The 53,095-nt window shown below is 41.4% G+C and carries 35 protein-coding genes (1 of these 35 cut by a window edge); 19 read left to right on the top strand and 16 right to left on the bottom strand.

Going from position 1 to position 53,095, the window contains the following annotated elements:
- The first annotated feature begins 13 nt into the window (after window positions 1-13).
- Window positions 14-14,404, top strand: a complete 14,391-nt coding sequence (locus tag ACYQ0E_RS13145; protein ID WP_460188717.1) for a beta strand repeat-containing protein — start codon at window positions 14-16, stop codon at window positions 14,402-14,404.
- A 73-nt stretch (window positions 14,405-14,477) separates the two neighbouring features.
- On the top strand, window positions 14,478-15,842 hold the full coding sequence (locus ACYQ0E_RS13140) for a protein kinase domain-containing protein (RefSeq protein WP_460188681.1): 1,365 nt from the start codon (window positions 14,478-14,480) through the stop codon (window positions 15,840-15,842).
- A gap of 226 nt (window positions 15,843-16,068) precedes the next feature.
- Here ACYQ0E_RS13140 and ACYQ0E_RS13135 read toward each other — a convergent pair whose 3' ends face one another.
- Window positions 16,069-16,476, bottom strand: a complete 408-nt coding sequence (locus ACYQ0E_RS13135; RefSeq protein WP_460188680.1) for a hypothetical protein — start codon at window positions 16,474-16,476, stop codon at window positions 16,069-16,071.
- Window positions 16,477-16,657: 181 nt separating this feature from the next.
- Here ACYQ0E_RS13135 and ACYQ0E_RS13130 point away from each other — a divergent pair, with 181 nt between their 5' ends.
- Both ACYQ0E_RS13130 and ACYQ0E_RS13125 read left to right on the top strand, forming a co-directional pair.
- Complete coding sequence (locus ACYQ0E_RS13130) at window positions 16,658-17,176, top strand: adenine phosphoribosyltransferase (RefSeq protein ID WP_460188679.1); 519 nt, start codon at window positions 16,658-16,660, stop codon at window positions 17,174-17,176.
- 21 nt (window positions 17,177-17,197) lie between these two features.
- Complete coding sequence (locus tag ACYQ0E_RS13125; RefSeq protein WP_460188678.1) at window positions 17,198-18,574, top strand: sensor domain-containing diguanylate cyclase; 1,377 nt, start codon at window positions 17,198-17,200, stop codon at window positions 18,572-18,574.
- Between the two features lie 56 nt (window positions 18,575-18,630).
- Here the strand turns inward: ACYQ0E_RS13125 and ACYQ0E_RS13120 are convergent, their stop codons facing one another.
- Both ACYQ0E_RS13120 and argH read right to left on the bottom strand, forming a co-directional pair.
- A complete protein-coding gene (locus ACYQ0E_RS13120; RefSeq protein WP_460188677.1) occupies window positions 18,631-19,341 on the bottom strand; it encodes a pseudouridine synthase in 711 nt (236 codons plus the stop codon).
- Window positions 19,342-19,442: 101 nt separating this feature from the next.
- A complete protein-coding gene (gene argH, locus ACYQ0E_RS13115) occupies window positions 19,443-20,837 on the bottom strand; it encodes an argininosuccinate lyase (protein ID WP_460188676.1) in 1,395 nt (464 codons plus the stop codon).
- A gap of 219 nt (window positions 20,838-21,056) precedes the next feature.
- On the opposite strand from argH, the gene hemC reads away from it, so the two are divergent.
- From hemC to ACYQ0E_RS13095, 4 genes are all read left to right on the top strand, one after another.
- Window positions 21,057-22,001 (top strand): hydroxymethylbilane synthase, encoded by a 945-nt coding sequence (gene hemC / locus ACYQ0E_RS13110; RefSeq protein ID WP_460188675.1) that lies wholly within the window; start codon window positions 21,057-21,059, stop codon window positions 21,999-22,001.
- A gap of 48 nt (window positions 22,002-22,049) precedes the next feature.
- The gene (locus ACYQ0E_RS13105; RefSeq protein ID WP_460188674.1) at window positions 22,050-22,889 is read left to right on the top strand and encodes a uroporphyrinogen-III synthase; all 840 of its coding nucleotides are present in this window, start codon (window positions 22,050-22,052) and stop codon (window positions 22,887-22,889) included.
- A gap of 118 nt (window positions 22,890-23,007) precedes the next feature.
- On the top strand, window positions 23,008-24,492 hold the full coding sequence (locus ACYQ0E_RS13100; protein WP_460188673.1) for a coiled-coil domain-containing protein: 1,485 nt from the start codon (window positions 23,008-23,010) through the stop codon (window positions 24,490-24,492).
- Window positions 24,493-24,516: 24 nt separating this feature from the next.
- Window positions 24,517-25,695, top strand: coding sequence for a heme biosynthesis HemY N-terminal domain-containing protein (locus ACYQ0E_RS13095; RefSeq protein WP_460188672.1), 1,179 nt, complete (start codon window positions 24,517-24,519; stop codon window positions 25,693-25,695).
- Between the two features lie 551 nt (window positions 25,696-26,246).
- Here the strand turns inward: ACYQ0E_RS13095 and ACYQ0E_RS13090 are convergent.
- From ACYQ0E_RS13090 to xthA, 3 genes are all read right to left on the bottom strand, one after another.
- Window positions 26,247-27,614, bottom strand: coding sequence for a GGDEF domain-containing protein (locus ACYQ0E_RS13090; protein WP_460188671.1), 1,368 nt, complete (start codon window positions 27,612-27,614; stop codon window positions 26,247-26,249).
- A gap of 140 nt (window positions 27,615-27,754) precedes the next feature.
- Window positions 27,755-28,444, bottom strand: coding sequence for an FAD-binding oxidoreductase (locus ACYQ0E_RS13085; protein WP_460188670.1), 690 nt, complete (start codon window positions 28,442-28,444; stop codon window positions 27,755-27,757).
- A 21-nt stretch (window positions 28,445-28,465) separates the two neighbouring features.
- Entirely contained in the window at window positions 28,466-29,287 is an 822-nt protein-coding gene (gene xthA / locus ACYQ0E_RS13080) for an exodeoxyribonuclease III (RefSeq protein WP_460188669.1), read from the bottom strand.
- A gap of 361 nt (window positions 29,288-29,648) precedes the next feature.
- On the opposite strand from xthA, the gene purU reads away from it, so the two are divergent.
- Window positions 29,649-30,506, top strand: a complete 858-nt coding sequence (purU, locus tag ACYQ0E_RS13075; protein ID WP_460188668.1) for a formyltetrahydrofolate deformylase — start codon at window positions 29,649-29,651, stop codon at window positions 30,504-30,506.
- A gap of 367 nt (window positions 30,507-30,873) precedes the next feature.
- Here the strand turns inward: purU and ACYQ0E_RS13070 are convergent, their stop codons facing one another.
- Both ACYQ0E_RS13070 and msrB read right to left on the bottom strand, forming a co-directional pair.
- On the bottom strand, window positions 30,874-33,066 hold the full coding sequence (locus ACYQ0E_RS13070; protein WP_460188667.1) for a tRNA(Met) cytidine acetyltransferase TmcA domain-containing protein: 2,193 nt from the start codon (window positions 33,064-33,066) through the stop codon (window positions 30,874-30,876).
- Window positions 33,067-33,216: 150 nt separating this feature from the next.
- Window positions 33,217-33,627: a peptide-methionine (R)-S-oxide reductase MsrB gene (msrB, locus tag ACYQ0E_RS13065; RefSeq protein WP_460188666.1), complete on the bottom strand. Its 411-nt coding sequence runs from the start codon at window positions 33,625-33,627 to the stop codon at window positions 33,217-33,219.
- A 103-nt stretch (window positions 33,628-33,730) separates the two neighbouring features.
- Between msrB and mnmC the strand changes: the two genes are divergently transcribed.
- The 3 genes from mnmC to ACYQ0E_RS13050 all read left to right on the top strand — a co-directional run bounded on the left by mnmC (window position 33,731) and on the right by ACYQ0E_RS13050 (window position 37,296).
- Complete coding sequence (gene mnmC / locus ACYQ0E_RS13060) at window positions 33,731-35,803, top strand: bifunctional tRNA (5-methylaminomethyl-2-thiouridine)(34)-methyltransferase MnmC2/FAD-dependent 5-carboxymethylaminomethyl-2-thiouridine(34) oxidoreductase MnmC1 (RefSeq protein ID WP_460188665.1); 2,073 nt, start codon at window positions 33,731-33,733, stop codon at window positions 35,801-35,803.
- A gap of 405 nt (window positions 35,804-36,208) precedes the next feature.
- Entirely contained in the window at window positions 36,209-37,015 is an 807-nt protein-coding gene (locus tag ACYQ0E_RS13055) for a hypothetical protein (protein WP_460188664.1), read from the top strand.
- Window positions 37,016-37,062: 47 nt separating this feature from the next.
- Window positions 37,063-37,296: a hypothetical protein gene (locus ACYQ0E_RS13050; RefSeq protein ID WP_460188663.1), complete on the top strand. Its 234-nt coding sequence runs from the start codon at window positions 37,063-37,065 to the stop codon at window positions 37,294-37,296.
- A 235-nt stretch (window positions 37,297-37,531) separates the two neighbouring features.
- Here the strand turns inward: ACYQ0E_RS13050 and thiD are convergent, their stop codons facing one another.
- Window positions 37,532-38,449 (bottom strand): bifunctional hydroxymethylpyrimidine kinase/phosphomethylpyrimidine kinase, encoded by a 918-nt coding sequence (thiD, locus tag ACYQ0E_RS13045; protein WP_460188662.1) that lies wholly within the window; start codon window positions 38,447-38,449, stop codon window positions 37,532-37,534.
- Between the two features lie 320 nt (window positions 38,450-38,769).
- On the opposite strand from thiD, the gene ACYQ0E_RS13040 reads away from it, so the two are divergent.
- Window positions 38,770-39,558 carry a competence/damage-inducible protein A gene (locus ACYQ0E_RS13040; RefSeq protein ID WP_460188661.1) on the top strand — a complete coding sequence of 263 codons (789 nt, stop codon included), beginning with the start codon at window positions 38,770-38,772 and terminating at the stop codon, window positions 39,556-39,558.
- A gap of 185 nt (window positions 39,559-39,743) precedes the next feature.
- Window positions 39,744-40,928: a BaiN/RdsA family NAD(P)/FAD-dependent oxidoreductase gene (locus ACYQ0E_RS13035; protein ID WP_460188660.1), complete on the top strand. Its 1,185-nt coding sequence runs from the start codon at window positions 39,744-39,746 to the stop codon at window positions 40,926-40,928.
- 641 nt (window positions 40,929-41,569) lie between these two features.
- On the opposite strand, the gene ACYQ0E_RS13030 is transcribed toward ACYQ0E_RS13035, so the two are convergent.
- Genes ACYQ0E_RS13030 through ACYQ0E_RS13005 form a run of 6 tightly spaced genes read right to left on the bottom strand, consistent with a single transcriptional unit; the run spans window position 41,570 to window position 48,262 of the window.
- The gene (locus ACYQ0E_RS13030; RefSeq protein WP_460188659.1) at window positions 41,570-42,778 is read right to left on the bottom strand and encodes an ABC transporter permease; all 1,209 of its coding nucleotides are present in this window, start codon (window positions 42,776-42,778) and stop codon (window positions 41,570-41,572) included.
- The gene (locus ACYQ0E_RS13025; RefSeq protein WP_460188658.1) at window positions 42,775-43,494 is read right to left on the bottom strand and encodes an ABC transporter ATP-binding protein; all 720 of its coding nucleotides are present in this window, start codon (window positions 43,492-43,494) and stop codon (window positions 42,775-42,777) included. Before ACYQ0E_RS13025 ends, ACYQ0E_RS13030 begins: the two co-directional genes overlap by 4 nt.
- Window positions 43,491-44,765 carry an efflux RND transporter periplasmic adaptor subunit gene (locus tag ACYQ0E_RS13020; RefSeq protein ID WP_460188657.1) on the bottom strand — a complete coding sequence of 425 codons (1,275 nt, stop codon included), beginning with the start codon at window positions 44,763-44,765 and terminating at the stop codon, window positions 43,491-43,493. The genes ACYQ0E_RS13025 and ACYQ0E_RS13020 overlap by 4 nt, the downstream gene beginning before the upstream one ends.
- Window positions 44,762-46,273, bottom strand: a complete 1,512-nt coding sequence (locus tag ACYQ0E_RS13015) for an efflux transporter outer membrane subunit (protein ID WP_460188656.1) — start codon at window positions 46,271-46,273, stop codon at window positions 44,762-44,764. The genes ACYQ0E_RS13020 and ACYQ0E_RS13015 overlap by 4 nt, the downstream gene beginning before the upstream one ends.
- Window positions 46,266-47,579: a sensor histidine kinase gene (locus tag ACYQ0E_RS13010; protein ID WP_460188655.1), complete on the bottom strand. Its 1,314-nt coding sequence runs from the start codon at window positions 47,577-47,579 to the stop codon at window positions 46,266-46,268. Before ACYQ0E_RS13010 ends, ACYQ0E_RS13015 begins: the two co-directional genes overlap by 8 nt.
- On the bottom strand, window positions 47,576-48,262 hold the full coding sequence (locus ACYQ0E_RS13005) for a response regulator transcription factor (protein ID WP_460188654.1): 687 nt from the start codon (window positions 48,260-48,262) through the stop codon (window positions 47,576-47,578). Before ACYQ0E_RS13005 ends, ACYQ0E_RS13010 begins: the two co-directional genes overlap by 4 nt.
- Before the next feature lie 315 nt (window positions 48,263-48,577).
- Between ACYQ0E_RS13005 and ACYQ0E_RS13000 the strand changes: the two genes are divergently transcribed.
- The 3 genes from ACYQ0E_RS13000 to gorA all read left to right on the top strand — a co-directional run bounded on the left by ACYQ0E_RS13000 (window position 48,578) and on the right by gorA (window position 51,575).
- On the top strand, window positions 48,578-49,027 hold the full coding sequence (locus ACYQ0E_RS13000) for a hypothetical protein (RefSeq protein WP_460188653.1): 450 nt from the start codon (window positions 48,578-48,580) through the stop codon (window positions 49,025-49,027).
- 271 nt (window positions 49,028-49,298) lie between these two features.
- Window positions 49,299-50,036, top strand: coding sequence for a glutathione peroxidase (locus ACYQ0E_RS12995; RefSeq protein WP_460188652.1), 738 nt, complete (start codon window positions 49,299-49,301; stop codon window positions 50,034-50,036).
- A 183-nt stretch (window positions 50,037-50,219) separates the two neighbouring features.
- Complete coding sequence (gene gorA / locus ACYQ0E_RS12990) at window positions 50,220-51,575, top strand: glutathione-disulfide reductase (RefSeq protein ID WP_460188651.1); 1,356 nt, start codon at window positions 50,220-50,222, stop codon at window positions 51,573-51,575.
- Between the two features lie 156 nt (window positions 51,576-51,731).
- Here gorA and ACYQ0E_RS12985 read toward each other — a convergent pair whose 3' ends face one another.
- On the bottom strand, window positions 51,732-52,106 hold the full coding sequence (locus ACYQ0E_RS12985; RefSeq protein ID WP_460188650.1) for a PilZ domain-containing protein: 375 nt from the start codon (window positions 52,104-52,106) through the stop codon (window positions 51,732-51,734).
- Window positions 52,107-52,451: 345 nt separating this feature from the next.
- Between ACYQ0E_RS12985 and ACYQ0E_RS12980 the strand changes: the two genes are divergently transcribed.
- Together ACYQ0E_RS12980 and ACYQ0E_RS12975 are read left to right on the top strand one after the other, a co-directional pair.
- Window positions 52,452-52,982 (top strand): gamma carbonic anhydrase family protein, encoded by a 531-nt coding sequence (locus tag ACYQ0E_RS12980; RefSeq protein ID WP_460188649.1) that lies wholly within the window; start codon window positions 52,452-52,454, stop codon window positions 52,980-52,982.
- 62 nt (window positions 52,983-53,044) lie between these two features.
- Window positions 53,045-53,095, top strand: the start of a protein-coding gene (locus tag ACYQ0E_RS12975; RefSeq protein WP_460188648.1) for an MgtC/SapB family protein. 1,209 nt of this gene lie beyond the right edge of the window; only the first 51 of its 1,260 coding nucleotides appear in the window; it begins with the start codon at window positions 53,045-53,047; the stop codon falls past the right edge of the window.

Below are 53,095 nucleotides of genomic sequence, written 5' to 3'. Positions count from 1 at the left end.
TGAAAGTCATACACTGAGCGAAGACAGCGCAACCGATACCGCCAGTGGCAACGCGCTGAGCAATGACAGTGCGTTCGACGCCCCGGTGGGGTTCAGCGGATGGGATGCGAGCAACAGTGCGCAGTACGGAACGTTTACCGCAAATGCAAACGGGACCTACAGCTATACGCTGGATAACACCAACGCCACCGTCAATGCCTTAAATGACAACAGTGCGCCATTAACGGAAACCTTCAACTACACGATCCATGATGCAGACGGAGATGAAAGTACCGCCAGCGTCACGATTACCATCAACGGACACACCGACGGCACGCCAACGGTTGACGTGAACGATGAAAATGGCCTGGCGGTCGGCGACAACAGCATCGCCGAAGACGCGACAGGAGCGGTGACAGGGACGTTTACGATCACGGCCGAAGCGGGCGTACAATCGATCAACGTTGCAGGCACCACGATTAGCGAAGCGCAACTAGGGGATCTGACCAATAATCCGGTGTCCATCACCAACAGCACAGATGAAAACGGCACCTTAACGATCACCAGTTATGACGCAGCGACAGGCGTAATCGGATACAGCTACGCGGTCGATGGCGACGCCAAAACACACAATGCGACGGACGACAACGTGATCGACAACTTCGCGATCACGGTGACGGATGACAACGGCACGAGCTCAACGGCCGACTCGCTCGACATCTTAATTACCGATACGGCACCCGTTGCGAATAATGAAAGTCATACACTGAGCGAAGACAGCGCAACCGATACCGCCAGTGGCAACGCGCTGAGCAATGACAGTGCGTTCGACGCCCCGGTGGGGTTCAGCGGATGGGATGCGAGCAACAGTGCGCAGTACGGAACGTTTACCGCAAATGCAAACGGGACCTACAGCTATACGCTGGATAACACCAACGCCACCGTCAATGCCTTAAATGACAACAGTGCGCCATTAACGGAAACCTTCAACTACACGATCCATGATGCAGACGGAGATGAAAGTACCGCCAGCGTCACGATTACCATCAACGGACACACCGACGGCACGCCAACGGTTGACGTGAACGATGAAAATGGCCTGGCGGTCGGCGACAACAGCATCGCCGAAGACGCGACAGGAGCGGTGACAGGGACGTTTACGATCACGGCCGAAGCGGGCGTACAATCGATCAACGTTGCAGGCACCACGATTAGCGAAGCGCAACTAGGGGATCTGACCAATAATCCGGTGTCCATCACCAACAGCACAGATGAAAACGGCACCTTAACGATCACCAGTTATGACGCAGCGACAGGCGTAATCGGATACAGCTACGCGGTCGATGGCGACGCCAAAACACACAATGCGACGGACGACAACGTGATCGACAACTTCGCGATCACGGTGACGGATGACAACGGCACGAGCTCAACGGCCGACTCGCTCGACATCTTAATTACCGATACGGCACCCGTTGCGAATAATGAAAGTCATACACTGAGCGAAGACAGCGCAACCGATACCGCCAGTGGCAACGCGCTGAGCAATGACAGTGCGTTCGACGCCCCGGTGGGGTTCAGCGGATGGGATGCGAGCAACAGTGCGCAGTACGGAACGTTTACCGCAAATGCAAACGGGACCTACAGCTATACGCTGGATAACACCAACGCCACCGTCAATGCCTTAAATGACAACAGTGCGCCATTAACGGAAACCTTCAACTACACGATCCATGATGCAGACGGAGATGAAAGTACCGCCAGCGTCACGATTACCATCAACGGACACACCGACGGCACGCCAACGGTTGACGTGAACGATGAAAATGGCCTGGCGGTCGGCGACAACAGCATCGCCGAAGACGCGACAGGAGCGGTGACAGGGACGTTTACGATCACGGCCGAAGCGGGCGTACAATCGATCAACGTTGCAGGCACCACGATTAGCGAAGCGCAACTAGGGGATCTGACCAATAATCCGGTGTCCATCACCAACAGCACAGATGAAAACGGCACCTTAACGATCACCAGTTATGACGCAGCGACAGGCGTAATCGGATACAGCTACGCGGTCGATGGCGACGCCAAAACACACAATGCGACGGACGACAACGTGATCGACAACTTCGCGATCACGGTGACGGATGACAACGGCACGAGCTCAACGGCCGACTCGCTCGACATCTTAATTACCGATACGGCACCCGTTGCGAATAATGAAAGTCATACACTGAGCGAAGACAGCGCAACCGATACCGCCAGTGGCAACGCGCTGAGCAATGACAGTGCGTTCGACGCCCCGGTGGGGTTCAGCGGATGGGATGCGAGCAACAGTGCGCAGTACGGAACGTTTACCGCAAATGCAAACGGGACCTACAGCTATACGCTGGATAACACCAACGCCACCGTCAATGCCTTAAATGACAACAGTGCGCCATTAACGGAAACCTTCAACTACACGATCCATGATGCAGACGGAGATGAAAGTACCGCCAGCGTCACGATTACCATCAACGGACACACCGACGGCACGCCAACGGTTGACGTGAACGATGAAAATGGCCTGGCGGTCGGCGACAACAGCATCGCCGAAGACGCGACAGGAGCGGTGACAGGGACGTTTACGATCACGGCCGAAGCGGGCGTACAATCGATCAACGTTGCAGGCACCACGATTAGCGAAGCGCAACTAGGGGATCTGACCAATAATCCGGTGTCCATCACCAACAGCACAGATGAAAACGGCACCTTAACGATCACCAGTTATGACGCAGCGACAGGCGTAATCGGATACAGCTACGCGGTCGATGGCGACGCCAAAACACACAATGCGACGGACGACAACGTGATCGACAACTTCGCGATCACGGTGACGGATGACAACGGCACGAGCTCAACGGCCGACTCGCTCGACATCTTAATTACCGATACGGCACCCGTTGCGAATAATGAAAGTCATACACTGAGCGAAGACAGCGCAACCGATACCGCCAGTGGCAACGCGCTGAGCAATGACAGTGCGTTCGACGCCCCGGTGGGGTTCAGCGGATGGGATGCGAGCAACAGTGCGCAGTACGGAACGTTTACCGCAAATGCAAACGGGACCTACAGCTATACGCTGGATAACACCAACGCCACCGTCAATGCCTTAAATGACAACAGTGCGCCATTAACGGAAACCTTCAACTACACGATCCATGATGCAGACGGAGATGAAAGTACCGCCAGCGTCACGATTACCATCAACGGACACACCGACGGCACGCCAACGGTTGACGTGAACGATGAAAATGGCCTGGCGGTCGGCGACAACAGCATCGCCGAAGACGCGACAGGAGCGGTGACAGGGACGTTTACGATCACGGCCGAAGCGGGCGTACAATCGATCAACGTTGCAGGGACCACGATTAGCGAAGCGCAACTAGGGGATCTGACCAATAATCCGGTGTCCATCACCAACAGCACAGATGAAAACGGCACCTTAACGATCACCAGTTATGACGCAGCGACAGGCGTAATCGGATACAGCTACGCGGTCGATGGCGACGCCAAAACACACAATGCGACGGACGACAACGTGATCGACAACTTCGCGATCACGGTGACGGATGACAACGGCACGAGCTCAACGGCCGACTCGCTCGACATCTTAATTACCGATACGGCACCCGTTGCGAATAATGAAAGTCATACACTGAGCGAAGACAGCGCAACCGATACCGCCAGTGGCAACGCGCTGAGCAATGACAGTGCGTTCGACGCCCCGGTGGGGTTCAGCGGATGGGATGCGAGCAACAGTGCGCAGTACGGAACGTTTACCGCAAATGCAAACGGGACCTACAGCTATACGCTGGATAACACCAACGCCACCGTCAATGCCTTAAATGACAACAGTGCGCCATTAACGGAAACCTTCAACTACACGATCCATGATGCAGACGGAGATGAAAGTACCGCCAGCGTCACGATTACCATCAACGGACACACCGACGGCACGCCAACGGTTGACGTGAACGATGAAAATGGCCTGGCGGTCGGCGACAACAGCATCGCCGAAGACGCGACAGGAGCGGTGACAGGGACGTTTACGATCACGGCCGAAGCGGGCGTACAATCGATCAACGTTGCAGGCACCACGATTAGCGAAGCGCAACTAGGGGATCTGACCAATAATCCGGTGTCCATCACCAACAGCACAGATGAAAACGGCACCTTAACGATCACCAGTTATGACGCAGCGACAGGCGTAATCGGATACAGCTACGCGGTCGATGGCGACGCCAAAACACACAATGCGACGGACGACAACGTGATCGACAACTTCGCGATCACGGTGACGGATGACAACGGCACGAGCTCAACGGCCGACTCGCTCGACATCTTAATTACCGATACGGCACCCGTTGCGAATAATGAAAGTCATACACTGAGCGAAGACAGCGCAACCGATACCGCCAGTGGCAACGCGCTGAGCAATGACAGTGCGTTCGACGCCCCGGTGGGGTTCAGCGGATGGGATGCGAGCAACAGTGCGCAGTACGGAACGTTTACCGCAAATGCAAACGGGACCTACAGCTATACGCTGGATAACACCAACGCCACCGTCAATGCCTTAAATGACAACAGTGCGCCATTAACGGAAACCTTCAACTACACGATCCATGATGCAGACGGAGATGAAAGTACCGCCAGCGTCACGATTACCATCAACGGACACACCGACGGCACGCCAACGGTTGACGTGAACGATGAAAATGGCCTGGCGGTCGGCGACAACAGCATCGCCGAAGACGCGACAGGAGCGGTGACAGGGACGTTTACGATCACGGCCGAAGCGGGCGTACAATCGATCAACGTTGCAGGCACCACGATTAGCGAAGCGCAACTAGGGGATCTGACCAATAATCCGGTGTCCATCACCAACAGCACAGATGAAAACGGCACCTTAACGATCACCAGTTATGACGCAGCGACAGGCGTAATCGGATACAGCTACGCGGTCGATGGCGACGCCAAAACACACAATGCGACGGACGACAACGTGATCGACAACTTCGCGATCACGGTGACGGATGACAACGGCACGAGCTCAACGGCCGACTCGCTCGACATCTTAATTACCGATACGGCACCCGTTGCGAATAATGAAAGTCATACACTGAGCGAAGACAGCGCAACCGATACCGCCAGTGGCAACGCGCTGAGCAATGACAGTGCGTTCGACGCCCCGGTGGGGTTCAGCGGATGGGATGCGAGCAACAGTGCGCAGTACGGAACGTTTACCGCAAATGCAAACGGGACCTACAGCTATACGCTGGATAACACCAACGCCACCGTCAATGCCTTAAATGACAACAGTGCGCCATTAACGGAAACCTTCAACTACACGATCCATGATGCAGACGGAGATGAAAGTACCGCCAGCGTCACGATTACCATCAACGGACACACCGACGGCACGCCAACGGTTGACGTGAACGATGAAAATGGCCTGGCGGTCGGCGACAACAGCATCGCCGAAGACGCGACAGGAGCGGTGACAGGGACGTTTACGATCACGGCCGAAGCGGGCGTACAATCGATCAACGTTGCAGGCACCACGATTAGCGAAGCGCAACTAGGGGATCTGACCAATAATCCGGTGTCCATCACCAACAGCACAGATGAAAACGGCACCTTAACGATCACCAGTTATGACGCAGCGACAGGCGTAATCGGATACAGCTACGCGGTCGATGGCGACGCCAAAACACACAATGCGACGGACGACAACGTGATCGACAACTTCGCGATCACGGTGACGGATGACAACGGCACGAGCTCAACGGCCGACTCGCTCGACATCTTAATTACCGATACGGCACCCGTTGCGAATAATGAAAGTCATACACTGAGCGAAGACAGCGCAACCGATACCGCCAGTGGCAACGCGCTGAGCAATGACAGTGCGTTCGACGCCCCGGTGGGGTTCAGCGGATGGGATGCGAGCAACAGTGCGCAGTACGGAACGTTTACCGCAAATGCAAACGGGACCTACAGCTATACGCTGGATAACACCAACGCCACCGTCAATGCCTTAAATGACAACAGTGCGCCATTAACGGAAACCTTCAACTACACGATCCATGATGCAGACGGAGATGAAAGTACCGCCAGCGTCACGATTACCATCAACGGACACACCGACGGCACGCCAACGGTTGACGTGAACGATGAAAATGGCCTGGCGGTCGGCGACAACAGCATCGCCGAAGACGCGACAGGAGCGGTGACAGGGACGTTTACGATCACGGCCGAAGCGGGCGTACAATCGATCAACGTTGCAGGCACCACGATTAGCGAAGCGCAACTAGGGGATCTGACCAATAATCCGGTGTCCATCACCAACAGCACAGATGAAAACGGCACCTTAACGATCACCAGTTATGACGCAGCGACAGGCGTAATCGGATACAGCTACGCGGTCGATGGCGACGCCAAAACACACAATGCGACGGACGACAACGTGATCGACAACTTCGCGATCACGGTGACGGATGACAACGGCACGAGCTCAACGGCCGACTCGCTCGACATCTTAATTACCGATACGGCACCCGTTGCGAATAATGAAAGTCATACACTGAGCGAAGACAGCGCAACCGATACCGCCAGTGGCAACGCGCTGAGCAATGACAGTGCGTTCGACGCCCCGGTGGGGTTCAGCGGATGGGATGCGAGCAACAGTGCGCAGTACGGAACGTTTACCGCAAATGCAAACGGGACCTACAGCTATACGCTGGATAACACCAACGCCACCGTCAATGCCTTAAATGACAACAGTGCGCCATTAACGGAAACCTTCAACTACACGATCCATGATGCAGACGGAGATGAAAGTACCGCCAGCGTCACGATTACCATCAACGGACACACCGACGGCACGCCAACGGTTGACGTGAACGATGAAAATGGCCTGGCGGTCGGCGACAACAGCATCGCCGAAGACGCGACAGGAGCGGTGACAGGGACGTTTACGATCACGGCCGAAGCGGGCGTACAATCGATCAACGTTGCAGGCACCACGATTAGCGAAGCGCAACTAGGGGATCTGACCAATAATCCGGTGTCCATCACCAACAGCACAGATGAAAACGGCACCTTAACGATCACCAGTTATGACGCAGCGACAGGCGTAATCGGATACAGCTACGCGGTCGATGGCGACGCCAAAACACACAATGCGACGGACGACAACGTGATCGACAACTTCGCGATCACGGTGACGGATGACAACGGCACGAGCTCAACGGCCGACTCGCTCGACATCTTAATTACCGATACGGCACCCGTTGCGAATAATGAAAGTCATACACTGAGCGAAGACAGCGCAACCGATACCGCCAGTGGCAACGCGCTGAGCAATGACAGTGCGTTCGACGCCCCGGTGGGGTTCAGCGGATGGGATGCGAGCAACAGTGCGCAGTACGGAACGTTTACCGCAAATGCAAACGGGACCTACAGCTATACGCTGGATAACACCAACGCCACCGTCAATGCCTTAAATGACAACAGTGCGCCATTAACGGAAACCTTCAACTACACGATCCATGATGCAGACGGAGATGAAAGTACCGCCAGCGTCACGATTACCATCAACGGACACACCGACGGCACGCCAACGGTTGACGTGAACGATGAAAATGGCCTGGCGGTCGGCGACAACAGCATCGCCGAAGACGCGACAGGAGCGGTGACAGGGACGTTTACGATCACGGCCGAAGCGGGCGTACAATCGATCAACGTTGCAGGCACCACGATTAGCGAAGCGCAACTAGGGGATCTGACCAATAATCCGGTGTCCATCACCAACAGCACAGATGAAAACGGCACCTTAACGATCACCAGTTATGACGCAGCGACAGGCGTAATCGGATACAGCTACGCGGTCGATGGCGACGCCAAAACACACAATGCGACGGACGACAACGTGATCGACAACTTCGCGATCACGGTGACGGATGACAACGGCACGAGCTCAACGGCCGACTCGCTCGACATCTTAATTACCGATACGGCACCCGTTGCGAATAATGAAAGTCATACACTGAGCGAAGACAGCGCAACCGATACCGCCAGTGGCAACGCGCTGAGCAATGACAGTGCGTTCGACGCCCCGGTGGGGTTCAGCGGATGGGATGCGAGCAACAGTGCGCAGTACGGAACGTTTACCGCAAATGCAAACGGCACCTACAGCTATACGCTGGATAACACCAACGCCACCGTCAATGCCTTAAATGACAACAGTGCGCCATTAACGGAAACCTTCAACTACACGATCCATGATGCAGACGGAGATGAAAGTACCGCCAGCGTCACGATTACCATCAACGGACACACCGACGGCACGCCAACGGTTGACGTGAACGATGAAAATGGCCTGGCGGTCGGCGACAACAGCATCGCCGAAGACGCGACAGGAGCGGTGACAGGGACGTTTACGATCACGGCCGAAGCGGGCGTACAATCGATCAACGTTGCAGGCACCACGATTAGCGAAGCGCAACTAGGGGATCTGACCAATAATCCGGTGTCCATCACCAACAGCACAGATGAAAACGGCACCTTAACGATCACCAGTTATGACGCAGCGACAGGCGTAATCGGATACAGCTACGCGGTCGATGGCGACGCCAAAACACACAATGCGACGGACGACAACGTGATCGACAACTTCGCGATCACGGTGACGGATGACAACGGCACGAGCTCAACGGCCGACTCGCTCGACATCTTAATTACCGATACGGCACCCGTTGCGAATAATGAAAGTCATACACTGAGCGAAGACAGCGCAACCGATACCGCCAGTGGCAACGCGCTGAGCAATGACAGTGCGTTCGACGCCCCGGTGGGGTTCAGCGGATGGGATGCGAGCAACAGTGCGCAGTACGGAACGTTTACCGCAAATGCAAACGGGACCTACAGCTATACGCTGGATAACACCAACGCCACCGTCAATGCCTTAAATGACAACAGTGCGCCATTAACGGAAACCTTCAACTACACGATCCATGATGCAGACGGAGATGAAAGTACCGCCAGCGTCACGATTACCATCAACGGACACACCGACGGCACGCCAACGGTTGACGTGAACGATGAAAATGGCCTGGCGGTCGGCGACAACAGCATCGCCGAAGACGCGACAGGAGCGGTGACAGGGACGTTTACGATCACGGCCGAAGCGGGCGTACAATCGATCAACGTTGCAGGCACCACGATTAGCGAAGCGCAACTAGGGGATCTGACCAATAATCCGGTGTCCATCACCAACAGCACAGATGAAAACGGCACCTTAACGATCACCAGTTATGACGCAGCGACAGGCGTAATCGGATACAGCTACGCGGTCGATGGCGACGCCAAAACACACAATGCGACGGACGACAACGTGATCGACAACTTCGCGATCACGGTGACGGATGACAACGGCACGAGCTCAACGGCCGACTCGCTCGACATCTTAATTACCGATACGGCACCCGTTGCGAATAATGAAAGTCATACACTGAGCGAAGACAGCGCAACCGATACCGCCAGTGGCAACGCGCTGAGCAATGACAGTGCGTTCGACGCCCCGGTGGGGTTCAGCGGATGGGATGCGAGCAACAGTGCGCAGTACGGAACGTTTACCGCAAATGCAAACGGGACCTACAGCTATACGCTGGATAACACCAACGCCACCGTCAATGCCTTAAATGACAACAGTGCGCCATTAACGGAAACCTTCAACTACACGATCCATGATGCAGACGGAGATGAAAGTACCGCCAGCGTCACGATTACCATCAACGGACACACCGACGGCACGCCAACGGTTGACGTGAACGATGAAAATGGCCTGGCGGTCGGCGACAACAGCATCGCCGAAGACGCGACAGGAGCGGTGACAGGGACGTTTACGATCACGGCCGAAGCGGGCGTACAATCGATCAACGTTGCAGGGACCACGATTAGCGAAGCGCAACTAGGGGATCTGACCAATAATCCGGTGTCCATCACCAACAGCACAGATGAAAACGGCACCTTAACGATCACCAGTTATGACGCAGCGACAGGCGTAATCGGATACAGCTACGCGGTCGATGGCGACGCCAAAACACACAATGCGACGGACGACAACGTGATCGACAACTTCGCGATCACGGTGACGGATGACAACGGCACGAGCTCAACGGCCGACTCGCTCGACATCTTAATTACCGATACGGCACCCGTTGCGAATAATGAAAGTCATACACTGAGCGAAGACAGCGCAACCGATACCGCCAGTGGCAACGCGCTGAGCAATGACAGTGCGTTCGACGCCCCGGTGGGGTTCAGCGGATGGGATGCGAGCAACAGTGCGCAGTACGGAACGTTTACCGCAAATGCAAACGGGACCTACAGCTATACGCTGGATAACACCAACGCCACCGTCAATGCCTTAAATGACAACAGTGCGCCATTAACGGAAACCTTCAACTACACGATCCATGATGCAGACGGAGATGAAAGTACCGCCAGCGTCACGATTACCATCAACGGACACACCGACGGCACGCCAACGGTTGACGTGAACGATGAAAATGGCCTGGCGGTCGGCGACAACAGCATCGCCGAAGACGCGACAGGAGCGGTGACAGGGACGTTTACGATCACGGCCGAAGCGGGCGTACAATCGATCAACGTTGCAGGGACCACGATTAGCGAAGCGCAACTAGGGGATCTGACCAATAATCCGGTGTCCATCACCAACAGCACAGATGAAAACGGCACCTTAACGATCACCAGTTATGACGCAGCGACAGGCGTAATCGGATACAGCTACGCGGTCGATGGCGACGCCAAAACACACAATGCGACGGACGACAACGTGATCGACAACTTCGCGATCACGGTGACGGATGACAACGGCACGAGCTCAACGGCCGACTCGCTCGACATCTTAATTACCGATACGGCACCCGTTGCGAATAATGATGCGAATAGCATTACTGAAGACAGCGTTAGTGTGAGTGGCAATGTCATCACAACGGGCACTGGTGCAGATACACTTGGTTTAGATGCGACAGTGGTTTCGACGACAACGGCTCAGACAGGAAGCTACGGAACAGTAACCATCAATGCAAACGGTTCTTATACCTATGTACTCGACAACAACAATCCTGCGGTACAAGGTCTGGATACAGGTGAAAGTGTGACTGATACATTCAGCTATACGCTTACTGATGCGGATGGAGATACGAGCACAGCGGATCTAGTGATTACCGTGAACGGCACTAACGATGGCCCAGTATGTGGTCATGGTGATGCACGAGTTTCTGAAGAACTTCTTGCAGGAGGTATTGAAGATACAATTGGATCTAGCGATCTAGGTGCAGGGAAAGTGTATACCGGTTCATTGTCAGTTTCAGATGCTGATACCAACGATAGTTTAACTGTAACGTTAACAGAGCCAACAACGACTATAAAATCTAACGATGTTGCTGTTGAGTGGTCAGGAGATGGAACGGCATCTAATCCACTAATTGGTACAGCAGGTTCGAATGAAATTATTCGTGCAGTAATAGATGATAATGGTAATTATACAGTGACATTATCTGGTCCTGTTGATCATTCTTATGGCGATAATATAGAAGGTGAATTATCATTTGATTTAGGGGTTAACGTTTCTGATGGAACCACATCAGCTAACAATACTCTTACGGTAGTAGTTGAGGATGATTCGCCAGATGTAGAATCTTCAACAAATACAATGAATGTTAATTTAGATGTTATTGAAATACGAAATTATGCGGCAGGCTGGAATGATCCAGTTTCTACGGCTAATAGTAGTTCGGGTATCACTCAGATAAATAATGATTCAGATTCTCTTATTGATGAACTTCAATGGGGGTCTGGAAGTAATGGTGCATCTGGTTATGATTTAGTAGACGATGCTACGCTAAGTTCAAGTGTTTCTACCATTGTTAACCCAGGAGAACCAATTGTTTTAGGTACCTTTACCCATAATAATTTCCCTGTTACAGGGGATACTTTAGAAACCGTGACTTTAACGATGAATATGGACGTCTTAATTAACGGTGTAACTTATCCAGTTAGTTTTGATATACCTATTGTGCATGATGAAACTACAAATAGTGATGATGCACTGGCTTCTAGAGACATTATTACACTGCCTTCTACCCAGCAGACGGTTACTGTTCAAGGTCAAGATTATGTAATAAGCATCGATGGTTTTATAAATGATGATGGTGATACCGTTGAGGTTATTTATACAAATGAAGATGAAGCAAACAGTTTTGAAATAGTAGGATCTGTCCAATCAGTTGATTCATTACCAACAGTTACAGGAAGTGTCTCAGCAGAAGCCGGTGCAGATGGTTCTGATACTGGCGTGGTTTGGGATACGACAACGAGCCAATACGGGACATTTACAGGAAGTTCAGATGGTAGCTATACGTTTACTTTAAACAGAGAGACCAGAGATTCTCTTGAAGATGGACAAACGTTACAGGCGACATTTGACTATACCGTTACGGATAATGATGGGGATAGCACAACCTCAACTTTAACCGTTGATATTAATGGTAACGCTGTTTATGAAGACTTACAGCCAGAGTCTATTGATGAAGTACGTGGTATGGATTTTGACAGTCAAAGCTTAACGCAAGATACCAACGTCATTTTAACGATTGATACTTCTGGAAGTATGACAAATTCAAGTGGAGAAATTACGTTAGACGATGGCACAACAACTACTCGTTTAGCCTTGGCAAAACAAGCATTGACCGATTTAATCAACTCTTATAATACTCTAGGTACTGTAAATGTAAAATTAGTTGATTTTGCGGAGTCTGCCAATGTGATTACAGGTAATAGCGGTAATGTATGGATGTCTGCTCAAGAAGCTTTAACCGCTATTGAAAATTTAGATTCTGGTGGAAATACAAACTATGAAGATGCCATATTAAAAACCTATGAAGATTATACTGAGCCAGCAGCAGACCAAACCGTTGCATACTTTATTTCTGATGGTACTCCAAATAGAGAAAATAATGATGGAGGTAGTGCAGGTTCAGCAGGAACTTATCTTGATGAGGACTATATTACAAACTGGACAAGCTTCTTAGCAAATAATGTTGATGATCTTCATGTTGTTGCTTTGGGAGAAGGTATTAGTAATTACGATTACCTAGATGTACTAGCAACTGCAGGTGGTGTAGAAACCACTATTGTGACGGATGCAACCCAGTTATCAGATGCCTTAGCACCCGAAATTACAGTATCTGGTGACGCTTTAGATAACATTGGTTCTGGAACAACACTAGATAATATTTCAGGGGGTAATGGAACAATTAGTATTGATCATATTACCGTTAATGGTACTGATTATAATGCAAATGACTTCCCTTCTACTGGTGTTGATATTGCAGGTCAAGGTAACTTTACGTTTGACTTTACTACTGGTCAATATAGTTATTCAGGCAAAGCAAGTGAGTTTGCATCTGATACTATGAAAACATTTAGTGTTACAGCGGTTGATCAAGATGGTGATCCTACTTCGTTTGATGTTAGAGTTTTTGTAAATGTAGACTCGTCACAAGATCGACAAGTGACACAAACAGATGACTTTGATACAGGAAATGATGGTTGGAGTACTGCGTCAATTGGGTCTACGAACACGTCTTCGGCATCTACAAGTAGTGGAGAACTTGTTGCACAAAGCGAAACATATTTAGAAAAAGAGTTTACTGGTTTACCAGCTGGTCAGGATGTTAGTATTAGTTTCGATGCTAGGTCATTCCAAAATAATGGTAATGATTCCTGGGAAAGTAGTGACCGTATGTACGTTTACATTAACGGGGTACAAGATACATCAGCAACACAATCAGGTAGTTTTGATGAAAAATTAACATTAACTGGTACAACGGACTCATCTGGTAATTTAACGGTAAAAATTGCTGTAGATTCTTCATATTCAGGTGAGAATTTAGCCATTGATAATTTTGATGTTAGCTATACAACACCGGGAACACAAGAAGAAGGTCTAATTCTTTATGGTGATGATAATGAAATAGAAAACTTTGTTATTAACCCACAAGAAGATACAAAATTAGTTGATTTTGATACAACAAATGATGTGTTAGATCTCAGTGAAGTGATAGATAGTAGTGAAACGGTTACCCAAGGTACTTTAGAAAATTATTTAAACTTTGCTTTTTTAGATAGCAGTGGAAATGAAACGACTGATCAAGCTTCTGCGGTTTCTACAAAAATCACAGTTGATTCAAATGGAGAAGATACAGCTGGTGGTGATACAACCGCCGTTGTACTTCAAGATCGAGTGGTAACAGAAGATGATATTAATGATTTAAATATTGATTATCAAAATCAATAAATTTTGAAATAAACTTAAGGGCACCTTGAGTGCCTTTTTTTATATTTCCTAATTAAAATAGGATTAAGACACTATGTCTGAAGCGGTTTTAGCTGTTTTAAATCAGCAACCTGATTTAAGTAAAATAAAACACATTAACACTATAGGAACGGTCTCTACTTATAAAGTTAGGCAAGTGAATGATCGAGGGTCTAGAACTCAACTGGTCAGAGTGCTAGCAGATGTCAGAAATTATCAAGCAATTAAACGTGAAAAAGATTTATTACATTATTTAAATCAGTTTTCTGAATTTATACAATTTAATGAGATACGTAAAGTAGGCTATCACTACCTACAATTTTTTGATTTTGTTGGCAAAAAAAATGTGCAAAAAATCGTGCAAAAAAAAGGGCCATATTCAACAAAGAAAACAAGCAAATTATTGGCTGATATTATTGCCGTTTTAGAGCATGTTCACAGTTTAGGGTTTGTTCACGGGGATATTAAACCAAGTAACATTCTTATAGGAGAATCACAATCCTATTTGATTAACTGGGACAAAGCGATGCCATCACTGAGTTCTTATGAATCAGAGACATTACTGGGTGACCAGCAATATTGCGCTCCAGAACATTTAAATGGACAACTTGATGAAGCCAGTGACATTTACTCCCTTGGCTGTACACTTTATTTTGTTCTAACTGGTAAGCATATTTATAGGTTAGGTAAAGGTGAAAATGTAGACAATCAATTATGGGCTCATACACATCACTCGGTTCATAAAATGAATAAAATTCCAATATTTTGGCGTTATATCATTTTTTGGATGACTCAAAAACAACCCGAAAAAAGACCAAATCTAGAAGAGCTTAAAAATTGGTTAGTAGATAAAACAGTACCTGAATGGGTTAGACAAATGAGCGTTAGGGTAGATAAATCCTATCCAGAGGATCCTTTAACCGTTTTAGCTGATGAACATTATATGTACCCAATTTTTAAAAAAGCGCAAGCCAATGAAAAGGCGGGTGACTTAGAAATTGCGTTTAGTTTGTACGAGAACTGTGCCTTTAGAGATTATGCTCATGCCGAGCATTGTTTAGGTAAAATGTATGAAAAAGGAAAGCCAATTAAACAGTCTTATGCAATGGCTGCCAATATGTACCACCAGGCCTTCCAAAAAGGACATCCTGAAGCCGCCTATTGCCTTGCAAGACTATTTGAAAAGGGCTTAGGTATGCCTATTAATTTAGATTACGCCATTAAGCTATACCGATTTGCCGCTATGCGTGGCAACTTAAATGCTCAAAATTCATTAGGAATGCTGTATTTAAATGGACATGGTGTAACGTTAGACTTAGCGCAAGCTTATACCTGGTTGGGGTTAGCCGCAGAGTATGGCCATAAAGAAGCGCATGACAACTTACAAAACCTTTTACAACAAAGTAAAATTAAAGCGTAATTTTATTAAAAATAAGTAAAGACTGAACAAAAAACGTTTTAAATAATAAAGGTTCAATGTCGTTGTTTTTATTTAAAAATTTAAATTAACGACACCTTGTTTTGAGTTTGAATTTTTATAACTTCTATCCTTTTCTCTGCATAAATTTCAGCATTAAACACCTTCATAAGATTTACCAGGCCTGGTAAATCTTGTTGCAAAACAACTTTTGTAAAAATAAGGTAAATTACATTTTTTGTTTTAATAACAGTGCAAAATCTGTTAGCCAGTGACTAAATACCGGGTAATCTTCCTTGGTTAGTTCAATGACTTCTTTAATAGTAAACGCGCTGAGCGGTTTATTTACACTCAAACAAGCTATCTTAATTAAATATAGCACTTCTTCTTTATCAAAACGTTCATTAGGTAAAAAGTAAGTTACTTTGGCTAATAACGCAGCATCAACAATTTCTGACCACATACCAATAGGCACCTTATGCAACGTTAATAAGGTTGTATCTGGCTCTTTAGATTGCCACAACTGTAATAATTCATTAAGAGGCGTAACGGTTAATATTTGTTCAGCAACATCCCTTGCATGCGGAGCCAATTGTAACAGTGCTGTTTTTTCATAATTATTTTCAATTAAGTGCATAGAGTTCGCTAATTAATTTATGTGAGTTTATAGGTGGATAAAAACGCTTGAGTGTTTAAATTAAAATCAAACCTATATAGTTGATAGAATAAACATTTCTATCGATAGAGTAAATAAAACAAAGACAAAGGTTTGTCTATTTTATTAAATAATTTCAACTGATTCACTTAAAGGCACAAACATGGCTCAACACCCGCTGGCTCAATATCTTGATGCAGTTCCAGATTTTCCCAAACCAGGTATTTTATTTAGTGATATTTCCCCTTTATTAAAAAACCACTTCGTAGAAACCATTGACGCAATGAGTGATCTTTATACAGAAGAGGAATGGAACAATATTGATTGTTTAGCGGGTATAGAATCACGTGGGTTTATTTTTGCAGCCGCACTCGCATTTAAACATAATAAGGGTTTTATTAAAGTAAGAAAACCCGGAAAACTGCCTAACGTAGCTGCATCAATTGAATATGGCCTAGAATACGGAAGCGACAAACTAGAAATGCAAATTGGAGACGGAAGCCGCATATTATTATTGGATGACCTTATTGCAACAGGCGGTTCAATGGGCGCTGCCGCAGCGTTATGCGAAAAAGTAGGTTATCAAGTAGCAGGTATCGCTTGCTTAATAGATCTAGCCGATTTAAACAGCTTTACCTATAAAGGAATGACTGTTCGATCTGTTATTCAATTTAATGATTAATATGTTCAATAAGGCGAATGAATGCGTATTCCTAGATTAACCAAAAGTATTTTCCTAGACCAATTTATCTATATGCAGATGGTTGGCGTTATTATTGGCTTAGCATTTCCCAAGTTTTTAGTTTTATACGGTTTTCCAGAAGAAGAAGTTTTGACTTGGCGCTTTTATTTAGTCACTCAAATTGCGGGTCAAACGGTTGGGTTTATTAGTTTTTTAATGATTTCAATGGTCATTCGTCCGCATTTAAAGCAGTTATCGCAAAAAATGCAAGATATTGCGACTGGTCTTCACGAAAAAGATCTTTTAGACTATTCTGCAAAATGTCATGATGATTTATGTTTAATGGAAGTCGTGTCAAACGATGAAATTGGCGTAAGTGCTCAAGCCTATAATGAATTATTAACAGCGCTATTAAGCTCTCATGAAAATGAAGTCGTTTTTAATAAATTTTCATTAATTTTGTCAGAAAGTCTTGAAGTACAAAGTCTATCAGAAGACGTTATTGATTTACTTATCTGTTCTACAAAAATAGAAGGCGCGACCATTTTAATGTTTAAAGATGGCGACGTTAGAGTTGAAGCATCTCAAGGCATTGTTAAACCAGAAACGCTTACCCAACACCCCGTTATTAAAGAATCCATTCAAAAAGGGACTGCTCATTATTTTACCTTGCCTAAACATATTGAAATGGATCGAATATTAACCCAATTTACGCCGTCAGAAGTTTTTGTGGAGCCAATTGATTTTAAAGGTGTTCATCTTGGAGTCATCATTGCAGCAACGGGTTCTGAATATGCTGATGAACGAACAAAAAATACACTGCAATTGTTTGCTAGAAGTGTTGGATTAGCTCTCAACAATGCATTAATTCATTCTAAATTCCAACGTTTGGCCGCTTATGACAGCTTAACAAACGTCTATAATCGCCGTTTTGGCATGGCAAGATTAAAAGAAGATTTTGGCCGAGCAGCAAGAAATAACTCATCTTTAAGTGTGGTGATGGTTGATATTGACCACTTTAAAAATGTAAATGACACTTATGGTCATTTGGTGGGCGATAAAGTCATTATTATGATTTCAAATATTCTTAAAAATATTTTACGAGATGGCGATATTGTTGTGCGTTACGGTGGAGAAGAGTTTTTAATGATATTACAAGCCGCTAACTTTAAAGATGCCACTATTGTGTGCGAACGTATTCGTCATCAAGTACAAGATTCGACTTTTGAAACAAATGAACAGCATATTCCAATTACCGTTAGTATAGGCGTTAGTGCATTTCCTGAAACCGAAGTTAAAGATGAAGTGCAATTGATTGATAAAGCGGATCAAGCTTTATATCAAGCTAAACAAACGGGTCGAAATAAAGTGGTTCAATACGGTAAAGTTAGTTCTTAAGCGTATTTAAATTGAGTATTTTCAACCAAAAAATGATTTTACCAGGCCTGGTAAAATCATTTTGCTAATACAGAATGTATTTCAAATTGTGTTAAAGCGCGGTATTCACCGGGTTTTAAAGTCTGATCTAATAAAATTTTTCCCATAGACTCTCTATGCAGTGACTTTACACGGTTTCCTACTGCAGCAAACATACGTTTAACTTGATGATAACGGCCTTCATAGATAGTTAATCGACATAGGTTTGGTGTAAGTTGTTCAAGCTGGGCTGGCGATGTAGTCATGTTTTCATAGGCAAAATAAATGCCCTTTGCAAAAATAGACTCTGTCTCAGGCGATAGGGTATAAACCGTTTCGACTAAATAGCATTTTGGAATTTTTTGTTTGGGCTCAGTAATGTGTTGAGACCATTTACCATCATTCGTTAAAATTAATAGACCGGTTGTGGCTCTATCTAATCGGCCTGCGATATGTAAACCTTTGACTAGGTTGGCATCTTCTGTTTTAAGTAGTTCTAGTGCAGTTTTATGTTTTGGGTCGGTTGTCGCGCTTAAAATGCCTGCGGGTTTATTCATCATAAAATAGTGTGGGATTTTATGCCTTTGTAGCGGGTTACCCTCAATTTCAATAGTCGAAAAATCATTCACCTCTAGCTCTCTTGAATTAGCCAGAATGCCATTAACTTTAATACCGCCCGAAGCCAGTAATCGTAAAATTGATTTACGACTTAAGTCTGCGTACTTGCTTAAATAGCGATCAAGCTGCATGGTGTATCCAATTGTTTCATTGTTAAAATTAAAGGCCTAAAACAAAAAAACCGCCTATTTATAGAGGCGGTTTTGGGGTTAACGCTCTTGGAAAAGTGAAATCAACGGTTTAAGTATCGTTTAGCACGTTCAACAGCAGCTCTAACTTGATTTGGCGCCGTTCCACCTAAATGGTCACGAGCGGCCACAGAGCCTTCTAAGGTTAATACATCAAAGACATCATCGGTAATCTTGTCACAAAAACCTTGTAGGGTTTCTAATGACATTTCAGATAAGTCTTCACCTGTTTTAATACCATGAGCCACCGCTAAACCAACAACCTCATGAGAATCACGGAATGGCAAACCTTTACCTACTAAATAATCGGCTAAATCGGTTGCGGTAGAAAAACCACGTTTAGCGGCTTCATAGGTTACTTCACGTTTTACTTGAATAGCAGGCACCATGTCGGCAAAAGCGCGCAAAGAACCTCTAACGGTGTCGACTGTGTCAAATAAGGGTTCTTTATCTTCTTGGTTGTCTTTATTGTAAGCCAATGGTTGGGATTTCATAAGCGTTAATAAACACATTAAATGCCCGTAAACACGGCCTGTTTTACCACGAATAAGTTCTGGAACATCGGGGTTTTTCTTTTGCGGCATAATGGATGAACCCGTGCAAAAACGATCAGGTAAATCAATAAACTGAAATTGAGCAGAAGACCATAAAACCAATTCTTCAGAAAAACGTGACATATGCATTAGCAGGGTGGCCGCAAAATGGGTAAACTCAATGGCAAAATCACGGTCAGAAACGCCATCTAATGAATTTTCTGAAATGCGTTCAAAGCCTAATAGTTCAGCGGTGTATTCACGATCAATTGGGTAAGTTGTCCCTGCCAAAGCCGCAGAACCTAATGGCATGGTGTTGGTGCGTTTACGACAATCTTGCAAACGTTCTTCATCGCGTTTAATCATTTCAAACCACGCCAACATGTGATGACCAAACGTCACAGGTTGTGCGGTTTGAAGGTGAGTAAAACCAGGCATAATAGTATCGGCTTCACGCTCGGCTAACTCTATCAGGCCTGCTTGCAAGCGTTGTAGTTCAGGTAAAATGGCATCAATTTCATCACGAATATATAAACGAATATCGGTAGCCACTTGGTCATTACGAGAACGACCTGTGTGTAATTTTTTACCCGTAATACCAATTAAACTGGTTAAACGGGCTTCGATATTCATGTGAATATCTTCTTGTTGAATTGACCATTCAAATTGACCAGCTTCAATTTCTTGCTGTATTTGGTTTAAACCCGCAATAATATCGTTGAGTTCAGCCGCATTTAAAATCCCAACTTTCGTGAGCATTTTGGCATGAGCAATAGAGCCTTGAATATCTTGTTTGTACATACGTTGGTCAAACTGAATAGAGGCGGTAAAAGCCTCTACAAACGCATCAGTAGACTCGCTAAAACGCGCGCTAGATAGTTTTTGTTGATTGTGTTTATTGCTCATGCTTATCCCAAATTGGTTGGTTTAAATCGTTAAATAAGAATTTATAGAACGGATTAAAGTCTATTGTTTTTGATTTCACTTAACTTAATCCCTTATTTTAACTAAAACTTTAAGAGCTTTTTCAGTAAAATGGGGCTAATCAAAAAATCATTAATAAAAAACGCGGTGTTAAAGGCCTGTTAGTTACTAACATCTTTTATTGACGTGAATGGAAGACCTATGAAAAAAACCTTAAGAATCGCTACTCGTAAAAGTCCTTTAGCCATGTGGCAAGCTGAATTTGTTAAAGCTGAACTAGAAAAAGTTCATCCAGGTTTAGAAGTCATATTATTACCAATGGTGACTAAAGGCGATAAAATTTTAGATGTGCCTTTAGCCAAGATTGGAGGTAAAGGACTTTTTACTAAAGAGTTAGAAGATCGCATGATGGATGGCGATGCCGATATTGCCGTGCACTCAATGAAAGATGTGCCAATGGAGCTACCAGAAGGGTTTGCTTTAGGTGCAATTTTAGAACGACATGCTCCAACCGATGCGTTTGTTTCAAATAACTACGAAACTTTTGAATCTTTACCGCAAGGAGCGATTTTAGGTACCTCTAGTTTACGTCGTAAAGCACAGTTGTTATCAATTAGACCCGATTTAGATGTCCGTGACTTACGCGGTAATGTTGGTACACGTTTAGGTAAACTTGATGCAGGTGAATATGATGCCATTGTTTTAGCAACATCTGGCTTAATGCGTTTAAAACTCAATGAACGTATTCGTCATGAAATTTCGCCAGAGGTATGTTTGCCAGCCGTAACTCAAGGTACTTTAGGGATTGAGTTTTTTGAAAAAGATAAAGAAACATTAGATATTATTAAAGTGCTAAACCATAAAGATACAGAAATTCGTACAATTGCTGAACGCGCTATGAATCATCGTTTAGAAGGTGGTTGCCAAGTACCTATTGGTGTCTATGCGGAATTAGACGGTGATCAATTGAGTATGCGCGGTTTAGTTGGGGCTTTAGACGGTTCAGAAATATTAAAAGCGAGTATTAGTGGGTTAGCCAAGGACGCCAAACAATTAGGTACTGAGTTAGGTGAAAAATTATTAGATCAAGGTGCAAAAGCCATTTTAGATGAAGTGTATGCCAATGACGCTCATCACAAAGGCTAAACTTCTTAAAGGGTATTTATTAAGAGACCTGAAAAAAAGAGTCTTTAAGTGAAACCGTTTAGCTTCTTAAATACACGCCCAGCACATCAGGCACAGCCATTAAATCAAATAGTAATGGATATGGGTGGGCAAGTATTTGAATGCCCAACCATATATATTGATTGGCTTAAACCTACGCAAACTCAGTTGGCCAATATACCGCATTTTGATAAGGTAATCTTTACCAGTGCTAATGCCGTTGAAGGTTGGTTTCATGCAGAAAATGCAAAGCAACACGGCAAGCTAAAAACAGAAATACAACCTCCTTGTTTTAGCGGTAAATTATATGCCATTGGCAAAGCCACTAAACAAAAAGGGGAAGAGTTTGACTTAAATATTCAAACCCTTTCGCAAACCCAGTTTGATAGCGAACACTTTTTAGCACACGCTGAAATGCAAAATGTAAAAGGTGAAAAAATCGCCTTAATTAAAGGTTTGGGTGGCAGAAAATTATTAAAACAAACCTTGGCAGAACGAGGCGCTAAGGTTGTTGAGATAAATATTTACCAACGAAAGCAAATAGAATTTTGTACAGAACAATGGCAAATATTTTTGGCATCAAAAACCCCTATTGTATTAATAAGCAGTTTAGAAGGCTGGCAAAACTTATTGCAGGGGCTACAAAAGAGCAACCCGTTAAATCAAAAGCGTAATATAGAAACGGGTGATATTGATAAAGACAAATTGAATCAGTTATTAAGCAAATTAGCAGGCCTGGTTGTTATGAGCCAGCGAATTGCAGAACAAATAAGGCTAACAGGTTGTTTAACTCCAATTCAAGTTGTTCAAATACAAAGTAATCAAGGTATTGCACACGCTATCCATGCCATAATAGAAAAAAATGAATAAAAGCTAGATAAAATCTAGGCGAAAAGGCCTATTTAACGTTTTTTGTAAAAGTATTTATACTCATTACCATAATATAAACATAATAACGGCAACATAAAAGAGAGTTTTAGGTGAAAATATGTCTAAACGCATAAAACCCAATGTAGAACATCGTATTGTTGATGGTGAGGTTATTTCTGGCAGTATTGATGAAAAAATCTTACGCGGACAGTCTTTTTCTCAAGAAAAAGCCCAAGAACATTCACCAGAAGAATCGGTTAATTTGGAAATGCCTGCCGATATGAATAAAGAAACCACCAACTTTATTAACGATGAGCCTATTGCTTCGGTTTCAAATGGAGATGATGTGTCAAATACAAAAGACAAGTCGATGAAAAAACCAAGTTTTTTTTCAAAATACCGTAGTACTTTGTTGTGGCTACTGATGTTTATTATTGTGATTGTTGTTCTATTTGTTACACGACCCAATAACGATTGGCAAATTCAAAAAATTAACGATTTACAGTCCGAGATTAATCAGCTAAAAGAAGATAATCTTGACCTCAATAATCATATGGAAAAACAACAAGCCAATATGCAGAAAATGATTACAGAGCAAGTCAATGCTGCAACACAAAACTTGGCTGTAAATAATGAGAGTTCAACAACAGATAGCAGTGTGTTTGAACAAAAAATTCAGCAGCAAATTGATGTGTTGCATAAAGAAATGTCTTCACTAACGGGAGCAGCGGCTAAACAAGCAAATAAAGCTTTGGCTGAAATTAATCAACTTGCAGATAACGCTCAAAAAAGCCTTCCATCATCAGCAGAACAAGAAAAAGCTTTAAAAGAACTCGATGCAAAACTCCAAAGCCAAATGGCAAATGTGAGCGATAAATTAAAAGAATTATTTAATTTTAAGACCGAACAGCAAGTTTTAAGCAAAAAACCGAATGTATTAAAACTTGATATGCCATTAGATAGTTTGCAAATTCAACAATGGATTGTTGAAGTAAATACCCAGTGGATTTTAAATGGTCGTGCAGATGAAACCCAACAACAACTTTTGGCTCTTGAGCAAGCGGTAAGTTTAAGTGACTTTAAATACACAACCCAATTAGCCCGTTTAATTGGTCAAGATTTAGGTTATTTAAAACAAGTTAAAGAGGACCAATTACGCAATCCATTGCCACAAACCACTGAGCTTAAAGATGTGATTGCTAAACTGACCGCTAAAAAAATAAAAAATGGTAATAGCGTTGTTAAAACGGCCGAGCAGGACTCATCAACAAGCATTAACGGATTACTATCAAAATTTAGTGAAATGTTTACCGTTAAAAAACGAACGGAAGATGGAGCGGTTACTCAAGTTGATGACTTATTAGAAAATGATGTTTTACAGCAGCGTTTAAGCTTATTGGTGGACAGACTAGATTGGGGTATGCAAACTCAATCACTGCAGACAGTGAAGCAAGCGACTGCGGATATAAAAGCCTTTATAAAAAGACATTACAGCCAAGAAGCAACGGAATTTAATTTGCTGTTAGAACCTTTTTTACGTATTCAGTTTCCACGTAAACAGAATTTATCGATTATAAACTTAGATGAAACGATTGAGCACTAATCAAATGAAAGAGCTACAAAATATATGAGATTAATTGTCGTCTTAGCGATTCTTTTTTTACTGGCTACCTCGCTAGCTACCTTGCTATTGAATGATAATGGTCAGGTTTCGATGGTTTGGCAAGACTATGTAATAGAAACGAGTGTTAGCTTTTTATTTGCCACCGTACTCATTGCTTTTATTCTGGCTTATGGTGTGATTCGCCTTATTATCAATATTTGGAATCTACCTCTTTTTTGGCGACGTCATCGTAAAATGCGTCAATACAGCAAAGCAGAAACGGCAATGGCTAAAGGGATGATTGCCCTTGAATATGGTGATTGGCATAAAGCGGAAAAACAGCTTATTAAAAGTGCAAAAAATAGTGAAGCAGGTTTGGTTCATTATTTGAGTGCGGCCAAAATGGCGCATAACCAACAAGCCTATGATCGACGTGATTTATATTTGGATCAAGCAAGAGATTTATACCCTGATGAATACATTACCATTGGTTTGGTTGAGGCGCGCTTATTATCAGAACACAAGCCAGAAATGGCGCTGGTTATTTTGCAGGCACTGCATGAGCAACAGCCTAAAAACCCAACCATACTAGCTGAATATGCAACGGCTTTACGTAAGCTAGGTTATTGGCAAACGCTGGCTGATATACTGCCAGATTTAAAGAAATCACGTGCTTTAGGTGTAGTTGAATACAGTGAACTAGAGCAAAGTTATTGGGCTGGTAAACTCGCATCAGCAAGTAATGAAGATGAGCTAAATAACCTTTGGGCTTCATTGACTAAAAAGCAACAATTCGATCCAACTCTGCTCTCTGAATATGTTGAACAACGAATAGGCTGGGGGCAAGAAGTTGCCTTACAAAGCTTGCTAGAAAGAGCAATTAAAAGACAATGGAACGACCGATTAGTTTATCAATATGGGCGTTTAACATTAGGGCCAGCTTTTGAACGTTTAAAAATTGCAGAAAAATGGCGAACCCATATCAAAGGGGATGAAAATCCTATTTTATTGCTGACACTGGGTAGACTTGCTTGTAGTAGCCAATTATGGGGGATGGGCCAAAGTTATTTAAAACAAAGTTTGGCTTTAAACCCGCAAATTGAAACCTTTCATGCTTTAGCACAATGTTATGAAGCGGAAGGTAAAGACAATCAAGCCGCATTAACCTACAAAGAAGCTATTTTACAATTAGAAAATAAATAATTTTAAGCTTAAAAATCTACCTCATCTATCACATTCAATTTCATTATTAACAATCAAGATGTCATTATCGGGCTTGACCCGATAATCTCTCCGTTGCCAAACAAAGATTCCATGCTTAAGACAGAAGATGACAGCGTGCGTTTTCTTTTTTATTAGGCTGTTTCTCTAAGTTTGTAGGCATGCTGTTTTAGGTAATTTACCAGGCCTGGTAAATTGGTTTTTAAATCTACAATACACACTCACTAATAATAATTCCATCTTGAATAAATCATCTTGTCATTAACAATCCATCTCGTTATTAACAACTAAGTTCGTCATTATCGGGTTTGACCAGATAATCTCTCCATTGCCAAACAAAAATTCTTTGGTTAAGCCATAGAGTGCGCATTTTCTTCCTTAAGCTTATTGGTATCTTGTTTTAGGTAATTTACCAGGCCTGGTAAAACTATTGTGTCGGTTTAGGAGGTGTTTGCTGATTGCAGATAATAAAAAACCCGCTATAACAAAGTTATGCGGGTTTGTAGGGTAAAAACTTGCTGAATAGCGTGTTTTTAAGATTCAGAACTTGTTGGTAACGGTGGGTAACGACCAGTTTGCTCTTCTGCACTGCGCATTGAAGCAACAGCGGATTTTAGTAATTCTTTGGCGGTAATCTCACTGTCAGAGCCATTGCAAGTAACGCTTCCTAGTTGAATAGTAAATTCATATTCAGGTCGCACTATTGAGTTCTTAGCATGATCTGGAATGTCACTATTTATTAAACGGTGATAGATATCCTCTTTAACACGTTGAATACCTTCTTCGTCCGTTTCTGGAGCAACAATGGCAAAGATTTGTTCTTCTAAACGGAAGGCCATATCGGTTTCACGGGTATCGTTATGTATTATTTGGCCAAATACCATATATTTTGAACCAGGGTCTTCCATTTCAATATTTTTGGCTGTTGAATTTAAAACTTTAACATTAACCAATTTAATAAGCAGCAACGAAAATGGGTGTTGATAACGATGGCTTCTAAATAGTTCATATTTCATCACTTCGTTAAAACGTTCTTTATGAAACAAACCTGTTTGGTGTTCTGTCACAACCAAGGCATCAAGTTTGTCGTATATACCGTGTATTGTCTGTATATGTGCAGATATACTTTGATCAATTTGATCAACTTCAATCATTTGTTGAGGCGTTCTTTCCCAGTCAATATGTTGTTCGTGACTACTTAAGCGCAAACGTCGTACACGGTCATTTAAGCGACCTAATGGTACAAGTAAATTCGTTTGTACTAATTTATTGGTAATGATGGTAGCAACCACAATAAAGATTAATAAAAATATGGCAAAGAAAACAATGATTGAGGCGGCAGAAACCTGGTTAATAGACATAGGTACTTGTAGCACCATGGTTCCAGCTAAAGCGCCGGCGTAGATTTCGCCTGTTTTAACTTCTTGAGAGTGGCAAACTAAACATTGGCTTTGAAACTTAATGGGAATAGCGGCATTAATGGTGCCGTTTACAATGTTTGTTTCAACAATGATACGTTCATTTTTTTGAACGTCTTCAATCAGGCGTTTAAAGGTTGCAGTTGTCGGGGTTGATGGATCAACGACATCATCTTCTTCGGGGTCTAAAAATTGAGGTGCTTTTTGCAAGAATAAGGCGGCGCCAGGTATTCTTTCGCGCAATTCTTGATACACTTTATCAACATTATAAGGTTGCCAACCGGTATTTAAATGTTCATTAACCGAGTCATAGCTCTCTTTTTCAAGATTTTCTATGTCTGAGTTAATTGTATGATTTAACGCAAAATAAGCGGGTATACCTGTAAGCGGTAAACTGATTGCAAAAGCCACCGCAATCGCAATAAATAGCTGGTTTAGCAGTACAGATTTAAAGGTATATTGTTTAAAGTTTACTTTAGCCATGATTATCTTTTAGTTTATTCACAACTGCATTATAGACTACGAAAAGAGCTGTATTCACATATCGGTAATCAATAAATTAATAAGGGTATTAGACTATTCTTAATACTATTGTCACATTCCCATAAATCGGTACTTTTTAGTTAATAAACTAAATGATTTTCATTTAAATGCGCGGCTAAAAATGCTTCTTTAGCGGTTTGAATCATTGGCCAAGGTCCACACATATATAAAGTGTGATTTTCTAAATTAGGGTGATCGTGAATAACGGCGTTATGAACTAGGCCTGTTTCACCTTGCCAATTTGTAAAGTCGTCAGAAATAACAGGAACATATTCAATATGAGGATGTTTTTGAGCAAGATCAATCATCCATGTGTGTAAATAAAGCTCTTCTACACAGCGTGCACCCCAATAAAAGGTAATGGGTACTACAATATTTTGGCGTAAAGATTCGTTTAATAAAGCACGCATTGGGGCAAATCCCGTTCCGCCAGCTACAAAAATGATGGCTTCATGCGCAGGCTGTAAACTCATTTGTGCTTTTGGTCCTTGCATAACTAAATTATCACCCGCTTTTGTTTCAAATAGTTTACTTATCCAGTCGTTATCAGGTTGTTTACGAATATGGCATTCGATTAACCCATCGTCTCGCGGTGCATCAGCAATAGAAAACGGTTTAAGCTCTTCAGTATCAAATCCCAGCATAATGTAATCGCCAGCGGTATATTTAATAGGCTGTTCTGGTTTGAGTAAGAGTTGAATAATTTGTGTGGCCAATTTATTGGCTTGTACCACTTTTAAAATATGAGTGATGTTTTCATCAGAAGACATTAGGGTTTCCAAGAGTATTTTTTAAAATTTAAATTCAGTCCAAATAGGAGCATGGTCAGATGGTTTTTCCATTCCTCGTACGTCATAAGCGACTTCACTGGCAACCGCCTTGGCATTTAAAGAAGGCGTTGCTAAAACGGTATCAATTCTCAAGCCACGACGCGGTTCTCTATCAAAACCTTTTGAACGATAATCAAACCAGCTAAAAACGTCATTAACTTCAGGGTTAACGGTTCTAAATGTATCTATTAATCCCCAGTTTAAAAGGGTTTGCCACCATTCACGTTCTTCGGGTAAAAAGCTGGTTTTGCCATCTCGTAACCAACGTTTACGGTTAGGTTCGCCAATACCAATATCTAAATCGGTAGGTGAAATATTAAAATCACCAATGACCGCTATCTGCTGACTCGGGTCGCAGTCGTCTTCTAAATACGCCATTAGGTCTTGATAAAATTTCTCTTTAGCTGGAAATTTAACGGGATGGTCACGGCTTTCGCCTTGTGGAAAATACCCATTAATTACTTTTACCGTTTCACCATTCTCTAGTTTAAAGTCACCAATTACCATACGTTTTTGAGCCGTTTCATCATCGGTTTTCCAGCCCAGTTGAGAATCAATCAGTTCAATCCCTTTTCTGTATAGCAGGGCAACACCGTAATGGGTTTTTTGACCCATAAAAATGGCGTTATATCCCATCTCGTCAATCGCTTCAATCGGAAATTCATGGTCTTGAACTTTTGTTTCTTGTAAACCAATAATGTCTGGTGCAATTTGATCTGTTAAAGCTTGTAATTGATGTAAGCGTAAACGTACGCTATTGGTGTTGAATGAAACGATTTTCATAATAATGAAGAGCTCCGGTATTGCAATGAATGGTGAATAATTAAGCGATAAATTCTGATGTGGCTTAAACGACAACTCAAGTTGTATTAATGACATAAATTATAACGAATTTATGGCTCTAAACTTAAGAGAATGCGCTTAAATATTGGATATATCGCGAATTTTATTATGCTTAAGCCTCTTATAGATAGATACTTTTTATTTTTAGAGTTTGGTATTATGAACATCATTATTTTTATAAACTAATTTTAGCCATTTTTAACCGTGGCTTGACTAGTGCAAAGGTCTTAATTTATATGATTTTTGATTGTAAAATCTTGTACCAACGTCCAAATATATATTCTAAGGAACACAAACTGTTATGAGCCATGTTTATCGATTAGTTATTTCTTGTCCTGACCAAGTTGGGATAGTTGCCAAAGTTGCCGATTATATCGCAGCGCAAGGCGGCTCAATTATTGAAGCTAACCACCATACAGACTCAACAAATGGTTGGTTCTTTATGCGTCATGAAATTTTGGCCAGTTCGTTATCTACCTCATTAGCGGAATTTGAAAAAGGATTTGAAGCCATTGCCAAAGGGTTTGAAATGGAATGGTATGTTTCGGATTCTGAAAATCCTAAAAAAATAGCTCTATTTGCATCAAAGGAATCGCATTGTTTAGCAGATTTGCTACACCGTTGGCATGAAGGTGAATTACCTGGTGAAGTGGTTTGTGTTATTGCTAATCACGACGATTTACGCTCAATGGTTGAATGGTACAAAGTGCCGTTTCATCATGTTCCTGTTACGCCAGATACCAAACCAAAAGCGTTTGCAGAAACAGAAGCCTTGGCTAAAAAATATGATGCAGATATGATTGTACTTGCACGTTATATGCAAATTTTACCGCCACAAATGTGCTCTGATTACGCTGGCCAAGTGATTAATATTCACCACAGTTTCTTGCCTTCTTTTGTGGGAGCTAAGCCTTATCATCAAGCCAATCAACGCGGTGTTAAATTAATTGGTGCCACTTGTCATTACGTTACTCAAGATTTAGATGAAGGGCCAATTATTGAACAAGATGTTATTCGTATTAGCCATTCACAAACGATTGATGATATGAAGCGTTTAGGTCGTGATGTAGAAAAAACCGTATTAGCGCGTGGTTTACGTTATCACTTAGAAGACAGGGTATTAATTCACGGCAATAAAACGGTGGTTTTTGATTCTTAATTTAGCCATTTTTAAATACTAAAATAAAAATGAGTAAAGTGGGTTTAATGCTAGAAATAGGGTTTACCCACGGCACACAATTTTTAGGTTTCACTAGGTATACCAGGCCTGGTAAAACCGTGATTTATGCTGTTATTTCAAAATCATTGTGACTTTGTGGTTAATTTCGAAAATAGCCGTTGCTGATGAAATTTACCAGGCCTGGTAAATTCATATTTTTAATCTAAAAATACAATCTCATTTACCACGCACTTCGTCATTATCGGGCTTGAGCTGATAATCTCTCATTTTTTAGAAAAAGTTCTCTTATTAAGCGTGAATTACGATGTTTATTTAACAACTATGTGTCTTCATCGCTAAGTCAGTTTTATATCAACCACTTTTTAATGCAGTTTTTAAGCTGTTCTTCAACACCATTACGGCCTGCTAAATGGTGACTATGCGCGACATCTTGCCAGCTTTGTTTTTTAATAACCTTATCACACCAAATCGCTTGTTCACTAATAGAGCTGTGCTTAATTTGCAAAGCCGATTCTAAGCTCCATTGCCAAAGTTTATTACTAATTGATTCATAAGGCCGTAAACCACTTTGGTAATCTTGCAAGGCTTTGGTATAGCCATAATGATGTTGTTTAAATCTAAACGTTTGAATAATCGGCCAAATTTGCGTGGCGGGTAAATAGGGTAAAGATTCTAATAAGAGATGTGGAAATTGCTCTTGAAAACGACACTGCACCAACGATAAGGCTTGTCTAGCCATTGCTGTAATCGGTTTGGCAACTACGATATTATGCGTTCCACTAGATTTATCGCGTTTTACACCTACGTGCAATGGCCAAAAGTTTTGCCCAAACCAAAAGGGTAATAACTCATCACTTGAACCAAAACTACTGCATAAATAATCAAATCGTTTTTGGCTAGCAAGTTGCTCTACTTGATGAATTAATGTTTTACCAATGCCCATTCTCAAACATTGTGGATGCACAGCAATGCGCATAACTCTTAGAGCAGAAAGCATTAAAAAATCATTTTGAGCGTAATGTTTGGTCAGTAACTGCGGTACTAAATGCCCATGAACTCGACCACTTAAAGGGCTTATTTTTCCTTCTTCAACACAAAGTACGGCACCCAAAATAATGGTGGGAATATCGGTGGGTGGGTTTTCTTGTGTACAGGCAACAACAATATGAACATTGGGTGCATTTAACAACTGTTGTAAATCATTTGGACTGGTTTGATAGTGCGCCTGAACCAATAAACCAAACAGTGTTTTTAACAGGCCTGGGTTACGCAATAGTTGTTGAGCAGTAATATGTTGATAATGAATTTGATTGGTTTGAAGTTGATTAAGGTGGGATTCATTTAATTTAGTGATGTTTAAGTCTAACAACAACGATTGGTTAATGGCATTTTCTAACGGATCATTTTCTGACCAACGAATGGGTTGTGTTAAGGTTAAATTTTTCCAATCAGGCGTTTGTTGATTAAGATGTTTTTTAAAACGTAATTCAAAACCTCTGCCCGATCCTTCGTAGCCATGTAGCGTAGTGGCAAAAACAATTCTATGGTGGCGTTTAAGTATTTCTGTTAAAACTGGCGTTGGTAAATGCGCGGCTTCATCCACCATTAAAATATCTGCGCTAGTTGGGTGCAAAATCAAGGCATCTGGTGCCATAAATTCAACGGTTTTAATCTCTTTTTGATGGCAAAAAATGAGCAAGCCTGACTTGTGGCTTAAAATCTCTAAAGGCTCGTTTTTTTCAATTAAGTTTTCAACGGTTGCAAAGGCAAGGTCAAAAGAGGCTTTTGCTTGATCTAAACGACTGGCGGTAATGACAATGTGTCTTTTACCTTTTAACAAACAATCAATTGCCGCCAAGCCTAAGACACTGCTTTTGCCTCGACCACGGTCAGCCGTAATAACTAACGGACGTTTACGGTGACCAAATGCCACACTATTTATTGCGGTTAACGCTTGTTTTTGATCGTCAGTGGGTAAAATAAGTGGGGTGTTTGGCTGTGTGAGAGGCTCGGTAATTAAATCGTTATTTGTTTTGTCAAACGATTCAACTTCTTCTAACCATACAATAGGGCTATGTTGCCAGCATTGAATAAGATGTTGAGTAAAGCCAGATTTGGCATCTTTAAGCTGATATGGCGTATTTAAAAAACGACTATTTTCAGGATTAATAAGGGTTTGCCATTCTGTTACCGCAGGGGTAAGCAAAATGAGTAAACCGCCAGCCTGAATCATGCCAGCTACAATACCTAAAGTATCGGCACTTAATCCTTGTTTTACATCAATAATTGCACCAGCAATTTCTTGACCTAAATAATAAGGCAAACGTTTAGCTTCAATATTTTCACAACTAAAATCGGTAAGTGTTTGTGGCTCGTCTCTATGCTCTGTTAAAGAACTGCTTACCCAAAAAACCGTTTCATCATCTTGGTACAACCCTGTTAGCTGTTCTTTTTGCCAAGACTTTGCTCCGCTTAAAATGACCAGTTGGCGATGTTGCTTTTGGGCTAATTGTTTTCTCAAAGAGAGTAAGTCCAACATGAATGACCTGTTTAAAAACGTTAAAATAGTGGCAGTTAGTTGCTAGATATTCGCTATCTGTAATTTTACCTTTTACTATGGTGGCTTAGATGCAGTAGAAAATGCCAAGCCTGGTAAGTTTATAGTAATTTATGCAGATAAAACAAGAATTTATGTTTCTTGAAACTCTAAGCTGGTCGAGTTAATGCAAAAACGTAAACCTGTTGGTTGTGGACCATCGGTAAATACATGGCCTAAATGGCTATGACAGGCGGCGCATAATACCTCTGTTCTCGTCATTCCATGAGTTTGATCAATGCGTTCTAGTACCGATTCTTTATTGACAGGTTGCCAAAAACTTGGCCAACCAGAACCTGAATCATATTTTTCAGCTGAAGAAAATAGCGGTGCTTTGCAACAAGCACAAGAGTATATACCTGGTGTTTTTAAATCCCAATATTTACCTGTAAAAGCAGGTTCTGTTCCGCCACATCGGCAGATTTCATATTGTTCTGTGGTGAGCTTTTCTTTCCAAAAATCGGCAGTAGAATTGGCTTGATGAGTCAAATCATCTTCTTTCATAAGGCTCTCCTGTGTTGCGTATAATAGCGGTATTTATTGGTGTTAACCCCAAAGAGGGGGTTATTGTCATTTTAATTTTAATCCGAGTTGAATTTGCCTATTTATGTCTTCTATTAACAAACCCCCTCATACCCTTACTTTAGCACAAGTTAATTGGACAGATGAAGCGGTTCCAAAATCAGCACAGTTTGACGATTTTTACTTTTCTACTGATGGTGGGATGCAAGAAGTTGAACATACTTTTATTTTGCCAAATCAATTACCAAAACGATTTGCAGAATTAGCCAGTAATAGCACTTTTCGTATTGCCGAAACGGGGTTTGGTTCGGGGTTAAATTTTTTAATGGCGTGTGAATTATGGTTAACCAATGCGCCAGAAACTGCCGTATTACACTTTATTTCATTTGAAAAATATCCACTGCATATTAACGATTTAATTAAAACGCATTTAGTATTACAAACACTACCAGGCCTGGTAAAAATGGCCAAAGCATTGCAAGAAGCTTATCCATTATTACTCCCTGGCTGGCATGATGTATGGTTGTTTGATAATAGAGTACGTTTAACCTTGTGGTTTGGTGATGTATTAAAAGGGTTACCAGAATGTGATGCAAGTGATAATGCCAAAGTAGATGCGTGGTTTTTAGACGGCTTTGCCCCAGCCAAAAACCCTGATATGTGGCAAGCAGGTTTGTATCAACAGATGGCACGTTTAAGTCATTTACAAACCACATTTGCCACATTTACCGCCGCTGGTGATGTTAGACGGGCACTTGAAAAACACGGTTTTGAGGTAAAAAAAGCCAGCGGGTTTGGCAAAAAACGCGAAATTTGTTTTGGGCAATTAAGTCAGCAGCGGCCGTTCAGTTTAAAAGCACCATGGTTTAGCCGACCAGAACCTATAAAAACTAAAAACTCAAAACCCGGTAAAGCCGTGGTAATTGGTGCAGGTTTGGCGGGTGGTGCTATGGCTAATCAACTGGCTCAAGCAGGTTGGCAAGTGACCGTTTTAGAAAGTGAAAATGAGATTGCCACCCAAGCTTCAGGTAATTTAGCGGGTGCAGTGCATCCTTTAATTACCGCCGATTGGAACTTGCGTAGCCAATGGTATTTACAAGGTTTTGAGGCAACGTTACGCGCGGTAAAACCTTGGTTTAATCAGCAAGCAATGCAAACCAATCAAAAACAGGTTAAGTCAGGTCAAATATTTGCAGATTTAGGCAATTTAGCAGGCCTGGTACAGTTAAATGTTAGTCAAACCAGCTCGCAAAGAATACAAGAAGCCTTTGAACGAGTGGGTTTGCCAAATGATTTTATACAACCTCTTAGCCAACAACAGGCTAGCGAGTTAGTTGGCACCGATGTTTCGGCAAGTGGCGTTTTGTTTCCTCAAGGAGGCTGGCTTTACCCAAAAGCGGTAATACAACGGTGTTTTGATTATGACAATGTAAATGTTTTATGCTCTCAACAGGTAAAAACCGTAACACAATCAACCGATTTAACCTGGCAAGTCACAACACAAGAGCAAACATTTGATACCGATATTGTGGTGGTAGCAACAGGCATTTTAGACAGTCATTTAAATAAACAGCTTGGTTTGCCAATTCGTCCCGTTAAAGGGCAGGTAAGCCATTTGCAAGCCAATCAACAAAAGCAACAACTCAATATTGCGGTGACACATGAAGGTTATTCAACCGCTTGTGGCAATGGGTTAGCGGTAACCGGTGCGACTTTTGAAGCGCCAGATATGAGCACAATACTGAGTGAAGAAGCGCATCAATATAATATAGAGATGACACGAAAAGCGTTGCCAAATTGGTTAAATGTGACGGCTAAAGAATTAACTGGGCGCATTGCTTTTAGGCCAACAACGCCAGACCATTTACCTATTATTGGCGCGGTTGCTAATCCGCAGTGGATGCAAGAAGCCTACTTTAGCCAATCACATACACACGCTGTTTACCGATATAAACATCAACAATATCAACAGGGATTATATGTTTCTAATGGCCATGGCCCACGTGGATTAATGTCTGTATTTTTGGCGGCCGAAACGATTATGGCCGATATTGTAGGCAGTGCCTTACCGCAGCCTTTGTCTCTATATCAAGCAAGTCATTCAGCACGATTTAAGATTCGAGCTTGGCGAAGTGGAAAAAAACAGCAAACTCAATAAACGTAAATGCAAATTTTGTGAATGGTAAACGATTGATATTCGTTTATTTTTACTAAAAAGCGTAAGATAACTTGCTCTAAATGCAGGGTTTTATAGATTTTGAGAGATAAATCTAAATTCGCGAGTTAATGAAAAAAATGGATAAAATTAAACGTGAATAAATAAACGCCCATTTTTTAAAGAAATTTAATCGCTAAAACCCGTATTTATAGGAATCTAAAGTTGCTTTAATCGTTATAAAATCAAGCAATAAGGTATGATATGCCTTGAATGTAGGTGATGAAATCATTAAAAATGTTATTTGAAATTACCTGCCTGCAAAATTGGCCTAAAGGAGACTGGGTGTTAACCAGCAATAATTTGATAACTTATTATTATAAAAAAAGCAGAAATATGGATTATTTTTTGGCTAAAAACCAATTTTATAAAATTATCCTGGGTGTATTCTTAAGTGTTGTATTTGGAGCTCAGGCTTTTTTTAATACCGCTTTGGCGAGTGAAGTTATAAGCCAAAGCACCTGGCAAAAAGTGGCGCAGCAATTGCCAGAACCTATAGGTGTTTTTAATAAAAATTTAAGGGTGGCAGTACAAAAAGAATTGGTATTACCCCAATTAGACGTACTTGCAGAACCTAGTAAGCTTATTACCCGTTTACAGACCTTGGATAAAGGAATCTTTAAATATGTTCGTGTCAGTGAATCCAGTACACGATTTGTACAGTTACAACATTTAATGCCAGCCTTAGTGAATATTGAAGAACGTAAATTTATTGAGCAATATTTAAAAAATCACAATATGAAAGTTCCTAGACTAAGGGGGAGCCGATTATCTGTTTTGTTAGATAAGCGTATTGCTCGTTTAGCCAATGGTTTGATATTTAATATGAAACCTTTAGTGCGCCAACGTAGAGAATTTGAACAAGATCTTATGAAAGCGATGGCTAACAATGGTATTGAATTTTCGGCTAGACCACCTGATTTTATTTTAGATTATGACTTAAAACTAGCAGGTCAAGAGAGTGAAAATCAATGGAAGTTTTTTGGGGAACTGTCGTTATTAAATACGTTTGAAATGCCAATTATTGAAGTTAAAAATGAAATATTAGAACAAGGCAGCACCCAAGAGATAGCGCAAGCAAAAGGTATGCAGCAGCTTGCAAATATGGCGACAAAACAGCTAAAAGAGTTTTTAATAAACACCATTAAACACTAATTATTTTGAATAAAAACGATTAAACAAGAATTATGCAGGAATAAATTATGAACTTATTTGGAAAAATCAGCATTTTAATTTGGATTATTATCTTAGTCGCCGCTGCGATTATGTTTGATTGGTTTGGTAGTAGAGATATTGCCGTTAACCTTTTAGACTCAAGCCAAACCGCGGTAGAAAAACTTTCTGAAACGGGTGATCATGTGCAAGATGCAATTGATGTTGTTAGTGACAGTACTGAGCCTACCCGAGAAGAGATTAAAGATAAAGTTGCCGAATAAGCTCGTTGTATTTGCATCTGCAGAGAACGTTAGCCATTGTTTGGCAATGGCTAAGTTAACAGAAGAGATTTAAAAACAGCGAGTAATTTCTTATAACCGCTCTTTATTAAAACGTTTATTGTTCGGGTAACTTCAGTCCCTTTTTTTTGACTATTTATTACTACAATCTCAACCACTTTTCTCTTAGCTTATTTTTCTAAAGTAAGTGCGGTTTTCACTTTTGTACTCTTTTGAACTACTCTTCTTCGTCCAAAATACTAATGGCTTTTTGTCCAAAATGGTTTAAACCACCGTGTCTGTTGTTAAATGAATTTGCATCGTGAGAACTGTGATTGTACTGGTAGTGCGGCTGTGCGTAATCAGCGGTACTTAAGGCATTCTGTAAATAGTTTTTAGCCAGTTTTACAGCCTCAACTAATGGACGGTTAAAGGCCAATTGAGTGGCAATTGCTGATGATAAGGTGCATCCCGTACCATGTGTGTTTTGCGTGTTAATACGTTGTGCAGGGTAAGCAAACGTTTCGGTAGTCGTGGAATCAGCAGGCATACTAAACAAGTAATCAATAGCAAGGTTTTCAGCGCTGTGTCCTCCTTTTAGCAAGGTATTAGGCCAATGGTTTTGGGTGAGCTGTTGTAATATGTTTGGGACTTCATCTGCCGTGCCAATAAATTCACTATGAGTAGGCAGGTTAAGCAATCTGTTGAGCTCTGGTAAATTAGGTGTAACCAAGGTTGCTAAAGGTAAAAGCTTATTTCTAAAAAAGTTAATTGCCTTCTCTTCTAGCAGTGGTTTGCCACTACTACTGAGTATAATTGGATCTAATATCACAGAAATGTATGGGTTTTGTTTCCGTATTTTTGCAATAAATTCTACCACCACTTTTATAAGCGCTTCATTAGCGAGCATGCCTATTTTGATGGCGTTAATTTGATAGTCTACAAACAGGGCGTTTAATTGCGCTTCGAGCTGTTTAGCGGTAACAGGATAAACTTGCTGAACACCTTGACTGTTTTGCGCCGTAATTGCGGTAATGGCGGTTAAGGCATAACCACCCACTGCGTGAATGGTTTTTAAATCGGCCTGAATACCTGCTCCCGCAGAACTGTCTGAACCCGCAATGGTAAGTACCGTTGGCAGTGGATTTTGCATCATAAAATACGTCTTTAAATGGTTTTAGTATTAAAAATCATATTAAGAGAGACCTTTGAACGAGATCATAAACAAGTAAAAATGGCTAAAATTTCACTGCTTTTCGTTCTAAAACTTGTCAATAGCTAGCTATTAACTGCGTTTCAGGCCTTAAGTAGTAAAAATTTTCGCTCATTTTTCTTTTGCCCATGACTCGTGCAAAGGTCTCTAAGAATATATGAATTTTGTGGGTTAAGTCTGCCGTTAATTGGCAAATATGAGACAATTCTAAACCATTTTATGGCTAAGACTGATATTACGGTTAAATATAAACAAAGATTTCAATGAATGGAACGGGGTCCAATTCTATGCAAGAAAATAGTTTAAAAGTTGGCTTATTAATTATTGGCGATGAGGTGCTTTCTGGCAAAAGACAAGACAAGCATCTTGCTCAAGCAAATAGTTTGTTACAACCCAGAGGGCTGAGTGTTCATTGGGTAAAAATCGTGGGTGATGAACCTGGTTTTTTAACCCAGACCCTGCAAGATAGTTTTGCTAATAATTCAGGCGACACCGCAGTATTTAGTTTTGGTGGCATTGGCGCAACGCCCGACGACCGCACCCGTCAAAGCGCAGCGGCCGCTTTAGGTTTACCCATAGAGCGTCACCCAGAAGCCGTGGCAGAAATTGAAAGTCAATTTGGTGAAGAGGCTTATCCACAACGTATTCACATGGGTGAATATCCAAAGGGTGCGGAGATTATCCCCAATTTTTACAATCGTGTACCAGGCTTTTCAATTCAAAATCATCATTTTATGCCAGGATTCCCCATGATGGCAAAACCGATGATGGAGTGGGTTTTAAATCATTATTATTCTGACTATTATCAAAGCCCAACCATAGAAAAAGGCATTAAAATTCAAAATGGACAAGAATCAGACTGGGTAGAGTTTATGGAACAGTTTGAACTGGAATTTCCTACGCTTAGGTTATTTAGTTTACCCAGTATTCATGCCGATGAAACGCGTACTATCGACTTAGGAATAGAAGGCTTAGAAGCCGATGTATTAAAAGGCTATAAAGTGATTATTGAAGAAGCCAATGCTAGAAAGGTGGCTTGGAAACCTTTGTAAAATAAACAAGTTGTTTTAATGCACCACGAAGGCACGAAGCACGAAAACACGAAGAGTTAGAAGATGAAAAAAGGCATTTAAAAAATAAAAATGATTTAATCGTTATTTGTTTTTTTCTGTTTTAAAAACTTCGTGTCTTCGTGACTTAGTGGTCAAAATAAAAAATCAAAATTAAAAGAGTATGTATGTCTAATACCCCTCAACAGTGGGATGTCATTATTATTGGTGCTGGGGCTTCTGGGCTTATGTGTGCCGCCACGGCAGGTTATCAAGGTAAGTCTGTTTTGGTGATAGATCATGCTCCCAAAGCGGCGGCTAAAATTCGTATTTCTGGGGGCGGTAAATGCAACTTTACCAATGTGGATGTTTCCCCAGACAACTTTATTTGCCAAAACCCACACTTTGTAAAATCGGCATTATCTCGTTATCCTTCAAGTGCGTTTATTGAGCTAGTCGAACGTCATGGATTGGTCTTTGAACAGAGAGAACTCGGCAAACTATTTTGTGCTGAACGAGCTTCAGATTTAATACAAATTTTGCGTACCGAAGCCGATTGGGCTGGAGCAGAGGTAAAAACGAATTGTTCTGTTATAAAGCTAGAATATGTTCATGAAACCTATCAAATCCAAACTTCAGAGGGTGTATTTAGTACGCCAAAGTTAGTGATTGCTACAGGCGCGCTGTCTTTTCCAAAATTAAAAGCGACAGGTTTTGGTTATGAAGTCGCTCAACAGTTTGGCTTAAAGGTTATTCCCACTTTACCAGGCCTGGTACCTTTGGTATTTGAAGATAAATGGTTGCAACGTATTGCAGGGTTAAGTGGTTTGGCGTTAGATGTAAAGGTTTCGGCAGGTAAACAATCATTTCAAGAAGCCATTTTATTTACCCATAATGGGTTAAGTGGTCCAGGCATTTTACAGGCCTCAAATTACTGGCAAATGGGCAAGCCCATTTATATAAATCTTTTACCAGGCCTGGTCATTTTAGAAGAGCTCAAACAACTTAAACAATCGGGCGAAAGTCTGTCTAAATGGCTTAATTTACATTGGCCAAAACGATTTTGCCAGGCCTGGTTAGAGTGGTTTCCGATTGAAAATCAACTTTCAAACTTAACCGATGAAGCGCTTGCCGAATACGCCGAGCATATTCAAAACTGGACACTTTATCCAAGTGATACCGCAGGTTACGATAAAGCCGAGGTAACGTTAGGTGGGGTAGATACCAATGAAGTATCGTCCAAAACCTTTGAAGCTAAAAAACAACCTGGCTTGTATTTTATTGGTGAAGTGCTAGATGTAACAGGGCATTTAGGTGGCTACAACTTTCAATGGGCATGGGCATCTGGCGTAGCTTGTGGGTTGGCAGTTTGAGGTTTTAATAGTTAACCGCGAAGACAGGAAGTCACGAAGATTTTAAACAATAAATAAATTAGGATTTAGCAGGCCTGGTAAGATTAAAAAGACTTTATGCTTTTGTGTTTTCGTGGTCAAAAAACGGTCTTGGAAATCATTAAAGGGTTGCATCTCTATTTATAATGTAAAACCTTGCTTACACTCCCTTTATAAATCAGCATTAATAAAGTATATAAACTTTGTTCATGGTAACTTCAATTTCATGTCATTTTTGACTATTGATGTGCGGTGGTCGATTGTTTTAAACTGGTTTCAGTCCAAAAGCTTTACCTCTCTCGAACCTCACCTAAACTTTTGGATTTTTTATAAGTTAAGTTCACGTTTCAGTACTTGGTTTTACATTTGTACCTTCCAGATTATGTCTGTAAAACTAAGTACCTTTTATAAGGTTTCACTTCTTCTAAGCTTTAATTTCTTATTATCAATAAATTATCAATTAACTCAATTTGGTTTAACAGATTGGTCTAATCTAACGGTTATTATTAGAACATCACGGTAAGACGACCTCGTTGCGAGCACACTTTTATTGTGCACCTGCTAGAAAATGTTTTTTTGAATGAATAAAAGGAGAGGGTAAATCTCCTTTTATTTAGTGTGATTTATTCGTGTCTTAATGCATCAATTGGATTTAAACGAGCAGCATTTTTTGCAGGGAAATAACCAAATACTACACCTACCGCAGCAGAAAACACAAAAGCTAAAAAGATAATGCTAAAGTCCAATATGTAGGGTATAGACATAATACTGCTGACAATTGCTGAAGCGCCAATAGCGAGTGTAATGCCTATTAGGCCTCCCAAGGTGGAAAGCGCTACGGCTTCTACTAAAAATTGCCATAACACTTCTCGTTCGGTGGCGCCAATGGCCATTCGTATACCAATTTCGTGCGTTCGTTCTATCACCGAAACCAGCATAATATTCATAATACCAATACCACCAACAATTAAACTTACCGCCGCCACGGCACCCAGTAGCATGGTCATGACTTTGGTGGTGCTGGTCATAGCGGCAGTAATTTCGGTGGTATCCATGACTGAGAAGTCATTTTTTTCGCTATCGCTAAGATGACGTCTATCTCTTAATAGCATGGTAATAGCTCGGTTAACGACATCAGTATCCACATTTGGTTTTACAGAAATACGCATCATACCTACATCATCGTTTCCTGTAATACGCCGTTGAACGGTTTTTAACGGCATAACAATGGTATCGTCTTGGTCATTACCCATCATGGATTGACCTTTAGAGTTAAGTACCCCAATGACTTTACAGGTGAAGTTTTGTAAACGCAGTTCTTGACCAAGTGGCTCGATTTTAGGCATAAGTTCTTTAACAATCGTGCTGCCTATAATACAACTTGTTTTACCCACTTTTAGCTCTGTACTATTAAATGTACGGCCTTCGGCAATGGTCCAATTACCCGTGGTAAAGTAGTCGTTGTTTGTGCCATTTATGGTGGTTGACCAGTTATCATTACCAAAAATAACGGTCATACTGGTTCTAACTGTGGGTGCCACAGCCACTAACGAAGTGATTTGCTCTTGAATGGCTTCGGCATCGGCGAGTTTAAACATTTTTGCACCAGAGGAACCGCTACCAGGTCCCATTCTTTGACCTGGCATGACCATGAGTAAGTTACTACCTAAGCTAGAGATTTGTGTGGTCACTTTGGCGGTGGCACCGTTACCGAGCGTGACCATGGTAATTACCGCCGCCACACCAATAATAATACCGAGCATGGTTAAGGCAGAGCGCATTAGGTTTCGGCGAATTTCTTTTATGGCGAGTAAAAAGGCGTTCCAAATCATAATAACGCTCCTGTTTGTTGTTCATCCGTCTCTACATTGCCATCTACAAAGTGAATTAACCGACTGGCGTATTTAGCCATATCGGGTTCATGGGTCACCATTAATACGGTAATACCTGTGTCACGGTTTAGGTCGCTGAGAAGTTTCATAATTTCGTGACTGCGTTCAGTATCTAGGTTACCTGTGGGTTCATCGGCCAGTAGGATTTGTGGATCGGTAACTAAAGCACGGGCAATGGCCACACGTTGTTGTTGTCCGCCAGAAAGTTGCCCTGGTGAGTGGTCTTCCCAACCTTTTAGGCCAACACGTTCTAATGACTTTGCGGCCAATAAACGTCGCTGTTTACTGGGTACACCACGGTAAATTAAGGGCAGTTCAACGTTTTCAATGGCCGAAGTGCGTCCAAGTAAATTAAAGCCTTGAAAGACAAAACCAAGATGGTTACGGCGTAATAAAGCACGTTCATCACGGTTAAGCGTTTCAATGGGTAAACCTCTAAAAAGGTAGTGGCCATTTGTGGGTGTGTCTAAACAACCTAACAAGTTCATTACGGTAGATTTACCTGAGCCACTTGGCCCCATAATGGCCACAAATTCACCGTTATATATTTTAAAGTTTACCCCTTTTAACGCGTCAAAGGCAGATTCACCTTGCCCAAAACGTTTAGTGATTTGTTGAAACTCAATCACGGGTTCTAAGTCTGATGACGGCTTCATTTGGTGGGTACCTCAACGCCAACAATAATCTCTTCACCTTCTTTTAAGTCACCTTCGGTCACTTCAATTAAGCCACCATCAGAATCACCGACTTTAATTTTTATAGGTTCAGGTTTACCGTTGACTAAATGCCATACTCTTTTATAACCAGGTTCAACATCGGTTTTAATGATTTCACTTTTATTGGATGGGCGACGAAAGGTAAGTGAATCCAGAAAACTTTTACTTTCTTTGGCTTTGCCAATCAGTTCTGGTGTAAAGCGTAAAGCGCCCAATGGAATTTTTAAAACGTCCTTTTTCTCTTTAACTAATATATTTGCCGTAGCAGTCATGCCTGGGCGAAGTTTTAAATCTTTGTTAGAGACTTCAAGTAAAGAGGTATACGTTACTACGCCATCGGTGGTTTCAGAGCCATAACGCACTTGTTTAATGGTTGCTGGAAACTCTTGATTAGGATAAGCGTCAACGGTAAAAGTGGCGTTTTGTCCAGCAGCAACTTGGCCTACATCGGCCTCATCCACATCGGCCTCAAGTTCCATTTTGGTTAAGTCTTCGGCAAGCGTAAATAAAACGGGTGCAGACATGGTTGCGGCAACGGTTTGCCCAGGTTCAATAGAGCGTTCAAGCACAACGCCATTAATCGGAGACACGATATTGGCTTTAGCTAAATCAGTTAAGTCTTGGTCTAAGTTAGCTTGCGCTTGCTCTACTTGTGCCTCTGCTGTGGTTTTAGCAGCACGTGCACGTTCATTGGCGGCATTGGCTGAAATAAAGTCCGCTTTTGAAGGCAGTTTACCGCCAGAAAGTTTGCGAACTTCTACCAACCTTTCATATTCTGCTTTAGCTTCTTGTAAAGATGCTTCGGCTTCAAGTACGCCCGCTTTAGCCACTTTTAAAGCTGCTCGGGTTTGTAGCACTTGGGCTTTAAGTGTATCGGTATTTAAATGCGCCAATAACTGGCCTTTTTTAACAGGGCTATTGTAATCAACCAGTACCTCATCAACGGTTCCGGAAAGCTCACTCCCCACATCTACCTCATTGGTTGGCTGAATGGTACCGGTGGTTGACACTGTTGCTCTAATGTCTCCACGTGAAACATTGCCCATTTTATAAATAGGTGCTAAATCTTGTTTAGGAAAAAAGGTTGTCACTCCCCAAGCCAGTAGGGTAAAGAGAATAACAAACGCTACAATTTTAATGATCAATGATGAACGTTTAGGTTTAACATCAAGCCCAAGTTGTTCTTTTAAGGATTCGGGTGTTTGACTCATTTTTGCATTCCTTGTTGTGTGTTAGCTTTATCTGAACTAACGTCTGATTCATTGTTTGATTTTTGGCTTGATTTATCAAGCGTTTGTTGTGATTGTTGTATTGCCCAACCGCCCATAATAGATTGAGTTAAGGTGGTGATATTGTTTAGGGAGGTTGTTTCGGCTGTTAAATATTGTTGACGCAAAGAAAGCAGCGTTCTTTGTGCCGTTAATACGGTAAAGAAATCAGCCTGACCAGACTGATAAAGCAGGGTGGATAACTTAACTTCTTCTTCTGAGGCTTGCAGCGCTTTATTAAGTGATTCCAATGTTTTTTGATTAAGTTGAACATTGGTTAAAGCCACTTGAGTTTCTTTTAATGCACTTAAAATGGTTGATCGTAGCGTTAAAATCGCTTGAACTTCTTGTTCATGTTGAATGTCTACTTGAGCTTGTAGTTGGCCATGGTCAAATAAAGTTTGCACAATGCCTAAACTTAAACCACTTACCCAAGAGTCAATTGAAAAGAGTTTGGATAAGGTATTGCCATCTAAACCAATGTTACCGCTCAGCGTAAACCCTGGTAGTTGATTGGCTTTAGCCGAGTCCGTTAAGGCCATAGCGGAAACTACACGCATTTCATCGGCTTTAACATCAGGTCGTTGCAATAGCACATTAGCAGGAATGGGAATCTCGGTAATATTTGGAATTTTTGGTAAGACCCCAGGATTTTGTAATGTTGATTGTAAAATTGTGGGAGTTTTGCCCAATAGCAAAGCTAGCTCATATTGAGATTGCTGAATCGTGGTTTCAAAACCTGGAATGGTCGATTTGGTTTGTTCATAACTGCGATGAGCTTGCACCACGTCCAAATCACTTACTAACCCCGCTTTAGCTTGCCAACCTGTTAATTCAATGGTTTCTTGCCAGCTGGCTAAGGTTTCTTCGGTGAGTTTTTTTTGTGCTTGGGCATTTCTCAAAGCAATATAGGTATTGGCCACTTCGGTACTTAAGCTAATGGCAATATCGGCATAATCCATTTGTGAGGCTTTTTCTAAGGCCTGGTATGAACTGTATGTTTTTGAGTTTTGCCCAAAAATATCGGGCTCCCAAGACGCTTCTAAACCAAGCGAAAAGTTGTCGCTGGTAATATCTGTTCTATTGCTGTAGGTTCGGCTGCCATTGCCGCCAATGCTTAGACTTGGATATAAAGCACCTTCTTGTTGAATGCGGTAGGCACGTGCTTCTTTAATACTAGAAAGCGCACTTAATAAATCGGGGTTTGCTTTTAAAGCCTGCTCAATTAAATCATTAAGAACAGGGTCATTTAAGCTTAACCACCATTCGGTGGTGTTTTGAGCGGCGGCCGCTTTCGTTCCCTGATTTTGTTGGTTTGTTTGGGCATCCCATTGGAGAGGTATATCTTGAGTAGCAGGCGCTTCTCTAGTTGGGCTACTACAACCTGTTAATGAAGCTAGACCGACAAAAGGTAAGCCAAGTGCTGTAAGAAGAATAAGTCGTTTAAACATGGTTTTTTCCATCCTGTTTACCAGGCCTGTTAGAAATTGAGGAGGTTGAATCAAAAATAACACGAACAAAATGTTGGTTATTTGTTTTTATAAATGAGAGTTGCCAATTAAATTGGTCACAAAGTTGTTTTACTAAAGCGGTGCCTAATCCAAAGCCAAGTTTGTTTTCAGAACTTAGAGGGTCAATTGGATTTTTAATGGTTAATTGATTGTTGTGCTGTTCAATAGAAATTTCACCCGACCAGCTGTGTTCATAGGCATTTCGTAATAGATTGTTGATAATGATTTGGCAAGGTATTTGAGCCGAATTGATTTCAAATTCATTAACATTTAAATGAACTGTTATTTCTTTGTTGGTCAGTAAATAAGCCAAAGATTCATTTAGGTCGGTAATGAGAAGATCAAGTCTAAATTGGCTTTGTGGAATTTCGTGATCTCTTTCATGGCTCATCCATAATAAGGTGTTGGTTAAATCCGTCATGGTCAAACCGGCACGGTACAAACGGTTTAGCACCGCTTGCTCAGATTGAGAGGGATTTGGGTTTAAACGTTGTAATAGTTCAACATTATTACGAATAACGGCAATGGGCGTGCGCAGTTCATGACTGGCGTGTTTTAAAAACTTTTCTTCTCTTTCTATGCTGGTAAGGGTACTGTTTAAACCATTTTGTATTAATTCAGCCAGTTGATTAAGTTCCTTATAACGAAAAGACGGTGCTGGCTTTTTAAGGGAATTGGCATCTAATTTTTTGGCCCATGAACCCAGTTCTTCAATTGGACGGCCAATGCCTTTTAAAATAAAAAACAGCAGAACCACAAGAGCGACAGCTAAAAAAGCCAGTATTAAGTTTAAAATTGTTCTAGAACGGTCGGCATAATCTATACCCAGTCTTGGTGCATGAGAAAGCTCAATTTTACGACCAACATATACCTTTGGAAGGTCTGGGTAATCAACATGCACCATAAAATAGATTTCGGTAGGGCGCGATTCGTTTTTTGGGGTGACTTTTATTTTATAAAGTGTGTTTGTTTCTTCGGGTTTTTTAAAAATCTGTTGATAGTTTTGAGGCAAGTCAGTCCATTTTTTTTCAATTACAAATTCATTATTTAAAGACCATTGTTGTTTATGAAGAGTGACATCTTTTTGATAAGCTTCTACCGCTTTTTGCATATTGCTAAGCATGGCGGTATCCAAGCCTTGCATAAAAAGATGGTGACCTAATACAAAGTAGCCTAGTAATAGGGTCGAACCTATAATGACCATTATGCCGATAAAGTAAAATTTTAAACTGGCACTAAACTTCATGTGTTTGTCTCTTGAGGCGTTTGAATTAAAAAACCATAACCTGCTACCGTTTGAATCATTGGCAAGGTGGACCTTTGGTCAATTTCTTTACGTAAATGATGAATGTGAACCTTAAGGTTGTCTGTTGGTGGTGATTCTTCTCCCCAAACGGCCCTTATTAATTCTTGTTTTGAAACCGCTTGCGGGCTAGCACGCATCAATTTTTCTAAAATAAGCCATCCTGTTGGAGAAATTTTTAAAACTTGGGATTTCATGGATACTTGATGGCTTGTTAAATCCATTTCTAAAGCACCAATGGTAAGTTTTTGGGTTGCGCCACTGCGTCGCTTGGCTAAAACTCTCACTCTTGCAATCAGCTCTAATACCTCAAACGGTTTAATTAGATAATCGTCGGCACCTTTTTCAAATCCAGTGAGTTTGTCCGAAAGCCCGTCAAGTGCAGTGAGCATTAAAATGGGCGTTTCTATACCGCCTAATCTAAGTGATTGGCAGACATCTAAACCATTCATGCCAGGTAGGTTTATATCTAGAAGAATGACATCGTATTGATTTATTAAAGCTAATTGTTGACCAATTTTGCCATTAAATGCGTGGTCGCAAATAATCGATTCAAGCTCCAAAAAGTCAATTAAGGTATTGGCTAAGTCTAAATTGTCTTCTACTAATAATATTTTTAACGGCATGTTTCCTGACCTGAAAGTCATAGTTTAGTTAAGTATAGAGTAGTTATTGTTAATAAATGGTTAATACAGAAAAAATGGATAACCGCAGATTTTTTTTGATGGTCTTTATAAAGGCATCGTTTGAATAGTAAACCTATATAAAACAAAAGCACAACGATTTGGGTGGTGTTTATTGAATAAATTCACGTAATTGACAAGCTAAGGTAGTGTAAACAAAGCAAAATAGCGAAAGAGGGTTTGGTGTATAATTTGCAAAAAAAATATGCAAATAGACGGCTAGAAAAAAGCTCTGAGAAACAAAAGTTGAACGTTAAAATGAATTTACTAAATTTAGATGAAAAAAACCGCGACTCTTTTACTAAAATTGTGAAAACGTTAGTGCAAAAACATAATACAGACCCTAAAGAAATGTTTATGCATGCTTTAGAAAGTGAAGCTGAACCAGAGATGAACTATTGGATGGGCATGGTGTTAATGCAAGAGTATTTTGTTTCACCACAATTAGAAGTTGCTAAAGATGCTGCAGGAGAACCTGTAAAAGCTCTACAAGCGGCTTGCTTGTTGCAAAATGTAGGGTTAGTTGCCGCATTGCTTGAGTTGGATGGCTTTAAAGGCAGTGTGGTGGATAGAGAGTTTCAGTTAGCTGCAAGAATAGCCTCTTCGCATGAAGATCAAGCCGTGTTAGGGTTGTTAATGAAATATGCTCAAGAAAAAGATGCTTTAGAGCCTTTTATGCGTTCACTTCAAGGTTCAACTTTGCAATAAATTTATGGTTTAATATTTTTTCTAAAAAAATATAGACTTGATTTGTATAAAACCCTCATTAAAGCCCTTATAAAGCCCCTAGTTATAAGCACGGTTTTTTGTGATAGTTAAAAACTATCGAACTGGTAAATATAATTAACTTTATAAAACAAGGGTTATTCGGTAAACTGGGTTCAAGTTTTCGAGATAACTCGTTAACAAAATATATTATAAAAAAACAATTTAAAGCAATTTTAGAGCACGTATGGTGTTTAACTTAAGGAGAAGAAGAATGGCATTAGTAAATAAAGAAGGTCAAAAAGTTCCAGCAGTCACATTTCGCACTCGTCAAAACGATGAATGGGTAAATGTTACGACTGATGACTTATTTGCAGGTAAAACAGTTGCTGTATTTTCGCTTCCCGGTGCTTTTACCCCTACGTGTTCATCAAGCCACTTACCACGTTTTAACGAGCTAGCCGCTGTATTTAAAGAAAACGGTGTTGATAGTATTGTTTGTATGTCAGTGAATGATACGTTTGTAATGAATGCATGGGCAGAAGATCAAGAAGCCGATAACGTGATTCTTATTCCTGATGGAAACGGCGAGTTTTCTGATGGCATGGGGATGTTAGTAGACAAAACAGACATTGGTTTTGGTATGCGTTCATGGCGTTATTCAATGGTCGTTAAAGACGGCGTAGTTGATAAAATGTTTATTGAACCAGAAGTAGACGGCGACCCGTTTGAAGTGTCAGATGCTGATACTATGCTAGCCTATATTAACCCAGAAGCTAAGCCACCACGCGTTGCGACGATTTTTACTAAACCTGGTTGCCCTTTCTGTAAGAAAGCGAAAGCAAGTTTGAAAGAAAACGGTATTTCTTATGAAGAAATTACGATTTCTAATCACGGGCCAAGTTCTAAAACTTTACGCGCGATTGCTCAGGCAAGCACAGTGCCACAAATATTTATTGAAGGTGAATACATTGGTGGTTCAGATGATCTAGAAGTGTATTTAGCTAAGTAAGGTATTGTAAATTACTTGTTTTAACACAATTTAATATTTACCAGGCCTGGTAAATATTAAGCTAGAATAATTTGTAATGATTATTTTAAAGAGCCGATACTGTTCTTCGCTATCGGCTTTTTTTATTGGTATTTAGTACCAAATATATTGATTTAAGTCTCAATTAAGAGCAAAGGATTAACCATGAGTTTTGATTATGATGTAATTGCAATTGGTGCCGGAAGTGGCGGATTGTCAATTGTAGAGCGTGCAGCGGAATACGGTAAAAAATGTGCAGTTGTAGAAGCCAAAAAAATAGGTGGCACTTGTGTAAATATTGGTTGTGTACCTAAAAAAGTAATGTGGTTTGGCGCTCATATTGCCGAAGCGCTGCGTGACGCTCCAGACTTTGGTTTTGATGTTGAGCAAAAAGGCTTTGATTGGGCAACGCTTGTTGAAAAACGTGAACAATACATTAGCAATATCACCAATTGGTATGGTGGCTATATGTCTGATAAAGGTGTGGATGTTTTAACTGGCTGGGGGAGCTTGGTTGATAAAAATACCGTTTCTGTGGATGGCAAAACCTATACCGCAGAAACGATTGTGATTGCCCCAGGCGGTACGCCATTGATTCCTCAAGAAACAGAAAATGCCGATTTAGGTCTGACTTCTGACGGCTTTTTTGCCTTAACGGAACAGCCTAAAAAAGTTGCTGTTGTGGGCAGTGGTTATATTGCTGTTGAATTGGCTGGTGTCTTTCAAGCATTGGGTACGGATACCACATTGATTAGCCGTAAAGATTTAGTTTTACGTGGTTTTGACGATATGATTCGAGAAACATTAACCGATGCGATGCTAGAAAGTGGTATTACTAAAGAGTATCACTTTGCGGTTAAAAAGCTTGAACGTGCAGCAGATGGTACCTTAACCATTTACAGTACAGATGGTCAAAAGATTGAAGGCTTTGATCAAGTTGTTTGGGCGGTAGGTCGTACAACCTTAATTGAGCCATTAGCTTTAGAAAATGCAGGTTTATCAGCCAATGGTAAAGGGTTTATTGATGTTGATGAATATCATAAAACAGCGGTAGATAATATTTATGCCATTGGTGATGTAACAGGCCAACCTCAATTAACACCGGTTGCTATTCGTGCAGGTCGTTACTTGGCTGAGCGTTTATATAATAATAAGCCTGACTTAACGTTAGATTTAAGTTCAGTGCCAACGGTTATTTTCTCTCACCCTCCTGTTGGAACGGTAGGTTTGGCCGAGCATGATGCAAGAAAAGAATACGGTCACGATAACGTTAAAGTTTATGTTTCTAGCTTTACGCCAATGCGTTATGCGTTTACTAAACACCAGATTAAAACGGCTTTAAAATTAGTGGTTGCTGGTGAAGACGAAAAGGTCGTTGGTATTCACATTGTAGGTGATGGTGCAGATGAGATGTTGCAAGGGTTTGCTGTTGCAGTACAAATGGGAGCCACTAAAGCGGATTTAGATGCCACCATTGCAATACACCCATCAAGCTCAGAAGAGTTAGTAACCATGCGTTAAGTCTTTAACGTAAGTTATACAACTTAATAGAAAAACAAAGGTCGTTTATCTTGTGTAAACGGCCTTTTTTTGTACAAAAAAATCAAGATACAGATTTACCAGGCCTGGTAAATATAAAGGTAAGATTGTGATGTAAACTCACGCGTGATTTAAAGTCTAAATTGATTCTGTAGGTTGTTTAACCGTTTCAAAAAACTTTTTGTACTCTAAAGATTGTTTGTAAATACTGCCACCAATATAGTATTCAAAATCTACTTCTCTACAAGACTGTACATTTATTTTTAAGTTAACGGGTACCATGGTGTTCATGGATTTGCGTTCAAAATTAATTTCGACTTGTTCATCTGTATTTATGGGAACAGCAGATAAAAAACCAATACCGCTAGATGAAAGGTTGATAATTGTGGTGTAAATTGTATGACCTTTTTTAATCAAAATTGAGGGTAGGTGTGCAGGTAGTCGCTCTTCACGGCGACGATTGACGAACTCCTGGTTTGACTTTTTAGGCTGTAATAAGCTTGGCTTTGTCATTTGAATAGAACTCATCTTAATAGAAATTGAATTTTTAAAGTTTAGCAAACTCCGTAATTAATAAAACTGTGTATAATTACGTAACTTTAAGTTATTGTATTACAACCTGTTTTAAATCAAGTATTTAAGTGTATAAAAGGTGCTATTTTTATTGGGCTTTTTATTTAAAAGAGAAAGGTGTTTATTTATCTGTATTGGTTTTTTTATGTAGCTAATGGCACAAAATAGATGTTTAACTCGTTAAGTTACCGAGTTCAGAATAGAATGTTTTTGGTCTGGAAAAATAAGCGATTAAGATATAATCGTAACAAGATCTTATATTAGATATTAATGGAGAATACGAGCATGGCGATTAGAAAATATAAGTCATTCATTCCAAAAGTTGCGCAAACGGCTTGGGTTGATGAGAGTGCCGTTGTGATTGGTAAATGTGTATTGGGTGAAGAGGTCAGTGTATGGCCAAATGCGACATTACGCGGTGATGTGAACGATATTACGATTGGTAATCGCTCAAATATTCAAGATGGTACGGTTGTACATACCACGCATGAAAGTGAGACATCAAAAGGATCAAAGTGCATTGTGGGTAAAGACGTGACTGTTGGCCATAATGTGGTTTTGCATGGCTGTGTTCTTGAAGACGAATGTTTAATAGGTATGGGGTCAGTAGTACTAGATAATGCTGTTGTGCAAAGTCATGTTTTGGTGGGGGCTAACAGCCTAGTCCCGCCTGGAAAAGTGTTAGAAAGTGGTTATCTTTATGTGGGGTCACCCGTAAAACAAGTTCGCCCATTAACGGAAAAAGAGATCGCCTTTTTTAAATATTCAGCTCAGCACTATGTAAAGTTAAAAAATGATTATAAATGTGATGAATAATGGCATTTTTGTTATTCATTGAACGGTATTTAAATTAAGGTCTTATTCTTTATGGACACACTATGATTACACTGCAGCATGAGCTTTGGGCACAGTTAGTTTTAATATTATTA

This window comes from Thiomicrorhabdus hydrogeniphila, from assembly GCF_054656895.1.
This window is presented reverse-complemented; position numbering and strand designations above follow the sequence as displayed.

Coding starts and splice junctions, on each gene's coding strand:
- ACYQ0E_RS13040 (WP_460188661.1), top strand. CDS start 38,770: ATGAATGGAACGGGGTCCAATTCTATGCAAGAAAATAGTTTAAAAGTT.
- xthA (WP_460188669.1), bottom strand. CDS start 29,287: ATGAAAATCGTTTCATTCAACACCAATAGCGTACGTTTACGCTTACAT.
- thiD (WP_460188662.1), bottom strand. CDS start 38,449: ATGATGCAAAATCCACTGCCAACGGTACTTACCATTGCGGGTTCAGAC.
- ACYQ0E_RS13120 (WP_460188677.1), bottom strand. CDS start 19,341: ATGCAGCTTGATCGCTATTTAAGCAAGTACGCAGACTTAAGTCGTAAA.
- ACYQ0E_RS13030 (WP_460188659.1), bottom strand. CDS start 42,778: ATGATTTGGAACGCCTTTTTACTCGCCATAAAAGAAATTCGCCGAAAC.
- ACYQ0E_RS13100 (WP_460188673.1), top strand. CDS start 23,008: ATGTCTAAACGCATAAAACCCAATGTAGAACATCGTATTGTTGATGGT.
- hemC (WP_460188675.1), top strand. CDS start 21,057: ATGAAAAAAACCTTAAGAATCGCTACTCGTAAAAGTCCTTTAGCCATG.
- purU (WP_460188668.1), top strand. CDS start 29,649: ATGAGCCATGTTTATCGATTAGTTATTTCTTGTCCTGACCAAGTTGGG.
- ACYQ0E_RS13135 (WP_460188680.1), bottom strand. CDS start 16,476: ATGCACTTAATTGAAAATAATTATGAAAAAACAGCACTGTTACAATTG.
- argH (WP_460188676.1), bottom strand. CDS start 20,837: ATGAGCAATAAACACAATCAACAAAAACTATCTAGCGCGCGTTTTAGC.
- gorA (WP_460188651.1), top strand. CDS start 50,220: ATGAGTTTTGATTATGATGTAATTGCAATTGGTGCCGGAAGTGGCGGA.
- ACYQ0E_RS13035 (WP_460188660.1), top strand. CDS start 39,744: ATGTCTAATACCCCTCAACAGTGGGATGTCATTATTATTGGTGCTGGG.
- ACYQ0E_RS13020 (WP_460188657.1), bottom strand. CDS start 44,765: ATGAGTCAAACACCCGAATCCTTAAAAGAACAACTTGGGCTTGATGTT.
- ACYQ0E_RS12995 (WP_460188652.1), top strand. CDS start 49,299: ATGGCATTAGTAAATAAAGAAGGTCAAAAAGTTCCAGCAGTCACATTT.
- ACYQ0E_RS12985 (WP_460188650.1), bottom strand. CDS start 52,106: ATGACAAAGCCAAGCTTATTACAGCCTAAAAAGTCAAACCAGGAGTTC.
- msrB (WP_460188666.1), bottom strand. CDS start 33,627: ATGAAAGAAGATGATTTGACTCATCAAGCCAATTCTACTGCCGATTTT.
- ACYQ0E_RS13130 (WP_460188679.1), top strand. CDS start 16,658: ATGGCTCAACACCCGCTGGCTCAATATCTTGATGCAGTTCCAGATTTT.
- ACYQ0E_RS13010 (WP_460188655.1), bottom strand. CDS start 47,579: ATGAAGTTTAGTGCCAGTTTAAAATTTTACTTTATCGGCATAATGGTC.
- ACYQ0E_RS13000 (WP_460188653.1), top strand. CDS start 48,578: ATGAATTTACTAAATTTAGATGAAAAAAACCGCGACTCTTTTACTAAA.
- ACYQ0E_RS13025 (WP_460188658.1), bottom strand. CDS start 43,494: ATGAAGCCGTCATCAGACTTAGAACCCGTGATTGAGTTTCAACAAATC.
- ACYQ0E_RS13140 (WP_460188681.1), top strand. CDS start 14,478: ATGTCTGAAGCGGTTTTAGCTGTTTTAAATCAGCAACCTGATTTAAGT.
- mnmC (WP_460188665.1), top strand. CDS start 33,731: ATGTCTTCTATTAACAAACCCCCTCATACCCTTACTTTAGCACAAGTT.
- ACYQ0E_RS13095 (WP_460188672.1), top strand. CDS start 24,517: ATGAGATTAATTGTCGTCTTAGCGATTCTTTTTTTACTGGCTACCTCG.
- ACYQ0E_RS13125 (WP_460188678.1), top strand. CDS start 17,198: ATGCGTATTCCTAGATTAACCAAAAGTATTTTCCTAGACCAATTTATC.
- ACYQ0E_RS12980 (WP_460188649.1), top strand. CDS start 52,452: ATGGCGATTAGAAAATATAAGTCATTCATTCCAAAAGTTGCGCAAACG.
- ACYQ0E_RS13085 (WP_460188670.1), bottom strand. CDS start 28,444: ATGTCTTCTGATGAAAACATCACTCATATTTTAAAAGTGGTACAAGCC.
- ACYQ0E_RS13090 (WP_460188671.1), bottom strand. CDS start 27,614: ATGGCTAAAGTAAACTTTAAACAATATACCTTTAAATCTGTACTGCTA.
- ACYQ0E_RS13005 (WP_460188654.1), bottom strand. CDS start 48,262: ATGCCGTTAAAAATATTATTAGTAGAAGACAATTTAGACTTAGCCAAT.
- ACYQ0E_RS13015 (WP_460188656.1), bottom strand. CDS start 46,273: ATGTTTAAACGACTTATTCTTCTTACAGCACTTGGCTTACCTTTTGTC.
- ACYQ0E_RS13050 (WP_460188663.1), top strand. CDS start 37,063: ATGAACTTATTTGGAAAAATCAGCATTTTAATTTGGATTATTATCTTA.
- ACYQ0E_RS13070 (WP_460188667.1), bottom strand. CDS start 33,066: ATGTTGGACTTACTCTCTTTGAGAAAACAATTAGCCCAAAAGCAACAT.